This window comes from Myxococcus sp. AM009 (genome assembly GCF_013372605.1).
GTDB lineage: Bacteria > Myxococcota > Myxococcia > Myxococcales > Myxococcaceae > Myxococcus > Myxococcus vastator.
Window position 1 is genome coordinate 1 of the sequence record NZ_JABXEP010000060.1, and the last position, 46,269, is coordinate 46,269.

Below are 46,269 nucleotides of genomic sequence, written 5' to 3' on the forward strand. Positions count from 1 at the left end.
CAACGCCTCCAACTCTTCCGCTGCGATACTGCCTCTCGCCACCGTCTCTCTCCCGGTCCGCTCCAATGGGCCGAGGACGGTACCGGGGGGCATCAGGGCCCTTCACGCACGTCTGCCGGAAGGACACCGTCGAGGCGCTCGCCGAGCACGGTCCTCGTCCGCCATCAAGCCTCCTGGCACGACGTCCACCGGACGGTTACGGTCTTCCTGACGGGCTTGCCGTCGACTTCCGTCGCTAGAACACGTCCGCGAGCAACTGGGGGCATCGCGCAGGCGGAACTTCTTTGTCCCTTCGGCGAGCGTACGTGAGCGTGTCGCCGGGGGCCAGTAGACTGGGGTCAGGCGGCGTGGAGCGCTGATGCCGCCGTACCGCGAGACGCTCATTGGCCAGCACATTTTCACTTACGCTTTTTGCGCATTCTATCTGCCTTTGCATTGGGCGGCTCCGCAGTCAACGCCGCACGCGACCACACCAAGCTCTTGTACTGAACCATCAAGTAGTTGGTAAGCAACTCAATATCCTTCGACGTATTCTGAACCTCACTCCATTTCCGTTGCTGCCCAGGACCAAAGTCCCAGAATCCTGTCGTCCACCTGCAGATATCTCTCAAGGGAAGCAAGTCTGTAGCAAACTGCGCAGCGCTCGGATGGCGCCGATCACGGTATCGATCACTGATGGCGTCCATGAGCAGTCCCATGCTGATGATGCCTGCGCCATGCATCAGTCTCGACTTCTTTGGAGGCAACCCCCACGCAGCCTTGAAGACTTCCTTAACGGCCGTCCAAAAGGCGTGGAGGACTTCCAGCATCTTCTCAACGTCGGGAGGCCCGTCCTCGGACAAACTGAACCGATAGAGTACGCCGTCGTTCAGGCTATACTCCAGCATACGGAGGATCGAGTTGTCCTTGATGAGCCCACGCGGATTCGTGGCCGTTTGAATTATCCCCTGCAGCGGGGAGCCTTCGTCCAGGTTCATACGTTCCAGCAGCAACGCGGGGAGCCTGCGCCGATCCAACGCGGACGGAAGGCGAGCACTCGTCCCCGGGAGCAGTTCGTAGATCAACCCCTTAGGCAGGGGCTTCGTCGAGTTGACCAAGATGAACTGCTCGGTCTGCTGGCTCACATCATCCGTGACAAACGACGTCACACAGACAGGGAACTCCTCAATGAGCGCTTCGCGGATGGCCGCCAATCGTTGCTGTCCATCAACCACAAACCCCGGCTTCTTGTCGTCTGAAGCATCCTCCTCAAAGGGTATAGAGAGAATTCCGGGGCGAGCATACTTAGAGCCCAGCGCTTTGGGGTCTGGCCTGAATTTCACCCGTGAGTCGAAAGCAACAACCACGGCATTAGGGATCATGGGTGAGCTACTCTCCAGATAGTTGCGTATCTCATCAATATGAGAGAGCACCTCGGGGCGCTGATATCCCGTCAACCCCCCATCATCCTTGCGCCGAACCCGTGAGATCGCCGCGAACTTGGGAACCAACTTCCCATCAACTGCAAACGTGTACAGCGTCTTCCCCGGGGACTGCTTCACTTCAATGGCGGGAAGCCTCAATTCGTTTCGCATAGCAGGTCCGATTCAGTTCGTTGTCTTCAGGCGGCACTGCCCTGGCGCAGTCCGAGCTGCTTCTCGAGTTGCCGATGGAAGGTCCAGACATTGTGGAACCCGCGCCGACGGTTCCGCTCGGCACCGCGGAAGAGCACGACGTGGTGGCGCAATTCGCGGCAGACATCGCAGGGACACTTGCGCCAGGGGGCATCCGTCAGCGTTTCCCGGTAGGCCGCTTCATGCATTTTTTTTGAACCCGGATCATAGAAGCGCTCGTACTCCATCAGTACCGAAAGCGCCTCCTCCACCGAACGCTGGCCCGCATCGAACAATCTCATGACTTCGAGGCAGGCTTTCTCCAGCCTTCGTGCGACATCCTGAGACACCTCACCCGAGGAGACCTTCCGCTGTAGTGCAGGATTACCCTCGACCTGCGGAATTCTAAGCGCCGTATAGTTTTTCCCGGGCGTATAGTAGTTATCTTTGTCGTCCTTGAACGCCTGCCGCAGGGGCGAAGTGCTATCGAAGGACGTGATACCCAACCTGGCAAACTCCTTCAGATGTTCGGTCCGGGTAATCCCCAGCAAGTGGAGTTGCAGTCCTGGCTTGGCGACGTCATGGATGGCCTGGAGGCACGAAAGAAGTTCTGGCGTCTTCAGCGGAACCATTCCTCCAAGTGCGACTGAGCGATACCCCATTTTCTGCAGGTCCTTGACCGAACTCGCATAGGACATCGGGCTCCATCCTTGGGCGACGCCCATGGGCTCGAAGGAGTATTTCCCAGACTTGTGTTTCTGAAGGAACTCCCTCGCAAGCCGCAGCGTCAACTCCCGCCGCGCCCGCATGGCCTCGGGAACAAGGTCTCTGGATGCACCCCGAGCATCTGCCTCTGGCTTGTAGAGCAGGATGACGTGGTCCAACGAGAGCCCATAGTCAAAACGACAGTTCCCGTAGAAGTCGAGCACCTCCTCTACGGAATAGGGCGGTTCATCCTCCTTCACATAGGTGAATGCACCACAGTCGCCCATGATCGAGAGTTTCCGGGAGGCCTGGTCAATGCGGAAGAATTCAGGGGCGCCCAAGCGCAGCAACCTGTGGCGTTGCGCGAGCGTGTAGCGACTGCCGAGCGCGCCATACCCGTCCACGATGCCCTTGGAAACCAGAAACCCATCAAAGGGTGTCGAAGCAAAGACTTCGTGGGCATAGAGGTCATCTCTCTGCCGCTTGCGTGTCGTCGACCGCCGTTCACGCACGAAGTCAAAGCTTGGGTCAATCAAGTCCTGGCTATCGGGGAAAAAGAACTTCACGCTGCCGTCCGGCGGTTAGTCGTGTACGCACGAAGAAGAACGTTTGAAAGAAGGCGGATGTGCTGGGGCGTATTCTGGACTTGATTCCACGCCATCCCTGTTTCGTCCCATTGCCCATCCGTCCAACGACATACTGCACGAATCCGCGAGAGCTCCGAGCGGACCAATCGCGGTGCCTGAGCATCCGTGATGTCGATGTTGCTCATGATTCTATCCATCAGTCGCCCCATGGCGCCGATGCCTGCCCCGTGCATCAAGCGGCTCCGCGCTGGTGGGAGCCCCCACGCCCCAGGAAAGATGTCCTTCACCGCCGTCCAATAGAGGAGCAAAACGCGATGGACCGAATCAAAGTCCGTCTCTCCAGTAGCGACATTTCGATGGGGGAAGAGACAGCCTGTCATCCCCGACAAGCTGTCCTTGATCATCTTCACCACCGCCATATCCGTTACAATCGCGCTGCGACGCGCAATCGCATCCATTGACGGGCGGCGAATAAGCCCCCTGAAGGGCGATTCCGGATCTCGGTTCAGCAAGTCACAGAGAGCTGCTGGGGCTTTATGCGCCGCCAGGTTCGGAGGCAGGAGGGTTGACACCTCCGGAAGAAGTTCCGTGATGAGGCCACGAGGCAGCGGCTTGGTGTTGTTGACCCGCAAGAACTGGTCACGCTGGAGGTCAACTTCATCCGCGATAAAGGCATTCACAGGGACCAGAAGATCCTGTCGCCGGCACTGAGATAGCGCCAATGCCCGCTGCTGCCCGTCCACAATCCAAGCGGGCTTGGATTGCCCTGCCCGAGGCACGGGGATGCTCAACATCCCAGCCTCAGCCCACTTGTCATCGACCCGAGGCCCTCGCACCTTCTTGAACCCAATCGATGACGAGAGCGCAAGGATGATGGAGTTGGGGAAGATCACCTCTTCACTATCAAGGTAATCGACGATGTTGCGAACGTGCCGCTTCACTTCGGGCCGTTGATACCCGAGAAGGCGTCCCTCAGAGTCGCGGGACACACGCGAAACCTCCGCCACCTGCAGCAGTTCCTTGGCACTCAACGAAAAAAGGAACAGTGGATGCTGTGGCGTCTGGATGACGCGAATGGCACGACGCTCGATGACTTTGCGCTTGACCTTCTTCATGATCCCCCCTGGACCTGGAAGAACAGACTCTTGAATCGGCTTTGCTCACAAGCAAGTTGCTGAGCCCGCAGCATGCGCAACGACGCGCTCCACGAGCTTGCTCCTTGCAACAGTGCCTTGCGAATGAAGATGCGCACTTCAGCATCTGTCAGCGGCTTTCGCGTGTACTGCCGCAGTGGAGCACTCTGCTCAATCAAACGCTCGTACTTCGCTTGGAGCGTTCTTGCGTTCAAAAAGGGCGTGCGTGACGACTGGAGAATCTCCCGAGCAACACGGGCATGCAGCGAGAGCCGAGAACCGCCCAAGCGGGATTGGTGCTGGGCGCTGGAAGGTATCCAGTGCCTGGCCAAGCCCCCGCTGGCCAACGGTGCCAGTGAGGACACGATCACCAAGCGCTCAGGGTACTGGAGCCGAGAGGCCGCCTGAGCGAGGTCGTCTTCGACTGCGGCGACATAGAGGGGTGAAGCAACAATCAGCACGTTCGACTGCGGCTGCTCAGTCGCCAGTTGACTGATACTTCGTGCGGAACTTCGACTGGGTCCGGAATAAGTGGCGAGCGTTCTCCACCAGACCTTGAGTTGCGCGGCCGTGTCGCGTCTCGCGGCATCGTGGACGACGGAGTCAAAGTGCCCCCGGGAGAAAGTCGCTGAGTACGGCCGAATCAGCGCACTTCCTGGAATGAGCCCATAGCCTGCGGATACGACCCAGAGGTTCGGCGTGAATCCGATGGCCTTGGCAACCTCCGAAAGGCTGAGAACCACACTCCAGTGTTCCCCGGCATAGAGAGCATCGGCGGTTCTTGTTTCGGAGGTACTCGTCTCCAGTTGTCTCCACCACGCGCGCGCACGTTGTGCGATGTCCGCGGCATTCGCGTTGCGAAGGCGGAGTGAATCGGGCACGGGGAGGTTCTTACGGTCCGTGCAGCTCGCGATGATGTGGAGGTCTGTCATCGTCGCACCGCAAGGGTCAGCGGATTCCCGCGACCTTGTGCATCTGCAGTCCCAGCCGCCAGCGAGGATGCTCCAGGCAGTAATGGAGCGCTCGCTCCATGTTGGCCGCCTGCGTCGGCCCGTCCATGGGTTGAAGGAAGAAGTGCGCGAACTCCAGTTCCACGAAGAGATCTGGGTCGAAACCCGGTTGGGGGAATACGAACTTGAGCTCATTCCCCGAGCGCTGGACCAGCGTGCTTCCAGCCTTGGGGCTCACGCAGATCCAATCCACGGATGAAGGAACGGGCTGTGTCCCGTTCGTTTCAACGGCCACGAAGAATCCTTGGGCGTGCAGCGCATCAATCAACGGGGCATCCAACTGAAGCAACGGCTCGCCCCCCGTACACACCACCATGGGCGCTTGCCCCGCGGCATGCGAGTGCGGCCAGGCAGCAGCGACAGCCTCCGCCAGAGCCACCGCTGAGGAGAACCGGCCTCCGCATGGCCCATCCATGCCGACGAAGTCGGTATCACACCAACGGGAACAACCGCCGGCGCCCTTTTCCCGGTCGCGCTCCAGGCCACTCCAGAGGTTGCACCCCGTGAAGCGGAGGAACACCGCCGCGCGCCCGGCTTGAGCCCCTTCGCCCTGGAGCGTGTAGAAAAGCTCCTTGACCGCGTAGCTCATCGCGGGACTCCTGGCTCCAATCGGGCAGCACTCATGGGTCCCTCCTTACTCCGAGAAACCGCAGGGCGCGTGTGTGAAGTCCATGTGCAGTTACTGAAGTGCACATGGCGTTGATATCTACATCCACGCCCGGTCCTACTCGAAGGGAAATTTCCACATTCGCCCACTCCGAAGGTGCGAACACCCTCGGAGGTCTCGCTTCATCGCGGCCACGAAGCCCAGGACGGCCGCGGGCTCCGAAGTCCCCAGAACCGCCCCCTCACGCCTCCCCAGCCGCGCCGAAGCGCAGCAGCGCCAGGATCTGCTCGGGAGAGAGGGCGGCGCCCCCGTCCGCTCCGGAGAGGAGGCTGTCGGCCAGCTCTCGCTTCTGCGCGTGGAGCGCGAGGATGGCCTCCTCCAGGGTCCCCTCGGAGACGAGCCGGGACACGGTGACGGGGCGCGTCTGACCGATGCGGTGTGCCCGGTCCGTGGCCTGGTCCTCCACCGCGGGGTTCCACCAGGGGTCCAGGTGGATGACGTGGTCCGCGGCGGTGAGGTTGAGGCCCGTGCCTCCCGCCTTCAGCGAGATGAGGAACAAGTCACCCTGCCCTCCCTGGAAGGCCTCCACGCGAGCCTGCCGCTCCGTCGGCGGTGTCTGCCCATCCAGGTACTGCATGGACACGCCTCGCGCCGCCAGCGCCTCGCGCGCCAGCGCCAGGTGCTTCACGAACTGGCTGAAGACGAGCGACCGGCCCCCCGAGGCGCGCACCGTGTCCACCAGCTCCAGCAGCCGCTCCAGCTTGGAGGACGGAAGGGCCGAGTCCTCGTCAACGAGCCGAGGGTGGCACGCAGCCAGCCGCAGCCGGGTGAGCGCGGCCAGGAGCTCGAAGCGAGCGTCCATCCCAGGCGCATCCCCGACCTGCGCCAGCGCGGCCAGCCGCACGTCGTCGTAGAGCCGGCGCTCGCCCGCGCTCAGGGCCACGGAGACCACCGTCTCGATTCGCGCGGGCAGCTCGCGCGCCACCTCGCCCTTGGTGCGGCGCAGCAGGAAGGGACGGACCACCCGCGCCAGCGAGTCCCGGGCCCCCGCGTCCCTGTCCCGCTCGATAGGGACGGCGAAGCGTGAACGAAAGGACTCACGGCTGCCCAGCAGCCCCGGGAAGAGCAGCGCGTAGAGGCTCCAGAGCTCCGACAGGCGGTTCTCCACGGGCGTGCCCGTCAGCGCGACGCGCGCGTCCGCCTTCACGGTGCGCAGGGCGCGGGCGCGCGCGGTGTCCGGGTTCTTCACCGCCTGGGCTTCGTCCACCACCAAGGTGGCGAAGGACACGTCCTCGAAGCGCTTCGCATCCTTGACCAGCAGCCCGTAGCTGGCGACGAGCACGTCCCCGGGCCCCAGCACCTCCAGCAGCGCCTCGCGCTCCGACTCGCGGTAGGAGTGGATGCGCAGCGAGGGGGCGAAGCGCGCCGCCTCGCGCGCCCAGTTGAAGCAGACGGAGGTGGGCGCCACCACCAGCGCCGGGCCCTCGGCCGCGCGGTGCAGCAAGAGCGCGAGCGCCTGGAGCGTCTTTCCCAGGCCCATGTCATCCGCGAGGCACGCGCCACCGCCCCATGAGGCCAGCCGCGCCATCCACGCGAAGCCCTCTCGCTGGTAGTCCCGCAGTCCCGCCTTCAACTTCCGGGGAACCGCCACCTTCGACGCCTGCGCCTCCCGGATGCGGGTGGCCAGCTTGCGCCAGTCCGGTGGCGCCTGCACCCGCGCGCCCGCCTCCTCCAGTCCGTCCAGCACGGGCGCTGCCGCCGCGCTCACCTCCAGGCCCTTGCGCGTGGGGAAGGTCAGGTCGGCCAGGGGCGCGAGCCGCTCGCGCAGCGAATCGGTGAGGCGCATCCAACGCCCCGGCCCGAGCCGAACGTAGCGGCTGCGGCGGCGCACGGCCTCCAGCAGCACCGCCAGCGCCACGCGCTCGCCGTCCACCTTCAGCTCTCCCTCCACGCCGAACCAGTCCTGCCCACTCCCCACCTTCACCCGCAGCGCCGACGCGTCGGGCGTGCTGGACACCCGCCAGGGCTGCTGCTGCGCCCACTCCACCCGCACCCCTTCCCCGTCATCCAAGGGCGCCAGCGCCTCCAGCAAGGCCAGGCTGGACGCCACATCCCCCCGCGTGAAGCGGAGGGCGCCGTGAGGCAGCCCCAGGCGCTCCAGCAGGACGGCGGCCTCGGCGCGCTCCGCCGCCAGGTTCCGCGATACCCGGACGCGCTGGCGGCCACGCACCCCGCGCACCACGGGCGCGCCTTCTCCAGGCACGAGCAGCGGCCCCTCCCGGAGCGGCCGGGCCAGCACCGTCCCCTCCAGCGCCTCCTCGCCCACGGGCCGGAGCCGGACCCACAGGCCCCGCTCGGGCTCGACCTCCGCCCCTTCCATCGACGACGGCAGCGTCAACGGCACGCGGGCCTCCAGCCCGGACAGCCGCGACAGCAAGTCGCCCCGCGCGGAGGCTGGGAGCCGCGCCCCCGTCTCGCGCAGGGTCGCGAGCAGCTCACCCGCCTCCGGCGCCACGGCGAGCAAAGTGACGCGAGGCACCTCCCGCTCCAACAGCAACCACGGCTGGGACGTCCTCGCCGCGGACGTGGGCGGATGCAGGTCCCCCATCTGGACAGCGGCGCCTTCGACGGCGGGGCGCACGCGCAGCGTCCCGTCATCCTGCTCCTCGAAGAGGAAGCCCAGCGGAGCCTCGCGGACCTGGAGTGGCGCGTCGGGACGCTCCGCCAGGTGCAGCCGCGCGCTATGGGTCAACGCCCGCAGCGCCTGGAGCAGCAGCACCCAATGCCCCTCCTCCGCGGACGGATTGAAGCTGAATCCCGATGACGCCAACGAGGCGCTCGCCTCCACCAAGGCCAGCGCCTCGCGCTCGCCGGGGGCGGTGAGCAGGGCGAGCGCCGCCGGCCGGTCCCTCCAGCCCATCTGGGTCCCCTTGGAGAGCTTCCCCGTCTTCATCGGCCGGTGCAGGTAGGCGCGGAGTGTGAAGGCGAGCGACGTGCCTTGCTCCAGACGGAAGCTCACCTGGGACTCGGGCGCGTCTTCGGCGGGAGCCGCGAGCGAAGAGTCCTCCAGTGTCTTGAGGATGTACTGCCCGGGGACGACATAGAGCAGCTCCGCCAGCCGGGCGTTGCGCGCCGCATCGGCGTCCTGGGTGAGCGAGTCCAGCACCGCGTCCAGCGCCGTGAGCGCGTGCACGCAGCCGGCGCCGGAGCCCCGCGTACACCGACAGCGGACCCCCGCCCCGCCATCCAGCAGCGCATGGGGCTCCACGATGACGCCCTGGAAGTGCGCATCGGAGAGCAGGGGGTGGGCTGGCAACGCGCCCGTCTCCGACACGAGCAGCCGCGCGGGGCGCTCCCGGAGGAGGATGGCCGGTGGAGTCTCCAGCACGCGAGGAGGCACCCGCGCGCGCAGGCGCTCACGCTCCTGGAGGAGCGCCTCCATCAGCGGCTTCAGCCGGACGTCCGTGGGCGGCGGTCGCGGCGCGGCGTCCTGCTCCCGCTCCAAGCCTTGGCGCACCCGCTCCGCTTCCCTGCACACATGGCCCCAGGCCGCGTCCTCCAGCAGGGCCCGGTGATGGGCGTTGAGGTAGCCCCGGGCGACGACGCTCTCCAGGACAGTCTCGATGGAGGTGTTCGACAGGTGCTGGAGGGCCCCATGCCGCCGGAGGGCATCCGGCAGGTGGGAGCCGAGCACGCTGATGGGGTCCAGCCCCGCGTGAGCCACCTGGTGCGCCTCCATCCAGGCACGAAGCGCGGCGCTGGTGTCGGGACGTCCGGTGACAAGCGCCTCGTCCGACTGGCGCAGCCAGGCGAGCCCCACGGCCACGAGGTGCTTGCAGAACGACAGCGCCAGGAAGTCGGCGCACTCGCAGGAGAAGACGTCCCCTTCGCCGCTCGCCGAGAGTCGGGCCGAGTACGGCCCCTGGCGCCCCACGGCGACAGTCCCCTCGACGACCTCCCCTTGTGTCTGGACGGACAGCACCCGCTTCCGGGCGAGCAGGTCCTTGCCCTGTTCGTAGAGGTCCTCACCCGCCTCCTCACGGAGCAGGGCATCCGTCAGCCACCGCCCCAGCGTGGAGCGGGCATTCCCCGAAGCCACTTCAAGCATCCGCGATCTTTATCCCCACCCAGCAGGTCGTGCCCGTGTCATTTCCACTCCCGCGGCTGGACGCAACCTGGGGCCGCGCGGCACACCTGTCCAGACGCACACGAGCGCGAGCGTGGCTTGGAGACTCGGTGGGTCCGCGAGCAAGCGCGGCGCCGGAAACGACAAAGGCCTCTGGACTTTGGGTCCAGAGGCCTTCATGTCCGCTGAGTGCCCAGGGGCGGAATCGAACCACCGACACGGGGATTTTCAATCCCCTGCTCTACCGACTGAGCTACCTGGGCGTAAGGGGCACCGCGCGGAACGGCGCCTTCATAGCGAGCCCCTCCCTCCTCCGTCAACTGCATTCTCCGCCGCCCGGGCAGGCGGGCGTCAGGCCGCCAGGGACATCGCCTCCCCGTCCCAGGACGTGAGGCCGGCCGTCAGCCTGTGGCGCAGCTTCACCCGCAGGCCCTGTTCGATCTGCCGGATGCGCACCGCCGTCACCCCGAAGCGGCGCGCCAGCAGCTCCGCGCTCACCCCGTCCTCCGCCAGCATCCGCTCCTCCACGAGCGCGCGCTCCCGGGCGTCCAGCTCCGGCCAGGCCTCATCCACGCTCGCCCGGAGCCGCCGCGCCCACTTCGCCCGGTCCACCAGGTCCTCCTGCGAGTCCGTGTCCGCCATCAGCCCCTCCAGCCGTGTGGTCTCCGAGTCCGGCGACACCGGCGCGTCCAGCGACACGTCCCGCGACAGCGCCTCCATGGCGCGGGCCACCTCGTCCTCCCGCTTCCCCAGGGCCTCGGCCAGACGCCGCTCCACCTCCGGGTGGCCCTCCCCCCACCGGGCCTCCAGCCGCGCCCGCTCCCGCCGGAGCTGGAACACCACCCACGACGCCCGGCCGCCCGCCATGCTCCAGTTGCGGCCCACGTAGGCGCGGATGCGCGCGCGAATCCACTGGCTGGCATAGGCCCCGAACGGCACCCCGCGCTCCTCGAACCGCCCCGCCGCCTCCATCAACCCGACGTTGCCCTCCGCCACGAGCTCGTCCATCGACAGGCCGGTCCACCGGTATTTCCACGCCAACCGCCGCACCAACTCCAGGTGCCCACGGACGCGCGCTTCAACGACCTCGGCCGCAACCACGAGCTCAGGGGATTCAACGGACACGTTCAGGCTGATGGTTTCCATGGACCTCCTCCGGTTGGACGCGCCCACACGACGGCGCGACGCAGAGGAAATTAAAGGCCCGGGCTCCATAAGAAAATTAGGTAGTTTAACTGACATACTTCGGCTATCTCTATGGATATGAGCTGGCTCAACTACCACCACCTCCTGTACTTCTGGACGGTTGCGAGGGCGGGCAGCATCGCCAAGGCGGGCGAGGAGCTGCACCTGGCGCAGCCCACCATCAGCAGCCAGCTCAAGCTCCTGGAGGAGTCGCTGGGCCACAAGCTGTTCGAGCGCCAGGGCCGCAAGCTGGTGCTCACGGACGTGGGCCGCACGGTGATGCGCTACGCGGACGAAATCTTCCGCCTGGGCAATGAGCTGAAGAACGTCGTCTCCGGCCTGCCGCCCGGACAGCAGCTGCGGCTCAACGTCGGCGTGCTCGACGTCATCCCCAAGCTGGTGGCGGAGCAGCTCCTCAAGCCCGCGCTGGAGGCGGGCCCATCGCTGCGCATCATCTGCCGCGAAGGCCCCCTGCCGCAGCTGCTCGCCTCACTGGCCCTGCATGAGCTGGACGTGGTGCTCGCGGACGCGCCCAGCTCGGAGCCCGTGAGCGTGCGCTCGTTCAATCACTTGCTCGGCAAGTGTGGCGTGTCCTTCTTCGCTGCCGGGAAGCTGCTCGAGCTCAAGGAGAACTTCCCTCAGTCGTTGGATGGCGCGCCCGTGCTGTTGCCGTCGGACGAGTCCTCCGCGCGCCGCTCCATGGACCTGTGGTTTGAGCGCAAGGGCCTGCGCCCCGTCATCGCGGGGGACTTCGATGACAGCGCGCTGCTCCAGGCCTTCGGCCAGCGCGGGCACGGCGTCTTCGCCATGCCCAGCGCCATCGAGGCGGAGGTGGAGCGTCAGTTCAACTGCTCCGTCATCGGGCGCACCGACGAAATCGAGACCTGCTTCTACGCCATCACCGTCGAGCGGAAGATTCGCCACCCCGCCGTCGTCACCATCGCCGAGGCGGCGCGCTCGCACATCTTCGGCGATTGAACCGGGAGGCGCCGCGCTCAAGCCACGGACGGCGCGCGGTACACCTCCGCGCCAGCGACCACGGTGGCGAGGACCTGGGCCTTCACCAGCGCCGAGGCGGGCCCCTCCAGCGGGTCTTCCGACAGGACCACGAAGTCGGCGTCCAACCCTGGGAACAGCCTGCCGCGCCGGGCTTCGTCGAAGGACGCCCAGGCGGGCCCGGTGGTGAAGCCCTCCAGCGCCTCGCGCGCCGTCAGCCGCTCCTCCGGCCTCCACCCGGACTCGGGCCAGCCCGCCGTGTCCTGCCGCGTGCGCGCCGCGTGCAGCCCCGCCAGCACGTCCGGATTCTCGATGGGGAAGTCACTGCCCAGCGCCAGGTGCGCGCCCGCGTCGCGCAGGCTGCGCCAGGCATAGGCGCCCTTCAGCCGCTCGCGGCCCAACCGCGACTCCGCCCACGGCATGTCGCTGGTCGCGTGGGTGGGCTGCACGCTCGCCACCAGCCCGGCGGCCCCCAGACGGAGGAGGTCCTCGCGCCGGAGAATCTGCGCGTGCTCCACGCGGTGCCGCAGCGCCTGCGTGCCCGTCTCCGCGGCGCCGCGCAGCAGCACGTCCAGCACCAAGGTATTGGCACGGTCTCCAATGGCGTGGATGCACACCTGGAAGCCCCGGGACATGAAGGCCTGGGCGCGCGCGGCGAGCTCCTCGGGTGGCAGCAGCAACAGGCCCCGCTGTCCTGGCTCGTCGCAGTAGTCCTCATGCAGCGCGGCGCCGCGGCTCCCCAGCGCGCCGTCGGCCAGGAACTTCACCGAGCGCATCGCCAGCATCCGCCCCTGCCACGGGCCCTGCTCCAGGTATGCGTGCCGCTCGTCGCCCTGGCCCGCCGCCATCGCGTAGACGCGCAGCGGCAACGTGCCCGCGGCGTCCCACGCTTGGAGCACGCGAAAGGCATCCCGCTCCATGCCCGCGTCGTGCACGCCGGTCAGCCCCACCTGCGCGCAGCGGGTCAGCGCGGCCCGCAGCCGAGTCTCCAGTTGCGCGGTGGAAGGCGGAGGCATCGCGGCGGCGACCCCGTCCATGGCGTTGTCCACCAGCACGCCCGTGGGCTCGCCGTGCGCGTCCTTGAGGATGCGGCCCCCCTCCGGGTCCGGCGTGTCGCGGGTGATGCCGGCGCGCCGCAGCGCCTCGCCATTCACCCAGGCCGCGTGGTGGTCCACCCGGGTGAGGAAGACGGGCGTCGAGGGGAAGCGCGCGTCCAGCGCCTCGCGGCCCGGGAAGGCGCCACCGGGCCACTCGTTCTGGTCCCAGCCTCTTCCCAGCAGCCAGTCTCCCTGGAAGCTGGAGGCGGGCGCCTCGGTCAGCCGGCGGAGGGCCTCATCCACCGAGCCCGCCTTCTCCAGCCGCACCGTCGTCAGGCTCCGGCCCAGCCCGTGGATGTGCGCGTGCGCGTCCACGAGGCCCGGCACCACGGTGGCGGCGCCCAGGTCCACACGGCGCGCATCCGGCCCCGCGGCGGCCTCCGCTTCTTCGCGAGTCCCCACGGCCAACAGCCGCCCATCCCGCACCGCCAGCGCCTGGGCCCGTGGCCGCGCCGCATCCAACGTCCAGACCCGCTCCGCCAGGTAGACTGTCGTCCGCACCGTGACTCCCTCCGCGTGCCTCACCGCTGAACGGCCAGGATGCGCCAGCCGTCCACATCGACCGCGTACGTCGCGCCCACATCCAGGGCAAGGCCTTCTTGAACACAGGCCCCCGCCTTGGGCGAAACCAACACGACGCTGTCGGACAGCGCCTTCGCCAACACGTCGTATGAACTTCGCTGCGCGAGGCACACCTCATCGGGTGTCGGGTCCTTGGGAGGCTTCGCGCCCCTCGGCAAGAAGTCATCCATCGCCAGCCCGACCGCGGTGGAGAGGGTGGCTGGAATGAAGGTGTGCTCCCCCGGAGGAAAGCCCAAGGGAAACACGAACCTCGCCGACTCCTCGGGCGGTGCGCGCTCGGGGCGAAATGGGCGCTGAAACAGCGAGCACGCCGATAGCGACAGACACGAGAGAAGAAGAACCACGCGGCGCATGAGGGCTCCAGGCATCGACACCTGATGCAGCAGTATGACTCTACGCCTTCTCCCAAGGCGTAGAGGGTGCCGCAGTCCTTCTGGCCGACGTGATCCACTGTCGCAGTGGAAGCTTCATGATGGCGCGGCCGCGACCCCAGATGTGAGAGCCTCGACGCCCCGCGGACGTGCGGAGCGCTCGATACCAAGACTCAACCAACACAGCCCTGCCCCTGCCTACTCCGCCGACGTGCCCGCGTCGGTCTCCGGCGTGCCCGCGTCGGTCTCCGGCAGGGGCGTCGCGGGGCCGGCGGGGGAGTCCGCCACGGTCTGCACGGGCTCGCGAATCTGGTCCGGGCCCATCAAAGGCTGACGGTCCTCCGTTCCTTCGGGCTGCGTGGTCTTGCAGGCAAGCGCGGCAACCGCCAGGCCCAGGGCAATGAGAACGGCACGACGCATGTAGCCTCCTTACCGAATCGAGTCGCGGACGGGCCCCAGGGAGCGTGCCCTCCAGCGACAATCTGTCGACGACTTCGCGCGTCCACCAGCGGATGCCCGGGCACGGCTTCGGGCGCTTGCCCCCAGGGCCGGACAGCAGCCTGGCGGACACAGGGCGCGGGATGATGCCGCGGCCCATGCGCACCGTTGCCTGGAGCGCGCACCTGGGAGGCCGAGGCCATGCTGGACGTCGTCGACGTCGGCAAGCGTTCGCTTGCCACCTATCGAGGGATTGCTCCCGACGAAATCCTCGACGAACTGCACCGGCTCTCCGAGGACCTGCGCGGTGCCCGGTGCATGCACCTGAGCGCCACGCCCTACGGCGGCGGCGTCTCCGAAATCCTCCGCTCCCTGGTCCCGCTCTACAACGACCTGGGCCTCGTCACGGACTGGAAGCTCATCCACGGCGACGACAATTTCTTCCAGGTCACCAAGCGCATCCACAACGGCCTGCAAGGCGCGCCCGGCGAGCTCACCGAGTCCGAGAAGGCCACCTACCTGGCCAACGCCCAGCTCAACGCCCACCGGCTCGTCTCGGATTCGGAGAACTACGACTTCGTCTTCGTCCATGACCCGCAGCCCGCCGTGCTCGCCACGCTCAGCCCCCATCTCGATGCGCGCTGGATATGGCGCTGCCACATCGACACTTCGCACCCCAACCCGGCCTTCTGGGACTTCCTGTCGCCCTACCTGCACGCCTACGACGCCGCCATCTTCACCCTGCAAGAGTTCATTCCACCGCGGCTCCCCATCTCCGACGTCCGCATCTACCCGCCCGCCATCGACCCGCTCAGCCCCAAGAACCATCCGCTGCATGAGTCACTCGCGCGCGACGTGCTGGAGTGGATTGGCATCCGCACCCACCGGCCGCTCATCACCCAGGTCAGCCGCTTCGACCGGTGGAAGGACCCGCTCGGCGTCGTCCGCGCCTACCAGCGCGTGCGCCCCCACGTCCCCGACCTCCAGCTCGCGCTCGCGGGCTCACTGGCCCTGGACGACCCGGAGGGCTGGGAGGTGTACGAAGAGCTCCGCGCCGCCACCGCGGGCGACAGCCTCATCCACATCCTCACCAACCTGGTCGGCGTGGGGAACATCGAGGTCAACGCGCTCCAGGCCTTCTCCGACGTCGTCGTCCAGAAGTCCCTGCGCGAGGGCTTCGGGCTCGTCGTCGCGGAGTCGCTGTGGAAGAGCACCCCCGTCGTCGGCAGCCGCGTGGGCGGCATTCCCATTCAGATGCCCGAGGGCACCGGCGGCTTCCTCGTGGACACCGTGGAGGAGTGCGCGGAGGCCATGCTCCACCTGCTCCGCCGTCCCGACGAGGCCCGGCTGCTGGGCGCGCGCGGACACGAGCATGTGCGTCAGCACTTCCTCATGCCCCGGATGCTGAGGGACCACCTGCGGCTGCTCAAGCACCTGGCCGCCGTGCGCCCGCTGCCGCCGCGCGGCATCGTCCCTGTCTCCTTCAACCCCGCCAGCCTCCAGGGGGTGTGAGATGCACGCACGGGCACGATGGCGACTCGCGGGCCCGGCCCTCCTGTGTGTCCTCATGGCGGGCCTGCTCGCGTCCGCGGCCGAGGCCCCCACGACGACCGGTCAGCCCACCGTGGCGCGCTGCGACCTGGAGGGCGTGGTCGACGCCGGCACCAGCGGCTACCTGTCCGACTGCGTGGCGCGCGCCGGGGCCGCGGGACATGACGCGCTGCTCGTCCGGCTGGACACCCCCGGCGGCTCGCTGGAGGCCACACGGCAAATCGTCCGGGCCTTCCTGGCGTCATCTGTCCCGGTGCTCGTCTGGGTCGGCCCCTCCGGCGCACACGCGGGCAGCGCGGGCGTCTTCATCACCCTGGCCTCCAACGTCGCGGCCATGGCGCCGGGCACCAACATCGGGGCCGCGCATCCGGTGGTGGGCCCCTCCGGTCAGTCTCCGGAAGCCGTGGGCGGCGAGCAACTGGCCCGCAAGGTGGAGAACGACGCCGTCGCGTTCGCGGAGAGCATCGCCCAGCAGCGGGGCCGCAATGCGCAGTGGGCCGCCTCCGCCGTGCGCGACAGCGTCAGCGTGTCCGCGGACGACGCGCGGGCGCTGCGCGTGGTGGAGTACGTCACGCCCACCGAAGCGGAGTTCCTCGCGCAGGCGGACGGGCGGCGCGTGACGGTGGCGGGTGGTGAGTCCGTGCGGCTCTCCACCCAGGATGCCCACCTCGTCACGCTGGAGCCCACGCTGTCCCAGCGCGCCGTGCACGCGCTCGCCAACCCCGGCATCGTCTATCTGCTGTTCCTGGTGGCCGCGCTGGGGCTGGTGGTGGAGCTGTCACACCCGGGCGCCATCGTCCCGGGGCTCATCGGCGCGGTGGCGCTCGTCCTGGCGCTGGTGGCGTCCTCCGCGCTGCCAGTGCGCGCGGGCGCGGTGCTGCTGATGCTGGTGGGCGCGGCCCTCATCATCGCGGAGCTGTTCGTCGCCAGTGGATTGCTCGGCGCCGCGGGCGTGGTGCTGCTGGGCCTGGGCGGCCTGTTCCTCGTGGACCGCTTCGACCCGGAGTGGTTCGTGGACCGCTCCTTCCACGTGTCGTGGACGTGGCTGGTGCCCACCACCGTGGCGCTGGCGGGCGCGGCGGCCTACGTCGCCTACCGGAGCGCGCAGACGCGGCGGATTCCCCAGCGAGGTGGCGACCTGGGGCTCGTGGGGGAGCGCGGCACCGCCCTGGCCCCGGTGACACCGGAGCGTGGCGAGGTGTTCATCCACGGAGAGCGCTGGCTCGCCACCTCCACCACGCCCATCCGCTCCGGCGCGCACGTCGTGGTGCGCGGAATGGAAGGGCTCACCCTCTTCGTCGACGAGGTACCGACATGATGCAATGGACCGGACTGCTCGGAGTGCTCATCCCCGTCGCCATCGTGTTCCTGCTCTTCCTGTCCGGGGTGCGCATCGTCAACGAGTACCAGAACGGCGTGGTGTTCCGGCTCGGGCGGTTCGTGGGCCTCAAACGCGCGGGCTTCCGCTGGCTCATCCCCTTCGTGGAGCGCATGGTCATCATCGACCTGCGCACCGTCACCCGCGACGTGCCTCCACAGGACGTCATCACCCGGGACAACGTCAGCGTGAAGGTCAACGCCGTCGTCTACTTCCGCGTCATCCACGCGGACAAGGCCGTGCTCCAGGTGGAGGACTACCTCTATGCCACCAGCCAGCTCGCCCAGACGACGCTGCGCTCCATCCTGGGCCAGGTGGAGTTGGACCAGCTCCTCTCCGAGCGCGACCGCATCAATCAGGACATCCAGCAGGTGCTCGACGCACGCACCGACCCGTGGGGCATCAAGGTGTCCAACGTGGAGGTGAAGCACATCGACCTGCCCTCGGAGATGCAGCGGGCCATCGCGCGGCAGGCCGAAGCCGAGCGCGAGCGCCGCGCGAAAATCATCGCCGCCGAGGGCGAACACCAGGCTGCCGAGAAGCTCTCCATGGCCGCCAAGGTCCTCGGGCGCTACCCGGCCACCCTCCAACTCCGCTACCTCCAGACGCTGGTGGAGATTACCTCTGGGGGCAACCACACCATCCTGCCCATCCCGCTGGACCTGCTGCGCACGCTCAGCGGCGTGAAGGCCAGCCTGGAGCAGGCCGACGATGGACACGAGGACCGGCGCTACGCCGAGGAGGAAGAAGAGGGACCTTCCGCGGGCGGCCTGTCCTGAGCGCCGTCAGTCGAAGAGCTCCTGCCGCTCCAGCTTGATGGCCCGCCGGCTCAGCCGCAGCGACGCCAACACGAGCAGCGCCGTCGCGCCCAGCAGCACCACACCCACCGCGAAGGTCACCACCGGCAGGGTCTCAGGCACCTGCGTCTGCCGCTTCGTCAGGTACAGCAGCGACGTCACCACGAAGGCCAGCAGCGCCGTGTAGGTGAAGGCAATCGCCCGGGCGAGGATGGCGTGCCGCCGGTCCAGGATGGCGACCTCCTGGCGCAGCACCGCGCGCCGGGTGTGCCCCTCCGGCAGCAGCCGCCACTCCCGCGCCATCTCCCGGATGCGCGCCGTCATGCGCGCAATCTGGTTGTCCAACCCCGTCGCCACGATGCCACACGCCGACACCATCACCGCGGGCGTCACCGCCGTGCCGATGAGCCGGATGGAAGAGAGGTCCACGACTTCCGCGAGGCCATTCATGCCCTCCTCTGTTCCACCCCACCCCAGCGGGCGCAACACCTCCGCGCACCGCCCACGCCACCGCTGCTGTCAATTCACCAGTGGCAACTTGACACCGATAGTGTCGAGTCATACTGTCTGAACCGTGAGCACGCCGAAGACACAGAGCGAATGGAAGCTGACGGAGCTGGCCGAGGCGGTGGGCGTCTCGCCGCGGACGGTGCGCTACTACGTCCAACGCGGCCTGCTTCCCGCGCCCCCCTTCCGGGGACCCGACACCGTGTACGGGGAAGCGCACCTCGTGCGGCTCAAGGCCATCCGCGTCCTGCAGGCGCGGTTCCTGCCCCTGGATGCCATCCAGGCGGAGCTGCAGCGCCTGAGCCTCGATGAGCTGCGCCAGCTCGCCGATTCGGACGCGACCCCCACGCCCCCGGTGTACGCGCAGCCGGCGCCGGGGCCCGCAGTGGTGGCGCCACCAGACCCGGCCACGGGCCTGAAACGTTACGAGCGCTGGGCGCTGCTCCCAGGGCTGGAGCTGCACGTCTCGGAAGCAGCGGACACGAAGACTCGGGCGCTCGCGGAACGCGTTCGCGCCCTCATCGCGGAGTTTCAGGAAAAGGAGAAGCCATGACCCACGAGAAGGCTGGGCTGTACACGCGCAACGGCACGCAGGTCCCCCTCCAGGGTGTTGAAGTCACGGGCGAGCTCCTCGGCGGCCATGCGCGCGTGCGCGTTCGCCAGCGCTATCGCAACGACGAGCACCAGCCGGTGGAGGCCATCTACACCTTCCCCCTCCCCTCCGATGGCACCCTCTCCGCCTTCTCCATGACGTGCGCCGGGCGGCGCATCGAAGGCGTGGTGCGGGAGCGTGAAGAGGCCTTCCGCACCTACGACGACGCGGTCACCGCGGGCCACGGCGCGGCGCTGCTGGACGAGGAGCGCCGCAACGTCTTCACCGCGCAGGTGGGCAACCTGCTGCCCGGCGAGGAGACGGTGGTGGAGGTGGAGTTCCTCCAGGCCGTCACCGCCGAGGAAGGCAGCGTGCGCTGGATGCTGCCCACGCTGGTGGCGCCTCGCTACATCCCCGGAGCGAGCACGGGCGACCGCACCGGCCACGGCCGTGAAGAGCCCACGGCCCAGGTGCCAGACGCGGACCGCATCACCCCGCCCGTGGGCGACGTGCGCTACGGGCTGCGCATGGACCTGCTCGTGGACCTGGGCCGCGAGGTGGTGGTGGAGAGCCCATCCCACGCCATCACCACCACCCGGGAGGAGGGCACCCGCGTGCGCGTCGGCTTCTCGCGCGGCGAGGTGGCTCTGGACCGCGACCTGGTGTTGAGCCTGCGCAGCTCGGACAGCAGCGCGGTGTTCACGCCGCTCGTCACCCACCGCAAGGCGGAGGGAGGCCCGGGCACCTTCGCGCTCACCGTGGTGCCGGACCTGCTGGCCATGGCCTCCGCGCCGCCCAAGCAGGAGGTGGTGTTCGTCGTGGACGTCTCTGGCTCCATGGCCGGTGAGAGCCTGCCCCAGGCCCAGGCCGCGCTCCGGCTGTGCCTGCGCCACCTGCGCGAGGGGGACCGGTTCAACGTCATCGCGTTCGAGAATCGCTTCCGTTCATTCCAGCCCGAGCCCGTGCCCTTCACGCAGCGCACGCTGGAAGAGGCGGACCGCTGGGTGGCCGCGCTGAACGCGAATGGCGGCACGGAGCTGCTCGCGCCCATGCGCGCCGCGGTGCAGGCGGCCCCCGACGGCGTCATCGTGCTGCTCACGGACGGCCAGGTAGGCAACGAGTCGGAAATCCTCCGCGAGGTGCTCGCGGCGCGGAAGACGGCGCGGGTGTACTCGTTCGGCATCGGCACCAACGTCAGCGACGTGCTGCTGCGGGACATGGCGAAGCTGACGGGCGGCGACGTGGAGTTCATCCACCCGGGCGAGCGCATCGACGACAAGGTGGTGGCGCAGTTCTCCCGCGCGCTGGCGCCGCGTGTCACCGAGCTGGAGGTCCGCTTCGACGGCGTGGAGTGTGTGGAGCTGGCGCCCGCCGAGCTGCCGCCCCTGGTGGATGGCGTGCCCTGGACGCTGCTGGGCCGCTATGCCTCACCCGGGACAGGCACGGTGACGCTGCGGGGGCGCTCGGGACGGGAGCCCTTCTCGCTCACCGTCCGCGTGGACCTGCCCGCGGTGTCGGACCGGCCGGTGGTGGAGAAGTTGTGGGCCGCCGAGCGCATCCGGGGCTGGGAGGCCGCGCAGCTCACCGGGCGCCGCGCGGAGTCCATGAAGCAGCGCATCGTCGAGCTGGCCGTCGCGCACCAAATTGTCACCCGGTACACCTCGTTCGTCGTGGTGGAGGAGCGCAAGGGCGAGCGGCGGACCTCTGGACAGGCCAACACGCGCGTCATCCCCGTGGAGGCACCCGCGGGCTGGGACATGTTCGGCGGCGCGAAGAAGGAGCAGGCCGAAATCGGTGGCGCCGCTCCCCGGCGCGGACGGATGGCCACCAGGGGCGGAATGCCGCCGCCTCCGGGGGCCCCGGTCATCGCGCGCGTCGCCAAGCCGACGGGGGCACGGCCTCTTGCCGAGGCCCCGCCCGCCCCCGCCATGCCCTCCAGCGATGCCCACGACGACGGCACGGACTGGATGATCATGAGGAGCGAGCGGCGTGAGCAGAGCAAGGCCGACGTCATGAAGAAGCGCAGCAAGGGAGGAATCCTCTCCCGCTTCTTTGACGGTGCGCCGGCCTCGGAGCCGCTGAAGGAGGCGGAGGCCGAGGAGTCCGACGCGTACCTCGCGGAGGCTCCGGCGGCCGAGGGTGGCGTCGACATGGGCGCGGAGAGCCTCCTATCGCGGCAGCTCGCCAATGGGCTCTGGGACGGCACCGGCGAAGGCTCCGAGCCCGTGCGGCAGGCACGCGCCACGGCGCTGGCCCTGCTGACGCTGCTGCGCGAGGGCATCACCAGCAGCCACCCGCTGCACGGCGCGCAGGTGAAGAAGGCGGTGGAGGCCCTGCTGTCCCTGGCCGCCAGCCTGAGCGGCGATGCCCAGGTGGCGGAGCTGGCGCTGGGCGTGGCGTGGCTGGCCGCGGCGGGCCCGCGCACCCGAGGCCGCATCGAGCAGGCCGCGAAGCCGCTGGCCGGACTCAACGGCCGGTTGGGCAACGAGGTGGCCCTGCGCGAGCACGTCGACACGCTGGCCGCGCGCTGACGCACCGCGAACAGACGGCGGCATGACTGACACATGCCGCCGTCGCGCCTGGCATACAGTGCCGGGCGACATGACGCTCGCCACGCTCCTCCTGCTCGCCACGCTCGCCGCTCAGTCCCCGGAGGCTCTGCCCTCGCCCGAGGCCACCGCACCGGAGACGGTCACCTCGCCGCCCCTGGTGTCCACGCCCGAGGCCTGTACGCCCGGCTCGGAGGCGGATTACTCGGCGGGCTTCGACGCGCTCGTGCGCGGCGACGACGCGAAGGCGCTGGCGCTGTTCGAGCGGGTGCTCGCGGCCTGTCCGCGGCACCCCCATGCCACCGAGCTGGCCCGGCTCTCCCGGACCCGGCTCGCGCCCGGAGGTCGACTGGCCACCGCCGCCGCGAGCGAGGCGGGGCGAGCGCCTCGCTCCAGCGCCGCGCGTGCCTCGCTCGTCGTGGTGCAGACGCTGCACGGCGCGGCCCAAGGGGTGCTCCTGTGCGCCATCGGTGATTGCAGCGGCCAGGGTTACGCCGCGGTGTCACTGCTGGGCGCCGGAGCGGGCGCCGCCAGTTCGTGGCTGCTCACCCGGGGCGGCGTGACGGATGGGCAGGCCGCCGTCATCAACTCCGGCACCGTGTGGGGCTTCTGGTTCGGCGTCGCGACGCTGCTCGCCTTTGATTTGGAGGGGGACAACGCGCTGGGCGCCACCATCCTCGGCGGGGCGGGCTTCACCGGCGTGGGCGTCTTGCTGGCGCACCTGGTGAGCCCCACGTCGGGGCAGGTGTCCCTGGCCAACTCGGGCGGCCTCTGGGCCGGCGTGGTGACGGCGCTGTTCCTGGCGACTTCGGACAGCAATGACACGCGGGGCTTCTTCGCCGCCGAGCTGGGCGCCACCGCCGCGGGCATCCTGTCGATGGCCATCCTGTCGAAGTACGTGCCGGTGTCCCGGGGCCGCATGCTCCTCATCGACGCGGGCGGCATCCTCGGCGGGATGGTGGGCGCGAGCGCCGTCTACCTCACCGCGGGCGATGACGCGGGAGACGCCATCCTCCTGGGCAGCGGCATTGGCGTGCTGGGCGGCCTGGCCCTCACCACGTACCTCACCCGGAACTTCGACCTGGAGGACGCTCCTCAGGTGACGCTGGCGCCGCTCACCACGTCGCGCGGGGGCACGGGCGTGTCCATGGTGGGCCGGTTCTAGCCGCGCTCAGCGACGGCGCAGGCCGTAGATGGACATGAGCATCTGCTCGAAGGTGCGCGAGGGCAGCACGGCCTTCGCCACCACCGCTACCCGCTGCGCCAGTTGGGCCACCGGGTAGCGCACGCGAGGGGCACCGCGCTCCATCACCTCCAGCACCTTCTTCGCCACGTCCTCGGCGGCCAGTCCCTCGCGTTCGCCAGACTCGATGGCCTTCAGCACGGCCTCGAAGCGCTCCTGGTACGCGGAGCCCGCGCCCGCCTTCGCGACACACACGCGGTTCTGGGTGATGCGCGTCCGCACGTCTCCGGGCTGCACCAGCGTCGCCTCGATGCCGAACTCCGCCACCTCCTGGCGCAGCGCCTCGGTGAAGCCCTCCAGGGCGAACTTGCTGGCGCTGTAGAGCGACTGGAAGGGCAACCCCACCTGCCCGCCCAGGGAGCTGACCTGGATGATGCAGCCGGAGCGCCGCTCGCGCATCGACGGCAGCACCGCCTTGCACACGCGCAGCGCGCCCAGGAAGTTGACGTCCAACTGCGCGCGCGCCTCCTCGATGGAGGTGTCCTCGGCGGCACCCGCGAGCGCGTGGCCCGCGTTGTTCACCACCACGTCGATGCGGCCCTCACGCGACAGCACCGTCTCCACGGCCCGCTGCACCGAGTCATCCTGGGTGACGTCCAGCTCCAGCATCCGGTAGCCCGGCGGCGCGGCCTCCACGGGGCGGCGGCTGGTGCCGTAGACGGTGTGGCCACGCGCGCTCAGCAGCTCCGCGCACGCCTTGCCGATGCCGGACGAGGCACCGGTGATGAGAACGACCCTTCCTTGCGAACCGGACATCCAGGCTCCGTGCGGCAGTCTTCCTGGCGCACAAACCACGGGTGCCCGGGGCCCGACAAGGCACTCTCACCCCGCGTCACGGGGGTGCCCGGCGACCTACACCGTCTTGCTGCTCACCGGAGCGGACGTCCCCTGCGGCACATCCTCTCCCGCGACGGCCACCTGGTGGCGCTGTACCTCGCGCACCATGAAGAAGGCGGCGGCGGACAACACGCCCAGGTCATCCAACCAGCCGAGCACCGGAATCACGTCCGGCAGCGCGTCCACGGGCGACAGGAAGTAGACCACCGCCATCACCCCGGCGAGCTTCCGCCAGAGCGCTACGTGCGGGTCGCGCACGTACCGGAAGAAACGGCTCCCCATTCCACGAAGGCCTGCGATGTTCATACCTACCTCTACGCACGAGGGGCCCGGGTGATTGCGGCCCCAGCCCATACCCAGCGTACGTCGTCCGGCCGCCCGGAGGACAGCCGGGCTCAGTCCGGAGTGTCCTCCAGCACCATCGCCCGGCCCACCACCTCCAGCCGCGCCCGGTCGCCCGCGCGCAGCGGCAGGTCCGGCGCGCCGCGCACGGTGAGCTCCAGGCCGTTGCAGGCCACGGTGAACTCGGCGGCGGGGCCCTGGAACTCGCGCGTCAGGACCTCCGCTCGCAGCGCGCCGCCCAGCGCGACGCCATCCGCGTCTGGCACCAGTCGCATCGCCTCGGGCCGCAGCGACAGCAGCACGTTGCCCTTCGCCGGTGCGCCCGTCACCGGGAGGATGCCGAGCAGCGTCCGGGCGCCATTGCCAAAGCCCACGCCCGGCAGCAGGTTGGTGCCGCCCAGGAAGTACGCCACGAAGGCCGTGCGCGGCGTGGCATAGACGGCCTCCGGCGTGCCCACCTGCTCCACCTTGCCCGCCCGCATCACCGCCAGCCGGTCCGCGAAGGCCATGGCCTCCTGCTGGTCATGCGTGACGAGCATCACCGTGGCCCCCAGCGACTTCAGCGCCCGCCGCACTTCCATCCGCGTGGAGGCCCGCAGCGCGCTGTCCAGGCTGGAGAAGGGCTCGTCCAGCAGCAGCACCCGGGGACCGGGAGCCAGCGCCCGGGCCAGCGCCACGCGCTGCTGCTGCCCACCCGAGAGCGCGTGCGGCATGCGCGACTCGAAGCCCTCCAGGCCGAAGAGCTTCAGCATGTTGCTCGCGCGAGCACGGGCCTCCTGGCGCGGCATCGCGGTGAGGCCAAAGGCCACGTTCTCCACCACGGACAGGTGCGGGAAGAGCGCGTAGTCCTGGAACACCATGCCCACGCTGCGCTGCTCGGGCGGAACGAAGGCGCCGGAGCCGGCCAGGGTGCGGCCCTCCAGCGTGACGGCGCCGCTGCTGGGGCGCTCAAAGCCCGCGACCAGCCGCAGCGTCGTCGTCTTGCCACACCCCGACGGGCCCAGCAGCGCCAGCACCTCGCCGGGCTCCACCGCCAGGGACAGGCCGTCCACCGCGGCGGTACCGCTGGAGGCATAACGAAGGGTGACGTCGTCGAGCGAAAGCAGAGGCATGGCGCGCGGCGCACCCTACCGCGTTCCCGCGGGCACGGGCGCTTTGGCTCAACCCGGAGACGAGCTGCCCTCTTGCGACACCAGCAGCCCCACACCCAGCGTGGAGACGGCCATCAGCACCAGCGCCGGCAGCGCGGCCTCGGCGAAGCGGCCCTCGGCCGTGGCGCCCCAGACGCGCGTGGCGAGCGTCTCGAAGCCGATGGGGGCCAGCAGCAACGTGGCCGGGAGCTCCTTCATCGCCGTGAGGAAGACGAGCGCCGCGCCCGCCAGCAGCCCGGGCCGCAGCAGCGGCGCCGTCACCCGGCGCAGCACGCCGGACGGAGGCTGGCCCAGCGACGCCGCGGCCTCCGGCAGGTGCGGGTTGAGCTGGAGCAACGACGCCCGCACCACGCCCACCGCCTGCGGCAGGAAGCGCACCACGTAGGCCAGCACCAGCATGACCAGGGTGCCGTAGAGGAAGGGCACCGCCTGCACGCCCAGGAAGACGAGCGACAGCGCCAGCACGATGGGCGGCAGCGCATAGCCCGCGTAGGACACGCGCTCCAGCGCCACCGTGAGGCGGCTCGGGTAGCGCACCGCGAGGAAGGCCAGCGGCAACGCGCCCACCACCGCCGCCACCGCGCCCAGCATGGAGGCGCTCACCGAGTTCCATGCGGGCCCCATCATCGGCCCGGACTCCACCGACAGCCCCCGCACGCCCCAGTAGACGAGCACGCCCACCGGCAGCCCCACGCCCACCGCCACCACCGCGCCGCACAGGAGCAGCGCCGGCACGCGCCAGCGGCCCAGGAGGACGAGCGAGGAGGCCCGCGCGGCGCCCTTCGCGCTGCGGTGATAGCTCGCACGGCCGCGCAGCCACAGCTCCAGGGCCAGCACGCCCACCGTCACGGACACCAGCGCCAGCCCGAGCAGCGCCGCGTAGCTGCGGTCATACGCGCCCTCGTACTGCACATAGATGGCGCGCGAGAAGGCGTCGTACTGCAGCAGCGCCACCGCGCCGAAGTCGGAGAGGACGTACAGGCCCACCAGCAGCGCGCCAGACGCGAAGGCCGGGCGCAGCAGGGGCACGGTGATGCGAAAGAAGGCCCGAGCAGGCGTGAGCCCCAGGCTCCTCGCCCCCTCCAGCCATGCGGGGTCCTGGGACTGCAGCCCGGCGCGCAGCGCGAGGAAGAAGTACGGATACGTCGACACCGTCAGCGCCAGCAGCGCTCCGGGAAAGCCATACACGGGCGGCACCGGGAGGCCCCAGCGCGTCAGGGGCTCTTCCAGCGCGCCGCCCACGCCGAACGCCGCCAGCAGCACGTAGCCGCTGACAAACGTGGGCACCGCCAACGGCACACACAGCAACACCGTCCACAGCCGGCGCCCCGGCAGGTCCGTGCGCGCGGTGAGCCAGGCCAGCGGCAGCGACAGCAGCGCCGCGCAGCCCGTCACCGCCGCCGCGAGCCCCAACGTGCGGCCCAGCAGGCCCCACGTCCTGTCCCGCAGCAGCAGGCCCCAGGCGTCCGCGTCCGCCTCCACGGCGCGCACGCACAGGTACACCGCGGGCACCAGCGCCAGCGCGGCCATGGCCACGCCGGCCACCCACAACCCCACCGGGGCACGACGACGCATCAGAGGACGCCGGTGTCCTGGAGCAGCTTCACGGTGCCGCGCAGGTCATCCAGCCTGGACAGGTCCAGGTCGGGCGAGCCCACCTTGTCGAGCGGGGGCAGGCCTTCGGCCAGCTTCGCGCCCGGCACCAGGGGGAACTCGGACGTCTCCTGCGCGAAGTACGCCTGCGCCTCCGTGTCCAGCAGGTACGCGGCCAGCTTCTTCGCCGCGTCCGTGTTCTTCGAGCCCTTGAGGATGGCCACGCCCGCCACGTTCACCAGCGCGCCCGGGTCCCCCGCCGCGACGAAGTAGTTGGCCACGGGCAGGTCCGGTTTGTTCTTCTTCGCGGAGAACAGGTAGTAGTGGTTCACGAAGCCCGCGTCGATTTCACCGCGCCCCAGCGCCTCGATGATGGCGGAGTTGTTCTTGTAGACGCGCGGCGCGTTGGCCTGGATGCCCTTGAGCCACTGCGTCGCGGCCTCGTCGCCCTTGAGCAGGCGCAGCGCGGTGACGAAGGCCTGGAACGAGGCGTTGGTGGGCGCCCAGCCCAGGCGGCCCTTCCACTTCGCGTCCGTGAAGCCGAGGATGCTCTTGGGAAGCGTGTCCGCCTTCACCTTCTTCGTGTTGTAGGCCACCACGCGCGCCCGGCCGCTGGTGCCCACCCACACGCCCTGCGGCGAGCGGAAGCGCGCATCCACCTTGTCCAGCGTCTGCTTGGGCAGCGGCTGCAGCTGGTCCGCCTTCGCCAGCGCGCCGAGCGCCCCCGCGTCCTGCGCGAAGAACACGTCGGCCGGCGTCTTCGCGCCCTCCTCCAGCAACGTGGCGGCGAGCTGCGGCGTCTCGCCGTAGCGCACCTTCACCTCGACGCCCGTCTTCGCGGTGAACTTCTTGAGGAGCGGGCCCACGAGCTTCTCGTTGCGGCCGGAGTAGATGGTGAGCGTCTCCGCCGCGAGCGCGGGGGAGGCCAGGGTCAGGACCAGGGAGGCCAGGAGGAGTCGAACCATGGGCCGGCACCCTAACGGACGGCCTCCCCCGCTTCCACCGATTGCGCGCGGGCGCCGGGTGAAGCGCGAAGCAGGTGACGACAGCGCTCCTTCGCGGCCCGGAGTAGCCTCGCGGGCCCCCACCTCCCGCCACCGTGGAGACACCATGCCGCGCCCGCTCGTCGCCGCCTGTGCCGCCGCCGCTCTGCTCGCCGCGCCCTCCGCCCTCGCGCAGGCGCCCGCGTCCCCGAAGCCCGCCGTCTCCACGCCCAACCCGATGAAGGACGCCGCCGAGCGAACCCGGAGCGCGCTCCAGCTCGCCCCCGCGCCGCGCCCGGAGGACGTGCGCTCCATCGACGCCCTCATCGCCGCGCTCTACGACGTCATCAGCGGCCCGGCGGGACAGGCGCGCGACTGGCAGCGCTTCCGCGCCCTCTTCCACCCGGGCGCGCAGATGATTCCCATCCGCCGGCCGAAGGACGGCAAGGGGCCCGCGGCCACGCCCTTCACGCCGGAGGACTACGCCACCTCCGCCTCGGTGGCCTTCAACAAGCGGGGGTTCTTCGAGAAGGAGACGCGCCGGCAGGTGTCTGGCTATGGAGACCTGGTCCAGGTGCTGAGCGCGTATGAGACGCGGGAAGCCGCGGACGGGCCGGTGATGGCCACGGGCGTCAACAGCTTGCAGCTCGTCTTCGATGGGAAGCGCTGGTGGATTCTCAACATCGCCTGGACGGACGACAAGGCCGCGGGGGTTCCCGTGCCGAAGGACTTCACCCGGAAGTAGAACGCGCGTCATGGGTGACGCGTCCCTGCGCGATGTGCTGGTGGTGGGGAGCTACTGCCACGACCTGCTCCGACATGGCCCCGGGCGGCAGACACATGCGCTCGGCGGGTCGGCGGCGTACATCGCGTCCGTCCTGGAGGCGATGGGGCTGGAGTACGCGGTGGCCGCGGTGGCTGGCGAGGACTTCCGTTACAGCGACGCGGTCCGGTATCCGCCGCGCATCGTTCCGGGGACGCGCACCACGCAGTTCATCGCGGACTTCGAGGGGGAGGCGCGGACCCTTCGCGTCAGTGCGAAGGCGGAGCCGATTCTCCCCACGGACATCACCGTGGACGCGCGCGTGGCGCTGGCGTGCGGGGTGGCGGGTGAGGTGCTGCCGGAGACGCTGCTCCGCGCCTCCGAGCGGGCGCGGCATGTGCTGGCGGATGCGCAGGGGTTGCTTCGGGCCTTCGATGGCGACGGACGGGTGCTCAACCTCCGCCTGGAGGACACGCCCTTCGCGGGGCTGCTGGAGCGACTCCGGGTGTTGAAGGCCAGCGAGGAGGAAGCCCGAGCGATGGACATCGAGCGGGTGCGTCAGCGGACGTGCCTGGTGGTGACGCGCGGGGCGCGGGGCTGCACGGTGCTCACGGCGGAGGCGCGCGTCGACGTGGCCACGGTGGCCGTGGAGGAAGTGGATGCCACGGGCGCGGGGGACTGCTTCCTCGCGGGCTTCACGCTGGGGCTGCTGCGAGGGCTGCCGTTTGAGCGCTGCGCCGCGCTGGCGAACTGGTTTGGCGCGCAAGCGGTGACGCAGGTGGGTGTGCCGAAGTTGGATGTCAGCCGGCTTCCCGCGGAACTGCGCTAAGCAGTATTCAATGAAAATCAAGAACACTGCCACGCCTTTGGGATGTGTGCTCGTAAGCCTTGCCCTGGGATGTTCCAGTGGCGCGCACTCCACCGGGAGACGAGGCGAACCGTACGCACTGGCTTCCTGCTCCGATTCCGTATCGTGCTGCCTCCAGCGATTCCCCGGCATGCCCGAAGCATGTGGGCTTTCCGCTGCCGAGGCCGCTGTGCTCATGACCGGCGTCCAAGTCGCCACGGACACCACACCCGTCGAGTGGGATGACTCGCATAATGCAGCCCTCCCCGAATGGAAGCGAACGTGCATTCGTGCCTATGGCGACTGCAAACAGGATGGCTGGAGGGGCCACTCAAATAGCGCATGGCTGAAGAACTCGATTGGGATCCAATTCGCGCCCTTGCTCGCCGGGTGCTGCGCGATGGAGAGCCCCTGATGCTCACCATCGAAGTGCGGGGACTCCTGGCGCGAACGGCTCGCGAAGTGGGCATCAGCCAAGCCGAGGCGACTGCGGCACTTGCGTCGGACACGAGCGCCCTGGAGCTCCTCCATGAGTGCTCGCGTCGCATCAGCGAAGGCTCCAGCCGGATGGTGAATGCACTTCACCGGATGTATCAACACAAGCGCGCGGGTGACCTCGACAGTGCCCGCCAGGAAATGCGGGACGTGTTGGCCGCCGAGGTGGTCCCGCATTACCGCGCCGTTGCGCAAGGTCAGCTCAACCTGCTGGATGATGCGCCTTGAATGACAACGGGGACGCGACTTCCGCCGCGTCCCCGTCAGTCAGCCTTCCGGCAATTCAACGGACGACTCAGCCCTGCGTGGGCTCCTCGTCACCCGGGGTACCACCCTCCTCGGGCGCCGGGGCCGGCTCGGCAGCGGCTTCCGCTGGAGCCGTGGTCTCACCCATGGCCTCCACCGGAGCCGCGGCCTCCCCCGTGGCGTCCACGCTCTCCACGGGAGTCACCGCCTCGCCGTTCTCCTCCGTCTCATCGCTCTCGGGCAGCTTGGAGATGGCCATGACCTTCTCCTGCTCGTTCTCCAGCGCAATCAGCCGCACGCCCTGCGTGTTGCGGCCGATGACGGAGATTTCCTTCACCCGCATGCGGATGAGCATGCCGCCGTTGGTGACAATCATCACCTCGTCCGACTCCTTCACCTGGAGCAGACCCACCACCTTGCCGTTCCGCTCGGTGGTCTTGATGTCGATGATGCCCTTGCCGCCACGGCCCTGCTGCCGGTACTCGGTCTCCTGCGTCCGCTTGCCGTAGCCGTTCTCCGTCACCGTGAGGATGGCCGTGTCCGTCTCCACCATGTCGGCGCCCACCACCTGGTCGCCGTCCTCCAGCGTGATTCCCTTCACGCCGTAGGCCTGGCGGCCCATGGAGCGGACCTCCGTCTCCGGGAAGCGGATGCTCATGCCCGACGCCGTCGACAGCAGGATGTCCTTGCTGCCGTCGGTGATCATCACCGCCACCAGCTCGTCCCCGTCGTCGATGCCCAGCGCGATGATGCCGCTGGAGCGGACGTTCTCGAACGCGCTCAGGTCCGTGCGCTTCACCACGCCCCGCTTCGTCACGAAGAAGACGTAGCGGTTCTCCGGGAAGTCCCGCGTCACCAGCACCTGCGCCAGCCGCTCGCCCTCGCCGAACTGCACCAGGTTCACCATGGCCTTGCCGCGCGACGTGCGGCTGGCCTGCGGAATCTGGTGCACCTTCAACGAGTACAGCTTGCCCTTCGTCGTAATCGGCATCAGGAACGCGTGCGTGCTGGCCACGAACAGCTTGCTGACGAAGTCGTCTTCCTTCGTCGCCGCGCCCGTCTTCCCGCGCCCACCGCGCTTCTGCGCCCGGTACTCGGTCAGCGGCGAGCGCTTCACGTAGCCCGTGTGCGACAAGGTGACGACCATCGTCTCTTCGGCGATGAGGTCCTCGCGGGTCATCTCATCCACGGCGCCGGTGATTTCCGTGCGGCGCTTGTCGCCGTAGCGCTCGCGAATCTCCACGAGCTCCGTCTTGATGACGCCGAGCAGGCTGCTCTCGTTGGCCAGGATGTCCCGCAGCCGCGCGATGTCGCGCACCAGGCCAATCAGCTCGCGGAACAGCTCCTCGCGCTGCAGGCCGGTGAGCCGCTGCAGCCGCATCTCCAGGATGTTCTGCGCCTGGCCCTCGCTGAAGCCCGCGCCCTCGTACTTGTGCGCCAGGCCCCCGTAGCTGGGCTCCTCGTTGCGCGCGCGGGAGACGAGCAGCTCCATCTGCGCCTTCGCCTGCGCGTAGTCGATGCGCTGGAGGGTCGCGAAGCGCTCGTGCTCGTACAGCGCGGGCGACAGGATGTGCATCAGGCCCCAGCGCGCCTCGTCCGGGTCCTTGGACGCGCGGATGAGGCTGACCACCAGGTCGATGAGGTCCTGCGCGACGAGCAGACCTTCGACGATGTGCATGCGCGCCAGCGCCTTGCGCAGCTCGTAGCGCGTGCGGCGCGTCACCACGTCGCGGCGGTGCGCGATGAACCGGTCCAGCATCTCCTTCAGGTTGAGCGTGCGCGGCTGGCCCCCGTCGATGGCCAGCATCACCGCGCCGAAGGTCGTCTCCAGCGACGTCATCGCGTACAGGTTGTTGAGCACCACCTGCGCAATCGCATCGCGCTTGAGCTCGATGACGATGCGCATGCCCTGGCGGTCGCTCTCGTCGCGGATGTCGCTGATGCCCTCCAGCTTCTTCTCGCGCACCAGCTCGGCGATCTTCTCGATGAGCCGCGCCTTGTTCACCTGGTACGGAATCTCCGTGAAGATGAGGGCCTCGCGGTCCCCCTTCTTGGAGGTCTCGACGTCCGAGCGCGCCCGGATGGTGACCTGACCGCGGCCCGTCTCGTAGGCGCGGACGATGCCCTCGCGCCCGGTGATGATGGCGCCGGTGGGGAAGTCCGGACCGGTGATGAACTCCATCAAGTCACGGACCGTGCAGCCCGGGTTGTCGATGAGGTGCAGCGTGCCGGTGATGACCTCGGTCATGTTGTGCGGCGGGATGTTGGTGGTCATGCCCACCGCGATGCCGCTGCTGCCGTTGACCAGGAGGTTGGGGAACTTCGACGGGAGGACGAGCGGCTCTTCCAGCGAGTCGTCGTAGTTGGGACCGAAGTCCACCGTCTCCTTGTCGATGTCCGCCAGCAGGTCCTCCGCCAGCCGCTCCATGCGCACTTCCGTGTAGCGCATGGCCGCGGGCGAGTCGCCGTCCACCGAGCCGAAGTTGCCCTGGCCGTCCACCAGCAGGTAGCGGAGGCTCCACTCCTGCGCCAGGCGCACCATGGCGTCGTACACCGACGAGTCACCGTGCGGGTGGTACTTACCGATGACGTCACCCACCACGCGGGCGGACTTCTTGTAGGCCCGGTTGTGGAGGTTGCCCAGGTCATTCATCGCGAACAGCACGCGGCGATGCACGGGCTTGAGTCCGTCACGCACGTCGGGCAGCGCGCGCCCCACGATGACGGACATGGAGTAGTCGAGATACGAACGGCGCATCTCGTCTTCGATGTTGACGGGAATGAGCTCTCCAGCGCTGTCCGGGGGAGGAGGCGCGGAGGGCGATGCCGGCTTGTCGGTCGTGTCGTCAGCCATGAGCTCTGGAAGTCTGCGGAGGGGCCCGCGAATGGGGGCCGCCGTCCAGTGGGTGAGCGTTCGTAACCCCTGGATTTCCCAGCGTCAACAGGGGAAACAAGGGGCTTTCGCCCCGAACGGCGGGATGCCGGGATGGGACTCTTTTTTGAACGCTTGAGCGGGCCTTTTTCAGCCCCGCGGGCGCAAGGGAGCAGCCAGGCGCTCGGCTTCGGTTCCCACCGGTCCTTCCGGGTCTCTCTCCTTCGCTTTTTCGAACGCCGCCAGGGCCCCTTCCCGGTCGCCCTTGAGCTTCAAGGCCACGCCCACGTTGAGGTGCGCGGCGGGAGCGTCCCGGTCCATGGCCACGGCCTCCCGGAAGTGCACCAGCGCCTGGTCCACGTCGCCCGACAGCAGGGCCTCCTTGCCCGCCTGGACGCGCTTCTCCGCGTCATTCACGAGCTCCACCTGGAACACGCTGCCGCCCACCACGTTCGCGACGAGCACGCGCAGGATGCCGCCCCAGTAGAACGTGAGCCCCTCCGCGGCCACCACGGCGGCCAGCGGCAGGTCCGGGAGCAGCTGCTTGCCGCGGAACTTGAAGCGCACCCGCGTGTAGCGGCCCTTGTTGGCCCAGTGGACCATCTCCCCCTGGAGCTTGCGCAGCCCTTCTTCCATGCGCTTGGGGTCGATTTCGAAGGGCAGCACGCGGCCCGCGGGCTCGCCGGACGGGAGCGCCTTGGGGCCAGGGCGGCGCGGCGTGGGCTCGGCGTCCAGCACGGGCTCGGCTTCCAGCACGGGGGGCCGAGGCGCCGCGGTCGCGGGCTCGGACACCGGCGCGCTGGCCCGACGGGGCGCGGCGCGAGCCCTGGAGGCGGCCTTCTTCGGGGCGGCGGCCTTCTTCGGGGCGGCGGCCTTCTTCGGGGCGGCGGCCTTCTTCGGGGCGGCGGCCTTCTTCGGGGCGGCGGCCTTCTTCGGGGCGGCGGCCTCCTTCGCCGCTGCCCTCGACGCGGAGGGCTTCTTCGCCTTTGACGGACGCTTCTGGGACGTGCGCTTGGCCATGGACACACCTTAAACGAGCCACGGCGGCAACGCTTGCACGGCGCCGTCGGATGGCGGGCTTCGCACGGTTCTTCGCACGCACGCCACACGACTTCACGCCGCGCGAGTCCCTTCTCGCCGGGCGCTCGGGGATGATGGGGCCTCTTCCTCAAAGGACCTTCCCCGCATGACTCGCGCCCGGCACGCCCTGCTCTTCGCCCTGCTCCTCGCCGCCCCCATCGCCAGCGCCGCGCCCGCCGACCCCATCGCGTCCCAGGACGCCTGGCCCCGCATCCGCAAGGCGCGCATCCAGAAGCTGCTGCCCCAGGCCATGGCCCGCGCCAACGTGGACGCGTGGGTGGTCATCTGCCGGGAGAACGACAATGACCCGCTGGCCATCCACGTCGGCTGTGAGAACGCCGGAGGCACCGCCGCCTTCCTGTTCCTCAAGCAAGGCGAGGCCGTGCGCGGCGTGGCCCTGTCACCCGAAGGCGAGGCCACCGCGCTCCGCGACGTGGCGCCGCTGGACGAGGTGGTGGCGCTGCCGCGCGGAACGAAGCTCTACGCGCAAGTGGCCTCGCGGCTGGCGGCGGCGAAGCCGAAGCGCATCGCCGTCAACTCGTCCACGTCGGTGACGGTGGCGGATGGCCTGTCCGCCACGCAGCGCGCCGCGCTGGAGAAGGCCCTGACGCCCGCGCTGCGCAAGAAGCTGGTGTCCTCCGAGGACCTCGTCTCCGAGTGGCTCTCCGTGAAGCTGCCCGAGGAGGTGGACATCCTCCGCAAGGCCGCCGCGCTGACGTCCCAGCTGGAAATCGAGGCCTACCGCGCGGTGGTGCCGGGCAAGACGCGCGACGTGGACGTGGCCCGCTTCCTCCGCCAGCGCATGGCGGAGCTGGGCGTGGGCGACGCCTGGGCGCCGGACCAGAACCCCAACGTCCAGAGTGGCCCCACGCGCGGCCACTCCCACGCCACCGAGCGCGTCATCCAGCCGGGTGACTTCATCCAGACGGACTTCGGCATCCGCGTGGGCGGCATGTGGGTGACGGACATCCAGCGTTTCGCCTACGTGCTGGCGCCGGGCGAGACGCAGCCGCCCAAGGCGGCCCTGGAGAAGTGGGAGAAGGGCAAGAAGGGCAGCCGCATTGCATTGGCCACCCTGAAGCCGGGCGTGCGCGGCTGGGACGTGGACAAGGCCCAGCGCGACTGGATGCGTGAAGCCGGCTCCGCGCCCGTGATGTGGGGAACGGGGCACCCGGTGGGCTACTGGGCGCATGACGTGGGCCCGGCGCTCTCCGGCGCGCAGCAGGGCAAGCCCGCGGCGGGCCAGGCGGCGCGAATCGTCCGGCCCGGGCAGGTCTTCGCCTTCGACGGGTTCTTCGCGTGGCCGGACGGCGGCGAGGGCGCCCAGCGCATCATCGCCGTGGAGGAGATGGCCGTCGTCACCGAGACGGGCGCGGAGTACCTCATCCCACCGCAGGAGGACCTGGTGCTCATCCCCTCCCCGGGTCCGTCCCGCCCCGTGCCGTGAGACATGTGTGACGTGACAAGCTCCCGGGACATGCTCAGGTAGGATGAGCGGAACCGCTCGCGGAGATGGCCCCGATGCAGAACGTGCTGGTGATTGACGACGACGCCTTCGTGCTCTCGGTGGTGCGGGACATCCTCCAGAGCGCGGGCTACGGGGTCGTGACGGTGCAGTCACCCGCCGAGGCGTTCAACCTGGACCTGTCCAGCGTCTCCGCCATCCTCTGCGACTACAACATGCCGGACATGAACGGCTCCGACGTGCTCACTGTGATGCGTGAGCTGAAGGACTGCCGGGTGCCGTTCATCTTCCTCACCGGACACGAGGACCTGGATGACCTCGTGTCCGTGGCCATCCGCTACGGCGCGGAGCTGCTGCCCAAGCCCATCCAGCCCGTGGAGCTGGTGCGGCTGCTGGTGAAGCAGCTCGCGTCCGCGGCTTGAGCGCTATCCCAGCACCGCCACCAACTGGCGGCCAAGCCTCCAGTCCCAGAGTGGCCGCCTTCTTCAGCGCGGGCGAAAGCAGATACGCCATGCGCTGCCGCCTTCCAACAGACCTCAATCCGACGGGAAGTGCACAGAATGCGGGTGCGAACAGGCGGCACATTCACCCACACGAAATTGGCAGTGCATAATCCACAGCTGCCCCCTCGCATTCCTGCGAAATCCCCTTGACCGAGCCCCCCACCGCACGTACGCCACACCTGCGAGCCTCTCTCAAGGCAGTGAGCTTCGTCCGCTTCCGTGGCTCTCCCGCACTTTGTGTGGTGAGGCCAATCAGGTAGCGAGCAGCACCCGCTGAGAGTCGCCCGCTTCCGTGGACATTCCTATGTGGTGGAGGGGTGCTCGATGACGGAGCGAGAAATGCCGGCAGCGGCGTAGGTCCAGCTCGAAGTTCACGGTTGGTGCGGTGAACCTTGTGCTGGAGGAGGACGAGTCCGTCGCGGAGGTTGCGCAATTTTTTGCACCTGATCGAGACGGCCCCCCGCATCTTCCATCAGCGCAGGGAGTGCCAACCTCAGCATGTACTGCTGCGACCGGCCAGCCCTCGGGCTACCTCGTCCTCGCGCGCGTCGAGCGTGGAGCCGCAAGCTGAGACCACAGGGATGCGCCCGCTCCTCGGAGATTATTTTTAGGAGTTTTAGCCGTTTACGCTGCCACTTGCTCCATGCCGATCCGCTCTTGCGGTGCATCAGTGCGGCGACGGTGGGCCGTTGGGCACAGTTCGTACGTGCCGCATCTGGTCAGGCAGGGTAAGAAGCGCTCAAAATCCGCTCAGGCATGGCACCCGGCGACAGAATGACCCGTACCCTGGTTGACGAACACTACCCGCTCGATCCCCACACAATCCCGAGCTCCTGGGTACTCACCACGGTAGGAGATGCCCTCCCCGACATCCGCTCAGGGTACTCCGCCAGCGAGCACAACATGGAGAAACGGGGCATCCTACACCTGCGCCCGGGAAATCTCGACCGGAACGGCCGACTCGATGTTTCCCAGGCCAAGTACGTGCCGGACTCCTTGGATGCTCTTCGAATCACCACTGGCGACGTCGCCTTCAACAACACGAACAGCCCGGAACTCGTCGGGAAGACGGCCCCGGTCACGATCGAAGCCACTTGGGGGTTCTCGAACCACATTACCCGGATCAGGCCTGGCCCCGGTCTATCCAACGTCTTCGTCGCGCACCAACTCCACTACCTGTGGATGACCGGTTACTTCAGACATCGCTGCACGCACTACGTCAACCAAGCGAGCATCTCCGCGACGACGCTGGCGGACACGGTTCCCTTCATCGTGCCACCAACGGAGGACCAGCTGCGGATCAACTCCGAGCTGGAGGTACACTTCGCTAGGCTGGACCAGACCGTCGCATCACTTGAGAGAGCCAAGGCCAACGAGAAGGACTACCGGAACGCGCTGCTGGCCGCAGCGTATCGGGGCACCCTCCTTCCGGCTCCTTCCGAGCCTGTTACCGGCGACACGGCTGAATCCAATTCAGGGGAGGAGTACCTTGAGGAGCTGCTCCGCCTTCGCCGCGCGCGATGGGAAGAAGCACAGCTAGCAGTCTTCGCCGCTAAGGGTGAGAAACCTAAGAACGACGCATGGAAACAGCGTTACCCGGAGCCCTTCGCGCCCTCGGAGGAACTGAGCACCCCGCTGCCCGCCGGGTGGACTTGGGCGACCTTGGATCAACTCTCCGACGCAACCCAGCCGATCACCTACGGCGTCGTTCAACTTGGAGAGACGATGGATGGTGGCGTCCCCACGTTGCGGTCCAGCGACGTTCGGCGTCTTCGCATCGACCTCGGCTCGGTGAAGCGGATTTCGCCCAGAATCGCCGAGAGCTATCAGCGTACGATACTTCAGGAGGATGACGTGCTGGTGACCATTCGAGGAACCATGGGTGGCGTTGCCAGCGTCCCACGGAAGTGCGCGGGGTTCAATATCTCGCGCGAGGTGGCTCGAATCGTCCCCTTGGATCGGGCGGCCTCCGCACTGATGGCCATGCTCATCGCCGCGCCCACAAGCCAAGTCTGGCTCAAGAACCATGCCCACGGGATCGCCTACACCGGTGTCAACATAGAGGACTTGCGGAAGCTCCCTCTTCCCATTCCCCCACCCGCCGAGCAGCATCGTATCGTCGCGGATTTGAGTCGACTCTTTGAGAAGGCCGATCTGTCCGCGAGATCCATCGCCGTCGGACTCGCAGAGGCCCCAGCGCTGCGGATGGAGTTGCTCCGGAAGGCCTTCACGGGCGCGCTCTTTCCTCCCTCGAGCACCGCCGTGAGCGCGGATGAGTTGGTGAAGTCGCTCCGACAGCACGCTACTGCCCAGAAAAGCAAGGCGGCTGCGGAACGGAAGGACAGCACGAAGATGGTACGCAGACAGAAGCAGGGGGCTCCCACCGAGTTACCCAGACGATCACTCCTTTTGGTCCTGAGCGAGGCCAAGTCACCCCTCAAGCCTGACGCCTTGTTCCGCGAGGCAGGATTCAACGAAGAGGTCGTGGACGAGTTCTTCACCGAGTTGCGTGAGCTGGAGAAGCAGAAAAAAATCGTGCAAGACCGAGATGCACACGGCGAACCACGGCTGAAAGTGTCGCCATGAATCTCGACCGGCTCCAGATCGAAAGCTTCAAGAACCTGAAAGACTTCGAGATCGTTTTCGACAAGGGCGAGAACTCTTTAGTCACCGTGATCGTAGGGCAGAACGGCACGGGGAAGTCGAACCTGCTTGAGGCACTGATCATCATCTTCCGGGACCTGGATCTCGGCTCATCCCCAGCGTTCCGATACAAACTCGACTACACCTGCCGAGGCGCCAGCGTTCATATCGACGCGGACCCGCGCCGAGAAAGGGAAAGCGTCCAGGTCACAGTCAACGGAACCGCCGTTACCTATAAGAAGTTCATCCAAGGCGACCCACGGTATCTGCCCACTTATGTCTTCGGGTACTACTCGGGGCCAAGCAATAGAATGGAGAGTCACTTCGAGCAACACCACACCCATTTCTACAAGGCGTTGGTTCACGGAGACGACCGCCCGCTCCGTCCGCTTTTCTACGCCCGGCTTGTGCACAGCCAGTTCGTTTTACTGGCGTTCTTTACCGAGCAGGATGCCGAAGCCCTCAAATTCTTGTCCACGGAACTGAGGATTGAAGGACTGGATTCGGTCCTCTTCGTGATGAAGCAACCCGACTGGAGCAAGAGCAGGCGGGCGCAGGCGGGCGACCCCCGATTCTGGGGAGCCAAGGGCGTGGTGCGTGGCTTTCTCGATAAACTCTACGCTCTGGCATTGGCGCCCCTCCGGCTCCCACGCCGGTTGCCAACTCCCTTCGGAACGAGCGGAAAGCAGGTGCAGCACCTGTACCTCTATCTGAGGGATCTCAAGGCTCTTCAAGACCTCGCGAGCAGCTACCAGAGCCAACAGGAATTCTTCAAAGCGCTTGAGAGCACCTACATCTCCGATCTGATCAGTGAAGTCCGGATTCGAGTGAAGGCTCGCAACGTCGATGGCACATTGACATTCCGGGAACTCAGCGAGGGAGAACAGCAGTTACTGATGGTGCTCGGCTTGCTTCGTTTCACCCGGGAGGACGAATCTCTCTTTCTCCTTGACGAGCCGGACACGCACCTCAACCCGACCTGGAGCATGAGGTACATCGAGCAAGTCAACAAGGTGGTGGGAAAGCAGGAGACGAGCCACATCATCATGACGACGCACGACCCTCTCGTCATTGCCGGGCTCAAGCGCGAGGAAATTCGGATCATGCACCGGGAGTCCGACACCGGACGCGTCGCGGCGGAGCGCCCCGAGCAAGCGCCGCAAGGAATGGGCGTGGAGGCAATCCTGACTAGCGACCTCTTCGGGCTGCGATCGACGCTCGATCTTCCCACGCTGAGGCTCCTGGACGAGAAACGAAAGCTCGCGGTGAAGGACACGCTGTCGGAGCCGGAGCGCGAGCGGCTCGCGGAGCTAAATGAGCAACTGGGGGATCTCGACTTCACCCGGACGGTGCCAGATCCGCTCTACCGCCCCTTCGTGAGGGCAATGAGCAAGCTCCAAGAGAAGGGAGGATTGCTCCAGCCCGTGTTGACACCCGACGAGGTCAAGAAGAAGGAAGAGTTGGCGGATAGGATTGTGGAGGAGCTCGCGTCCGAGCCAATGCCCTAGATGCGATTCATCGATATCTCAGACATCGAAAATGACATAAAGCGGAGCCGCGGGCCGAAATGGGAGGAGAAGGCACAGAAGGCTCACGCCGCCGCCGCGAGCGCGTCACCCGCAGAGCGCTCGGTGGTCATCAACAATCACGCCAAAGTCTGGCAGGAGGTAAAGGAACTTCTCGCCCAGAAGTCGAACAATAAGTGCTGGTACTGCGAAACAGAGCAGGAGCGGTCCGATGACAACGTGGACCACTACCGCCCCAAGAACTCTCCGGTCGATTGCAAGGAGCACCCTGGTTACTGGTGGCTGGCGTTCACCCCCTCGAACTATCGATATAGCTGCACCTACTGCAACAGCCGTCGGACGGACGAGGAGCATGGGACGGCCGGCGGAAAGCACAATCACTTCCCCTTGGAGCGCGAGAAGGATCGTGCGTTTCGTCCGCAGGACGTGGGGAATGAGCGACCGCTTCTCCTGGATCCCACGGTTCGCGCTGACATTGGCGCATTGTGGTTCGAACAAGACGGGCGTCCTGTCCCGAGGTATGCCGCAGACGAGAATGCGTCATTGAACGCCCGTGCCAAGAAGTCGATCGAGTTGTACCACCTCGACCATCAGGGGATCGTCTCAAAGAGGAAGTTGATCTTCAATCGCATAGACTCCCTCATCAAGCTCGGGAACGAATGTCTCAAGAAGAATGACAGGAGTTCGTGCGAATGGGTCGAGGGCGAGCTTCGCAAGCTAGCAGATCCCAATTCCGAACACTCAGCAGCGGCCAGGGCCTACATCAAGGGGTTTAGGAGCAACAAGTGGGTCGACGCCCTATACAACACTTTGTAGCGACGAAACGAGAGGTAACGTGAGTCGAGAAGCACAAAAGCTGGTGCAGAAGCTCTGGCACTTCTGCAACGTCCTACGAGACGACGGCATGTCGTATCCGGATTATTGCGAGCAGTTGACTTACCTGCTCTTCTTAAAGATGGCACACGAGCAGGAACTACAAACCGCGCGACGCGTGTCACTCATCCCTGCGCCTTATCGATGGGACAGCCTGTTGAACAAGCGCGGGGCCGCCCTGGCTCGGCACTATTCGAAAATCCTCTCCGACCTCAGTAAGCGCGAGGGCATTCTTGGCGTCATCTTCAACGGCGCGCGGAACAAGATTCAAGACCCTGCCAAGCTGCGCCTGCTCATCATCGACCTCATTGATGCCGAGCAGTGGACCGGGCGGGACATCGATATCAAGGGCGAAGCCTACGAGGGGCTTCTTGAGAAAAATGCTCAGGACACGAAGAGCGGAGCCGGGCAGTACTTCACCCCCCGTGCGCTAGTTCGAAGCATCGTCGAGGTCGTTCAGCCCGCTCCGGGAGAGACCATTTGCGATCCCGCTTGCGGTACCGGAGGGTTCTTACTAACGGCGCACGAATATATTTCGACTCATTCAAGACTGGCCAAGAAGCAGCGCGAGCACCTGAAGCGGCGGGCCATACGGGGATACGAACTCGTCGGCTCGGTCAGTCGCTTGGCGGCGATGAACCTGATGCTGCACGGTATCGGCGACTCTGAGGACGAGTCGGATGTGCCTGTCGTCACGGGCGACAGCCTCCGCGAAAAACCCCAAACCAGATTCGATGTGGTGCTCACGAACCCGCCGTTCGGGCGAAAGTCCAGCATCACCCTAGCCTCCGAGAGCGCCCAGGACGAGCGCCAAACATTGGCACTCAACCGCGATGACTTCTGGGCGGCGACCACGAACAAGCAATTGAACTTCGTCCAGCACGTCTTCACCTTGCTGAAGCCCGATGGCCGCGCCGCCATCGTTGTCCCCGACAACGTGCTTTTCGAGGGTGGCGCAGGCGAGGTCATCCGTCGCCGACTGATGGACTCCGCAGATGTCCACACCATCCTTCGCCTGCCGACCGGGATCTTCTACGCGCAAGGCGTGAAGGCGAACGTCATTTTCTTTGATCGTCGTTCCCGGCCTGCACGGAAACCTGGCGCCCTCTGGGTGTACGACCTGCGAAGTAGAATGCGAGTCACCCTCCGGACAAATCCCCTGACCCGCGAGGACGTGCAGGAGTTCGTCGACTGTTACAAGGCCGGTGCTCATGCCAAGCGGGCCCCGACTTGGACCCCTCAGTCGCCGTTGGGCCGGTGGCGTAGGTTCTCCTACGAGGAAGTTCAGGCCCGTGAGAAGTGCAACTGGGACTTGATGTGGCTCCGTGACGACGGAGGTGCTTCTTCGGACACCGAGTCACCGGCGCAGATTGCCACCCGAATGATCCAGAACATTGAGGATGCGCTCCAGAACCTGAAGTCCATGGCGAGGACGCTCGATTCCGAGACATAGCTCAGTGTCAGTAAACGTTCTCCGGCTGCCCAACAACAAATTGTTACTAGACACAGCCATTACCAAGCTCAACATACGAAAGCCAAGCTCAGCATCTGACTACTCCACCAGTTCTGAAAGCAGGGCATGACAGCGGAAGAAATGCCCGCTCTGCTTCGCCACATGCGACAGGAAGGTGCGCTGCCTACGCGCGGAGGCATCCCCTCATTATTTCCAATTTCCCCTTGGAGTGAGTTTGGCCGGCTCCTCACTGCTTCTCCGAGGGGAAACTTCAAATGAGGGGATAACTCAGGCCCACGCGGGGACTCCTCTCGCCAAGCTCGCCGCTTGGTTCCGCCACCTCATATCCTTCCGTCAGCTCAACTGAACTCTGGAGTAGCGTCGGCCTCCTCGCTGCTCAGGGAGGCATTCTCGGCCGTTCAGCCCAGCACCGCCACCAGTTGGCGGCACTGGGCCAGCAGCTCGCCCTCCTGGGTCCACAGCTGCTGGAAGTCCTCCGAGTAGCCCTCCGCCGCCTGCCGCGAGCGCCCCGTGCGCAGGAAGTAGGCGTCCTCGCGCAGGCCGGGCCGCGGCAGGTCGTGGAAGAAGTGCACGGTGAAGTCCACGCTCGCCGCCGCGTGGAAGCCGTCCACCCGCGAGAGCACCGACGGCGGATAGGCGTCCATCAGCCCCACGCACAGCGGCGCGTCCAGCACCAGCGTGTCCCTGGGACGAATCCAGCCGCCCGTCTCCGCCACGTCCGCGCCAGAGTACGGCGCCGAGCCCACGCAGAAGCGGTACTCGAAGAAGCTGCAGAAGGTGGGCATGGGCACGTCGTCCGGCACCGCGGGCACCTCGTGCGGCGGCGGCACGACAGGGCGCTTCACGTCGAAGTACTCCGTCACCCCACCGCGCGACGCGCCGAACGTGGCGGTGGCCACGCACAGCACCCCCGCGGCGCTCTCCACGCGCGCCGTCGCGTGGGTGACGAGCCGCCCCGTCCTTTCAATCCGCGTCTGGATTTCCGCGTCGCCCTCCACCGCGGGCGCGCAGAAGTGCGCGGTGAGCGTGCGCACGGGGCGCCCCGCCTGCTGGGCCTGCGCCAGGGTGTGCTCCAGCGCGCGCAGTGTCGTCCCCGCGACGATGCCGCCATAGGCGCCCTTGCCCTGATACCAGGGCGCGGTGAAGCGGATGCCGTAGCGGTTGGGAGAGAGCGGCTCGGGGGTGGTGGCGGCGAGGAAGGCAGCGGTCATGTCGCGCCGCAGCGTATCAACGCCGCCCCAGTGTGTCCGGCCCGAGCCTCACTCGGGCTCGCCGCCCCTTCAGGCGGACAGGCGCCAGTCGATGGGCGGACGGCCGTGGGACGCCAGCGCCTCATTCACGGCGCTGAAGGGACGGCTGCCGAAGAAGCCGTTGCTGGCCGACAGCGGCGAGGGGTGCGTGCCCTCGATGATGACGTGCCGCTTCGCATCGATGAGCCTCTTCTTCTTCTGCGCGTAGCGGCCCCACAGCAGGAACACCACCGCGTCATCCTTGGCGCTCACCGCGCGGATGACGGCGTCCGTGAAGTCCTCCCAGCCGTGCCCCGCATGGCTGTTGGGCTTCGCCTGCCGCACCGTCAGCACCGCGTTGAGCAGCAGCACGCCCTGCCGAGCCCACGGAATCAGCGAGCCGTCCTTCGGGCGGGGCACGCCCACGTCGCTCTCCAGCTCCTTGAACATGTTCACCAGCGACGGCGGCGGCGCCACCCCGGGCTGCACCGAGAACGCCAGCCCATGTGCCTGTCCCGGCCCGTGGTAGGGGTCCTGCCCCAGCAGCAGCACCCGCACGTCTTCATAGGGCGTGAGCCGGAAGGCGGAGAAGAGGTCCTCCTCCGACGGGAAGACGGTGGCCTCCCGCCGCTCCGCTTCGACGAAGCGCTCCAGCGCCTGGAACGACGGCGACGCCAACGCCGCGCGCAGCTCCTGCTTCCAGTCCTCCGGCAGCCCTTCCGCGAGCATGAACGCCTCCCCTTCCTGCGGCGGCGGCATTGAAGCACCGGGCTCCAGGAGGGCCCACTGCTTTCCACCTGTCCACACCGGAAACCGTCTGTGGGCGGCCCCTGCCCCAGAAAGCAGCCAGGCAGGCGGGGCGGGTTCTTGGGCCCTGGGGCCAGAGCGCGCTAGCCTGGGTGGCGCCATGACGATGTACACCGAGTCACTCCGCGCGTTCCTCAAGCCCGTCCTGCCCTACATGGACGACGAGGCCGTGTCGGAAATCATGATCAACGGCCCGACCGACATCTGGATTGAGCGCAAGGGCCGGCTCACGAAAGTGGATGCATCGTTCACCGACGAAGGCCTGCTCGGCGCCGCGCGCAACATGGCCCAGTTCGTCGGCCGCATGCTCAACGAGGAGCGCCCCCGCCTGGACGCGCGCCTCCCGGATGGCAGCCGCATCCACGTGGTGATTCCGCCCATCGCGCGCAAGGGCACCACCATCTCCATCCGCAAGTTCTTCAAGGAGAAGCTGACGGTCCAATCCTTGATGAAGTTCGGCTCACTCACGCCGCAGATGGCGCGCCTCATCGAGGCGGGCATCGCCACCAAGCTCAACATGCTGGTGGCCGGCGGCACGGGCTCCGGCAAGACGACGCTGCTCAACATCGTGTCGTCGCTCATCCCGGACGAGGAGCGCATCCTCACCATCGAGGACTCGGCCGAGCTCCAGCTCAACCAGTCCCACGTCGTGCCCTTCGAGAGCCGGCCCCCCGACAAGTTCGGCAAGGGCGCGGTGGACATGGGCGACTTGCTCCACTCCGCGCTGCGACTGCGCCCCGACCGCATCGTCGTCGGTGAGGTGCGCGGCGGCGAAGCCTTCCACCTCATGCAGGCCATGAACACCGGCCACGGCGGCTCGCTGGCCACCACGCACGCCAACACGCCCACGGACACGCTGCGCCGCATCGAGTCGCTGTGCCTCATGTCCGGCGTGGACCTGCCCATGGTGGCCGTGCGCGCCCAGGTGGCCAGCGCCATCAACTTCATCATCTGCTGCGAGCGCCTCCACGACGGCAGCCGCAAGACGATTGCCCTGTCGGAGGTGCTGCCCCTCAACGAGAAGGGCGACTACCGCACCCAGGACATCTTCGTCTTCACGCCCGTCACCAAGGACGAGGACGACCACATCCTGGGCTACCACGCGCCCACCGGCATCATCCCCAACTTCGTCAGCAAGGCGCGCGCGTACGGCTTCAACGACCTGGACGAGGCCTTCTTCGACCCGGCCACCTACGGCCTGCCGCCGCCGCCCACCTTCCACGCGGGCGAGGCGTACTCGGTGCGCTGGGCCCCGTCCCTGAAGCACCGCGAGCAGGGGAGGCCGGACCCGGACCACTTCAAGACGGAGTGGTCCGCCTTCGAGCAGCGCCTCAAGCAGGACGCCCGCGACGCGAAGGCCGGCAAGGCCGCCGCCGCGCCGCCGCCGCCGCCCGCGCCGGCCGTGCAGGTGCAGGTGCCCGCGAGCCACCCCACCCCGCCGCCCGCCGCCCGCGCCCGGCCGCCAGAGCCTCCGCCCGCCGTGAGGCCCGCGAC

General features: G+C 67.8%; 37 protein-coding genes and 1 tRNA gene. 17 read left to right on the forward strand and 21 right to left on the reverse strand.

Annotated elements, in window-relative coordinates; genetic code table 11:
* Positions 1-398 precede the first annotated feature (398 nt).
* From dbpB (HV824_RS16715) to HV824_RS16750, 8 genes are all read right to left on the reverse strand, one after another.
* Positions 399-1,574 (reverse strand): DGQHR domain-containing protein DpdB, encoded by a 1,176-nt coding sequence (gene dbpB, locus HV824_RS16715; protein WP_176423721.1) that lies wholly within the window; start codon positions 1,572-1,574, stop codon positions 399-401.
* Positions 1,575-1,600: 26 nt separating this feature from the next.
* On the reverse strand, positions 1,601-2,863 hold the full coding sequence (gene dpdA, locus HV824_RS16720) for a tRNA-guanine transglycosylase DpdA (protein ID WP_176423722.1): 1,263 nt from the start codon (positions 2,861-2,863) through the stop codon (positions 1,601-1,603).
* A complete protein-coding gene (gene dbpB, locus HV824_RS16725) occupies positions 2,860-3,999 on the reverse strand; it encodes a DGQHR domain-containing protein DpdB (RefSeq protein WP_176418759.1) in 1,140 nt (379 codons plus the stop codon). The genes dpdA and dbpB (HV824_RS16725) overlap by 4 nt, the downstream gene beginning before the upstream one ends.
* The gene (locus HV824_RS16730) at positions 3,996-4,898 is read right to left on the reverse strand and encodes a hypothetical protein (protein ID WP_368738068.1); all 903 of its coding nucleotides are present in this window, start codon (positions 4,896-4,898) and stop codon (positions 3,996-3,998) included. The genes dbpB (HV824_RS16725) and HV824_RS16730 overlap by 4 nt, the downstream gene beginning before the upstream one ends.
* A 67-nt stretch (positions 4,899-4,965) precedes the next feature.
* Positions 4,966-5,616: a 7-carboxy-7-deazaguanine synthase gene (gene queE, locus HV824_RS16735; protein ID WP_176423724.1), complete on the reverse strand. Its 651-nt coding sequence runs from the start codon at positions 5,614-5,616 to the stop codon at positions 4,966-4,968.
* Positions 5,617-5,875: 259 nt separating this feature from the next.
* Positions 5,876-9,742, reverse strand: a complete 3,867-nt coding sequence (locus HV824_RS16740) for a DEAD/DEAH box helicase (protein ID WP_176423725.1) — start codon at positions 9,740-9,742, stop codon at positions 5,876-5,878.
* Between the two features lie 208 nt (positions 9,743-9,950).
* Positions 9,951-10,023: transfer RNA gene (locus tag HV824_RS16745), tRNA-Phe, on the reverse strand.
* 88 nt (positions 10,024-10,111) lie between these two features.
* Entirely contained in the window at positions 10,112-10,906 is a 795-nt protein-coding gene (locus HV824_RS16750) for a sigma-70 family RNA polymerase sigma factor (RefSeq protein ID WP_176423726.1), read from the reverse strand.
* A 117-nt stretch (positions 10,907-11,023) separates the two neighbouring features.
* Between HV824_RS16750 and nhaR the strand changes: the two genes are divergently transcribed.
* Positions 11,024-11,923 (forward strand): transcriptional activator NhaR, encoded by a 900-nt coding sequence (gene nhaR / locus HV824_RS16755; protein WP_176418786.1) that lies wholly within the window; start codon positions 11,024-11,026, stop codon positions 11,921-11,923.
* A gap of 17 nt (positions 11,924-11,940) precedes the next feature.
* Here the strand turns inward: nhaR and HV824_RS16760 are convergent, their stop codons facing one another.
* From HV824_RS16760 to HV824_RS16770, 3 genes are all read right to left on the reverse strand, one after another.
* The gene (locus HV824_RS16760; RefSeq protein ID WP_176423727.1) at positions 11,941-13,539 is read right to left on the reverse strand and encodes an amidohydrolase; all 1,599 of its coding nucleotides are present in this window, start codon (positions 13,537-13,539) and stop codon (positions 11,941-11,943) included.
* Between the two features lie 20 nt (positions 13,540-13,559).
* Positions 13,560-13,973, reverse strand: a complete 414-nt coding sequence (locus tag HV824_RS16765; protein ID WP_176423728.1) for a hypothetical protein — start codon at positions 13,971-13,973, stop codon at positions 13,560-13,562.
* Between the two features lie 216 nt (positions 13,974-14,189).
* The gene (locus tag HV824_RS16770) at positions 14,190-14,411 is read right to left on the reverse strand and encodes a hypothetical protein (RefSeq protein ID WP_176418752.1); all 222 of its coding nucleotides are present in this window, start codon (positions 14,409-14,411) and stop codon (positions 14,190-14,192) included.
* A gap of 219 nt (positions 14,412-14,630) precedes the next feature.
* Between HV824_RS16770 and HV824_RS16775 the strand changes: the two genes are divergently transcribed.
* From HV824_RS16775 to HV824_RS16785, 3 genes are read left to right on the forward strand one after another with little or no spacing between them, the layout of a single operon-like run.
* The gene (locus HV824_RS16775; RefSeq protein ID WP_176423729.1) at positions 14,631-15,941 is read left to right on the forward strand and encodes a glycosyltransferase; all 1,311 of its coding nucleotides are present in this window, start codon (positions 14,631-14,633) and stop codon (positions 15,939-15,941) included.
* Position 15,942: 1 nt separating this feature from the next.
* On the forward strand, positions 15,943-17,298 hold the full coding sequence (locus HV824_RS16780) for a nodulation protein NfeD (RefSeq protein ID WP_176423730.1): 1,356 nt from the start codon (positions 15,943-15,945) through the stop codon (positions 17,296-17,298).
* Positions 17,298-18,137, forward strand: coding sequence for a slipin family protein (locus tag HV824_RS16785; protein ID WP_176418785.1), 840 nt, complete (start codon positions 17,298-17,300; stop codon positions 18,135-18,137). Before HV824_RS16780 ends, HV824_RS16785 begins: the two co-directional genes overlap by 1 nt.
* 6 nt (positions 18,138-18,143) lie before the next feature.
* On the opposite strand, the gene HV824_RS16790 is transcribed toward HV824_RS16785, so the two are convergent.
* Complete coding sequence (locus HV824_RS16790) at positions 18,144-18,605, reverse strand: DUF2721 domain-containing protein (RefSeq protein WP_176418749.1); 462 nt, start codon at positions 18,603-18,605, stop codon at positions 18,144-18,146.
* 124 nt (positions 18,606-18,729) lie between these two features.
* Between HV824_RS16790 and HV824_RS16795 the strand changes: the two genes are divergently transcribed.
* The 3 genes from HV824_RS16795 to HV824_RS16805 all read left to right on the forward strand — a co-directional run bounded on the left by HV824_RS16795 (position 18,730) and on the right by HV824_RS16805 (position 22,968).
* Complete coding sequence (locus HV824_RS16795; protein WP_176423731.1) at positions 18,730-19,215, forward strand: MerR family transcriptional regulator; 486 nt, start codon at positions 18,730-18,732, stop codon at positions 19,213-19,215.
* Positions 19,212-21,785 (forward strand): VIT domain-containing protein, encoded by a 2,574-nt coding sequence (locus tag HV824_RS16800; RefSeq protein ID WP_176423732.1) that lies wholly within the window; start codon positions 19,212-19,214, stop codon positions 21,783-21,785. Before HV824_RS16795 ends, HV824_RS16800 begins: the two co-directional genes overlap by 4 nt.
* 70 nt (positions 21,786-21,855) lie before the next feature.
* A complete protein-coding gene (locus HV824_RS16805) occupies positions 21,856-22,968 on the forward strand; it encodes a hypothetical protein (protein WP_255208099.1) in 1,113 nt (370 codons plus the stop codon).
* 6 nt (positions 22,969-22,974) lie between these two features.
* Here the strand turns inward: HV824_RS16805 and HV824_RS16810 are convergent, their stop codons facing one another.
* The 5 genes from HV824_RS16810 to HV824_RS16830 form a co-directional block, all read right to left on the reverse strand.
* The gene (locus HV824_RS16810; protein WP_176423734.1) at positions 22,975-23,802 is read right to left on the reverse strand and encodes an SDR family oxidoreductase; all 828 of its coding nucleotides are present in this window, start codon (positions 23,800-23,802) and stop codon (positions 22,975-22,977) included.
* A gap of 96 nt (positions 23,803-23,898) precedes the next feature.
* Positions 23,899-24,189: a YkvA family protein gene (locus HV824_RS16815; RefSeq protein ID WP_255208100.1), complete on the reverse strand. Its 291-nt coding sequence runs from the start codon at positions 24,187-24,189 to the stop codon at positions 23,899-23,901.
* An 89-nt stretch (positions 24,190-24,278) separates the two neighbouring features.
* Positions 24,279-25,337: an ABC transporter ATP-binding protein gene (locus HV824_RS16820; protein ID WP_176423735.1), complete on the reverse strand. Its 1,059-nt coding sequence runs from the start codon at positions 25,335-25,337 to the stop codon at positions 24,279-24,281.
* A 48-nt stretch (positions 25,338-25,385) separates the two neighbouring features.
* Entirely contained in the window at positions 25,386-26,951 is a 1,566-nt protein-coding gene (locus HV824_RS16825) for an iron ABC transporter permease (protein WP_176423736.1), read from the reverse strand.
* Positions 26,951-27,934 (reverse strand): iron ABC transporter substrate-binding protein, encoded by a 984-nt coding sequence (locus HV824_RS16830; protein ID WP_176423737.1) that lies wholly within the window; start codon positions 27,932-27,934, stop codon positions 26,951-26,953. Before HV824_RS16830 ends, HV824_RS16825 begins: the two co-directional genes overlap by 1 nt.
* 145 nt (positions 27,935-28,079) lie before the next feature.
* Between HV824_RS16830 and HV824_RS16835 the strand changes: the two genes are divergently transcribed.
* From HV824_RS16835 to HV824_RS16845, 3 genes are all read left to right on the forward strand, one after another.
* Positions 28,080-28,697, forward strand: coding sequence for a nuclear transport factor 2 family protein (locus tag HV824_RS16835; protein WP_176423738.1), 618 nt, complete (start codon positions 28,080-28,082; stop codon positions 28,695-28,697).
* Positions 28,698-28,707: 10 nt separating this feature from the next.
* Entirely contained in the window at positions 28,708-29,544 is an 837-nt protein-coding gene (locus HV824_RS16840) for a PfkB family carbohydrate kinase (RefSeq protein WP_176423739.1), read from the forward strand.
* A 360-nt stretch (positions 29,545-29,904) separates the two neighbouring features.
* Positions 29,905-30,285, forward strand: coding sequence for a DUSAM domain-containing protein (locus HV824_RS16845; RefSeq protein ID WP_176418739.1), 381 nt, complete (start codon positions 29,905-29,907; stop codon positions 30,283-30,285).
* A gap of 67 nt (positions 30,286-30,352) precedes the next feature.
* Here the strand turns inward: HV824_RS16845 and gyrA are convergent, their stop codons facing one another.
* The gene (gyrA, locus tag HV824_RS16850) at positions 30,353-33,157 is read right to left on the reverse strand and encodes a DNA gyrase subunit A (protein ID WP_176423740.1); all 2,805 of its coding nucleotides are present in this window, start codon (positions 33,155-33,157) and stop codon (positions 30,353-30,355) included.
* A gap of 168 nt (positions 33,158-33,325) precedes the next feature.
* Positions 33,326-34,195 (reverse strand): M48 family metallopeptidase, encoded by an 870-nt coding sequence (locus HV824_RS16855; RefSeq protein ID WP_176423741.1) that lies wholly within the window; start codon positions 34,193-34,195, stop codon positions 33,326-33,328.
* A 166-nt stretch (positions 34,196-34,361) separates the two neighbouring features.
* Here HV824_RS16855 and HV824_RS16860 point away from each other — a divergent pair, with 166 nt between their 5' ends.
* The 6 genes from HV824_RS16860 (at position 34,362) to HV824_RS16885 (ending at position 42,718) form a co-directional block, all read left to right on the forward strand.
* Positions 34,362-35,702: a Xaa-Pro peptidase family protein gene (locus HV824_RS16860; RefSeq protein WP_176423742.1), complete on the forward strand. Its 1,341-nt coding sequence runs from the start codon at positions 34,362-34,364 to the stop codon at positions 35,700-35,702.
* Between the two features lie 74 nt (positions 35,703-35,776).
* The gene (locus HV824_RS16865) at positions 35,777-36,142 is read left to right on the forward strand and encodes a response regulator (protein ID WP_176418735.1); all 366 of its coding nucleotides are present in this window, start codon (positions 35,777-35,779) and stop codon (positions 36,140-36,142) included.
* Between the two features lie 855 nt (positions 36,143-36,997).
* Entirely contained in the window at positions 36,998-38,809 is a 1,812-nt protein-coding gene (locus HV824_RS16870; RefSeq protein WP_176423743.1) for a restriction endonuclease subunit S, read from the forward strand.
* Positions 38,806-40,374 (forward strand): AAA family ATPase, encoded by a 1,569-nt coding sequence (locus HV824_RS16875; protein WP_176423744.1) that lies wholly within the window; start codon positions 38,806-38,808, stop codon positions 40,372-40,374. The genes HV824_RS16870 and HV824_RS16875 overlap by 4 nt, the downstream gene beginning before the upstream one ends.
* A complete protein-coding gene (locus tag HV824_RS16880) occupies positions 40,375-41,208 on the forward strand; it encodes an HNH endonuclease (protein WP_176423745.1) in 834 nt (277 codons plus the stop codon).
* 19 nt (positions 41,209-41,227) lie between these two features.
* A complete protein-coding gene (locus HV824_RS16885; RefSeq protein ID WP_176423746.1) occupies positions 41,228-42,718 on the forward strand; it encodes a class I SAM-dependent DNA methyltransferase in 1,491 nt (496 codons plus the stop codon).
* Positions 42,719-43,137: 419 nt separating this feature from the next.
* On the opposite strand, the gene HV824_RS16890 is transcribed toward HV824_RS16885, so the two are convergent.
* Both HV824_RS16890 and ung read right to left on the reverse strand, forming a co-directional pair.
* Complete coding sequence (locus HV824_RS16890) at positions 43,138-43,950, reverse strand: acyl-CoA thioesterase II (RefSeq protein WP_176423747.1); 813 nt, start codon at positions 43,948-43,950, stop codon at positions 43,138-43,140.
* 69 nt (positions 43,951-44,019) lie between these two features.
* On the reverse strand, positions 44,020-44,697 hold the full coding sequence (gene ung, locus HV824_RS16895; RefSeq protein WP_176423750.1) for a uracil-DNA glycosylase: 678 nt from the start codon (positions 44,695-44,697) through the stop codon (positions 44,020-44,022).
* Between the two features lie 178 nt (positions 44,698-44,875).
* Here ung and HV824_RS16900 point away from each other — a divergent pair.
* Positions 44,876-46,269 (forward strand): CpaF family protein (locus HV824_RS16900; RefSeq protein WP_176423748.1); only part of this gene is annotated, 1,394 nt, incomplete at its 3' end.

Excerpts from the sequence above, each read along its gene's own strand:
- dbpB (WP_176423721.1), bottom strand. The coding sequence starts at position 1,574 with ATGCGAAACGAATTGAGGCTTCCCGCCATTGAAGTGAAGCAGTCCCCG.
- dbpB (WP_176418759.1), bottom strand. The coding sequence starts at position 3,999 with ATGAAGAAGGTCAAGCGCAAAGTCATCGAGCGTCGTGCCATTCGCGTC.
- queE (WP_176423724.1), bottom strand. The coding sequence starts at position 5,616 with ATGAGCTACGCGGTCAAGGAGCTTTTCTACACGCTCCAGGGCGAAGGG.
- HV824_RS16740 (WP_176423725.1), bottom strand. The coding sequence starts at position 9,742 with ATGCTTGAAGTGGCTTCGGGGAATGCCCGCTCCACGCTGGGGCGGTGG.
- HV824_RS16750 (WP_176423726.1), bottom strand. The coding sequence starts at position 10,906 with ATGGAAACCATCAGCCTGAACGTGTCCGTTGAATCCCCTGAGCTCGTG.
- nhaR (WP_176418786.1), top strand. The coding sequence starts at position 11,024 with ATGAGCTGGCTCAACTACCACCACCTCCTGTACTTCTGGACGGTTGCG.
- HV824_RS16765 (WP_176423728.1), bottom strand. The coding sequence starts at position 13,973 with ATGCGCCGCGTGGTTCTTCTTCTCTCGTGTCTGTCGCTATCGGCGTGC.
- HV824_RS16770 (WP_176418752.1), bottom strand. The coding sequence starts at position 14,411 with ATGCGTCGTGCCGTTCTCATTGCCCTGGGCCTGGCGGTTGCCGCGCTT.
- HV824_RS16775 (WP_176423729.1), top strand. The coding sequence starts at position 14,631 with ATGCTGGACGTCGTCGACGTCGGCAAGCGTTCGCTTGCCACCTATCGA.
- HV824_RS16780 (WP_176423730.1), top strand. The coding sequence starts at position 15,943 with ATGCACGCACGGGCACGATGGCGACTCGCGGGCCCGGCCCTCCTGTGT.
- HV824_RS16785 (WP_176418785.1), top strand. The coding sequence starts at position 17,298 with ATGCAATGGACCGGACTGCTCGGAGTGCTCATCCCCGTCGCCATCGTG.
- HV824_RS16790 (WP_176418749.1), bottom strand. The coding sequence starts at position 18,605 with ATGAATGGCCTCGCGGAAGTCGTGGACCTCTCTTCCATCCGGCTCATC.
- HV824_RS16800 (WP_176423732.1), top strand. The coding sequence starts at position 19,212 with ATGACCCACGAGAAGGCTGGGCTGTACACGCGCAACGGCACGCAGGTC.
- HV824_RS16805 (WP_255208099.1), top strand. The coding sequence starts at position 21,856 with ATGACGCTCGCCACGCTCCTCCTGCTCGCCACGCTCGCCGCTCAGTCC.
- HV824_RS16810 (WP_176423734.1), bottom strand. The coding sequence starts at position 23,802 with ATGTCCGGTTCGCAAGGAAGGGTCGTTCTCATCACCGGTGCCTCGTCC.
- HV824_RS16815 (WP_255208100.1), bottom strand. The coding sequence starts at position 24,189 with ATGAACATCGCAGGCCTTCGTGGAATGGGGAGCCGTTTCTTCCGGTAC.
- HV824_RS16820 (WP_176423735.1), bottom strand. The coding sequence starts at position 25,337 with ATGCCTCTGCTTTCGCTCGACGACGTCACCCTTCGTTATGCCTCCAGC.
- HV824_RS16825 (WP_176423736.1), bottom strand. The coding sequence starts at position 26,951 with ATGCGTCGTCGTGCCCCGGTGGGGTTGTGGGTGGCCGGCGTGGCCATG.
- HV824_RS16830 (WP_176423737.1), bottom strand. The coding sequence starts at position 27,934 with ATGGTTCGACTCCTCCTGGCCTCCCTGGTCCTGACCCTGGCCTCCCCC.
- HV824_RS16835 (WP_176423738.1), top strand. The coding sequence starts at position 28,080 with ATGCCGCGCCCGCTCGTCGCCGCCTGTGCCGCCGCCGCTCTGCTCGCC.
- HV824_RS16840 (WP_176423739.1), top strand. The coding sequence starts at position 28,708 with ATGGGTGACGCGTCCCTGCGCGATGTGCTGGTGGTGGGGAGCTACTGC.
- HV824_RS16845 (WP_176418739.1), top strand. The coding sequence starts at position 29,905 with ATGGCTGAAGAACTCGATTGGGATCCAATTCGCGCCCTTGCTCGCCGG.
- gyrA (WP_176423740.1), bottom strand. The coding sequence starts at position 33,157 with ATGGCTGACGACACGACCGACAAGCCGGCATCGCCCTCCGCGCCTCCT.
- HV824_RS16855 (WP_176423741.1), bottom strand. The coding sequence starts at position 34,195 with ATGGCCAAGCGCACGTCCCAGAAGCGTCCGTCAAAGGCGAAGAAGCCC.
- HV824_RS16860 (WP_176423742.1), top strand. The coding sequence starts at position 34,362 with ATGACTCGCGCCCGGCACGCCCTGCTCTTCGCCCTGCTCCTCGCCGCC.
- HV824_RS16865 (WP_176418735.1), top strand. The coding sequence starts at position 35,777 with ATGCAGAACGTGCTGGTGATTGACGACGACGCCTTCGTGCTCTCGGTG.
- HV824_RS16870 (WP_176423743.1), top strand. The coding sequence starts at position 36,998 with ATGACCCGTACCCTGGTTGACGAACACTACCCGCTCGATCCCCACACA.
- HV824_RS16875 (WP_176423744.1), top strand. The coding sequence starts at position 38,806 with ATGAATCTCGACCGGCTCCAGATCGAAAGCTTCAAGAACCTGAAAGAC.
- HV824_RS16880 (WP_176423745.1), top strand. The coding sequence starts at position 40,375 with ATGCGATTCATCGATATCTCAGACATCGAAAATGACATAAAGCGGAGC.
- HV824_RS16890 (WP_176423747.1), bottom strand. The coding sequence starts at position 43,950 with ATGACCGCTGCCTTCCTCGCCGCCACCACCCCCGAGCCGCTCTCTCCC.
- ung (WP_176423750.1), bottom strand. The coding sequence starts at position 44,697 with ATGCTCGCGGAAGGGCTGCCGGAGGACTGGAAGCAGGAGCTGCGCGCG.